Consider the following 43,930-nt stretch of genomic DNA (forward strand, 5'->3'; position numbering starts at 1 on the left):
AACCAAGCAACCAGTCCAAAACTGGTCAAAAAAACATCACACCCCTAAACGGGAAAAAAGGATGCGACAAAAAACAACAAACAAAAACCACCAAACACACTATTGAGTTCTCAAACAACACACCCGCACGGCCGCGCAACTATTCCGCGGCCAATGGCCGCGTCTTCGTAGTGCGGACGCTCAGGAAACCCACCGAAGTGGGGTTTCCCTCTGGGACGCCGCCGCGCTCTTCGGGCTTGGCCCGTGTCGCAGCGACTCCGATAAGTTACGTGAGGGATAACGTGGAGTCAAATGGGCTGCTAGGGCGGGTTTTTCGAACCTCGACACCTGTCGTGCGCACGGTGGTGCGTTGACTCCGACAGACTCTCCAACGCACTGCCTTTCGGCTTTGTTCCCGCCGCCCTCGACGGTCAGCCGACGCGTTCGATGCCGGCGATGTTGCGCTTGCCGCGCCGCAGCACGAGCCAGCGGCCGTGCAGGAAGTCGGAGTCGTGTGGCACCCACTCGTCGCTGTCGACCCGGATGTTGTTGACGTAGACACCGCCCTCGGCGACCGTGCGTTTGGCCGCCCCCTTGCTCGTCGACAAGCCGCTGGCCACCAGCAGGTCGGTGACCGTGTCGGGGCCGCCCGGCTTGAACTCCGCGACCGCGGCCTCGCGCAGTGCCGCGCCGAGCGTCGGCTCGTCGAGTTCTGCCAGTTCGCCGCGACCGAACAGGGCCTGGCTGGCGTGCTCGACCGATCGTGTCGCCGACTCCCCATGCACCAGCGTGGTGAGCTCGCGGGCCAGTCGGCGCTGTGCGGCGCGTTCGTGCGCTCGCTCCGCCGTCGCCTCTTCCAGTTCGGCCAGTTCGTCGGGGGTGAGGAACGTGAACCAGCGCAGATAGCGGACGACGTCGGCGTCGGCGGTGTTGATGAAGTACTGATACCAGGCGTACGGGCTCGTCATCATCGGGTCGAGCCAGAGGCTGCCCCCGCCGGTCGACTTGCCGAACTTCTTGCCTTCGGAGTCGGTGACCAGAGGCGTCGTCAACGCATGGACGGTCGCGCCGGCCTTCTGCCGGACCAGGCGGACGCCGGCGATGATGTTGCCCCACTGATCGGACCCGCCGATCTGCAGCGAGCAGCCGTACCGCTGATGCAGTTCGACGTAGTCGTTGGCCTGCAACAGCATGTAGCTGAACTCGGTGTAGGAGATGCCCTCGCCTTCCAGGCGGCGACGGACGGTGTCGCGGTCGAGCATCACGTTGACCGAGAAATGCTTTCCAACGTCGCGCAGGAACTCGATCGTCGAAAGCGGGCCGGTCCAGGACAGGTTGTTCTCCACGACAGCGCCGGTGGGCGAATCATCGAATTCGACGAACCGCTCGAGCTGACCGCGGATCCTGTCGGCCCAGTCGGCCACCGTGTCTGCCGTGTTCAAGGTGCGCTCACCGGTGTCACGGGGATCGCCGATCATCCCGGTGGCGCCGCCGGCCAGCACGATCGGGCGGTGACCGGCCTGCTGGAAGCGCCGCAGCGTCAACAGCGGGATGAGATGTCCGGCGTGCAGGCTGGGTGCCGTCGGGTCGAACCCCGAATACACGGTGACCGGTCCGGCAGCCAGCGCCTGCGCCAGCGCGTCGCGGTCGGTGGACTGCGCGATCAGCCCCCGCCATTCCAACTCGTCGAGGATCGACGTACCCATGACCGCGATCTTTCCGTATGCCGCCGCCGTGCTGACGCGCGACCACAACGATTCGGCCTCAGGCGGCTCGGCAGATGGCCTCGAGGGTTTCGACGAACGCCGCCGGTTGCTCGATATGCGGCACGTGGCCGGCTCGGTCGACGATGAAGAGCGGCCAGCCGTATCGATCGGCCGTCGGCTCGGCGATCCGAAGCGGGACCATGCGATCCTCGCGTCCCCACAGCAGCGCGGTCGGGACTCTGATACCGGCGAGCGCAACGGCTTTGCCTTGCGTGGAGACGAGTTTGGTCATCGTGGCCTTCACCTGCGGCTGGCGGGCCCGATCCAGGGTGTATGCCGAGAACGCGTCGAACCACGCCGGGTCCCTGGCGCGGGTGGCATCCAGGTCAAGCAGGGCGAATTGCTGGAATCGGCGCAGGTTGGCAGCCGTCGGGCGAACCGCGAACCGCACCGCGCGATACCTCAGGCCGACAGGCATCCGGTACCTGCCGACGGCCGGTGCCGCGTAGAGAACCAGGCGCGCCAGCCCCGAGCCATCCCGGCTGGCGAATCGCGCCGCCATGCCGCCGAGCATGGAATGGGCCACAAGGGTGGCCCGCGCGACATCGAGGCGCTCGAACATTCCGTGCAGCCAAGCGGAGAACGAGTCGATGTCGATCTCGGCGAGCGGGCTCGACTCACCGAGGCCGGGAAAGTCCGGGATGATCAGGCGGTGGTTCTTGGCGAGTTCCGTGACCGCCGGCACCCACAGCGCGCCGCCACACTCGATGGCGCCGTGAAGCAGAACCATCGGAGGTCCTTGACCGGCCTCGAGTACAGACGTCGTCGTCCCGGCGAGTTCGACAGTGCGAACTGCCACCGCGGCCCCGGCGAGCATCTCGTCGCGTGAGACACCCATGGCCTCAGTATGGTTCCGCCTCGATCGCGGCAGCAACTAGTCGCTCTCGCCGGGCGCCGGCGCCCGTGGGCTGCGCCGATACGGCGACACCTCCGGTCGTCGGGCGAGCCAGAACCGCCACGGCCGGTCGGCGGCCTTGCTGACGCCCACCCGCGGCCCTTCCTCGGCGGGATGCTGCTCCCCCAAGGCCAGTTCGATCGGACCGGTGGCGTCGAAGAGGTCGATTCCGTTGTCGTCCATCGTGATTCCCAGCGCCGAGCACAGATTGCCCGGACCCCTCGCCAGGGCGGCCGGCCGGACCGATTCACCGCGGCGGACGAGCGCGGTGTCGAGACCGGCCTCGATGGCGGCGGCCCGCAGCAGCACCGCTCCCGCGACGCCGTCGGTGGCGCACGCCACGTTCGCGCAGACGTGGATGCCGTGGCTGCGATAGGTGTACAGCCGTCCGGCCCGGCCGAACATCACCGAGTTGCGCGGGCTGGGCCCGCGGAAGGAATGCGCCGCGGCGTCCGGCCAAGGACCGTCCACAGGGCCACCGTAGGCCTCGACTTCGACGATCATCGCGCTCACTCCGCGCCCGGTGAGGGTGGCGCCGAGCAGCCGTCGTGCCGCGGTCACTGGGTCGACCGACAGCAACTCAGCCGTCACCGTCAGCGCCCGAACGGCGCGGCGAGCGCCTTGGCGACCACGTCGTAGGCGACCGCCTCTTCGGGATGCACGCCGGGAAAGAAGTAGAAGCCGTGCGGCATCCCGTCCGGGAAATAGTCGACGGCCTCGCCGCCCGCATCCCGGATGCGCTGCGCGAATGCCCTGGCCGAATCGACGATCGGGTCGTGGGTGCCCGCGACCACCACGGCCAGCGGATAGCCGGTGAGATCGGCCTCGATGGGGCTGACCCACGGGTGGTTCCATGGCGTCGCGCTGACGTACGCGCCGCGGATGAAGCCCGCGAACGGCATGTCGTAGACGATGCCGCGGGGGGCCAGCTCGAGGAACGACGGCCACCGTTCGAACTGGAAGTCGGCGAAGGCGCCGAGCATCACCACCGCGTCGGGGATCCTCACGCCCTCGTCACGCGCGCGCAGGGGAATCGCGGCGGCCAGGTTCGACCCCGCCGAGTCGCCGGCGACGGCGAGCCGCGACGTGTCGGCGTCGATGTCGTCGCCGTGGGCGACCACCCAGCGGTAGACGTCGAAGGCGTCGTCGAGCGGGACGGGGAAGGCGAACTCGGGCGCCGACCGGTAGTTGGCCGACACCACCAGCGCGTCGTTGGTGAACGCGAGCTTGCGGGCCAGGAAGTCGCAGTCCTCGGAGGAGCCCACGGTGAATCCGCCGCCGTGGAAGTAGACGATCACGGGCAGTGGGCCGTCGGGGGCGCCGGTGGGCCGGTACAGCTGGCATCGCGCGACCCCGTCCCGGACGGGCAGGTAGACCTGGTCGACCGCGACATCGGGCACCGCTTCGGCGCCGGTGGGCGGTACCAGCGACGGGTCGGGCTGATGCCCGTCGCCGACGTAACCAGAGCGCACAGGCGCAATCATCAAGTCGCGCAGCGCAACTGGCTGGCGATTGTTGGCGATGACCCGGTACATCGGCATCGCGGGGTCGTCCGGGTCGATGTAGCTCAGCCCGTCGATGGTCACGGGAAGCGTGACGTCGACCTGGCCGTCGGGAACTGTGCGCAGAGATTGGCGGACCATCGCCGGCAATCCTACGGGCGCTGTTGACATCCGCGATCACTGCGAGGAATATTCATTGCATGATGACTTCATCGGTTGGTGAATTATCTCGGTACGATGAGGAACCGGTCATCGACATCAGGGAACTGCGGGTGGTGCGCGGTAACCGCGTGGCGCTGGACGACGTCACCGTGCAGATCGCTACCGGCACGATCACCGGATTGCTGGGGCCCTCCGGCTGCGGCAAGACGACGCTGATGCGCAGCGTCGTTGGCACCCAGATCGTCACCGGGGGCACCGTGACGGTGCTCGGCAAGCCCGCCGGTTCGGCGGAGCTTCGACGCCGCGTCGGCTATGTGACGCAGGATCCGACGATCTACGGCGATCTGCGGGTCATCGACAATGTGCGCTATTTCGCGTCGTTGTACGGAACGGAAGCCTCGTCCGCCGAGGAGGCGGTCGGTGCCGTCGGCCTCGACGACCACCGAACCGCATTGTGCAACAACCTATCCGGTGGCCAGCGGACGCGCGTCTCGCTGGCCTGCGCGTTGGTTTCGCGACCGGATCTACTGGTGCTCGACGAACCGACCGTCGGGCTGGATCCCGTGCTGCGGGTGGATCTGTGGGAGCAGTTCCGCGAGCTCGCCAGGCGCGGTACCACGCTGCTGGTCTCGAGCCACGTCATGGACGAGGCCGACAACTGCGCCGACCTGCTGCTCATGCGCGAGGGTCATCTACTCACCCACACCACGCCCGGAAAGCTACGAGAGGACACGGGATGTCAGTCACTGGAGGAAGCGTTCCTGTCCGTCATCAGGCACAGCACCGCAGCCACCGGGGTCGCAGCCGGCTGAGCCCGCAGGCCTATCTGGCCACCACGGGGCGCATCCTGCGACAACTGGCCGCCGATCACCGCAGCGTCGCGATGATCCTCGTCGTGCCGAGCGCGGTCATCACCTTGATGTACTTCATGTTCGAGAACGCGCCGCAGCGGCCGGGGGCGCCGTCGCCGTTCAACAACGCGTGCCTGATCATGCTGGGCTTGTTCCCGCTGATCGTGATGTTCCTCATCACCTCGATCACCATGCAGCGCGAACGTGTTTCGGGAACCCTGGAGCGCATCCTGACCACTCCCCTGCGGCGGACCGATCTGCTGGCCGCCTACGGCACCGCGTTCTCGATCGCGGCCGCGGCGCAGGCCACGCTGGCGGCCCTGGTGTCGTACGCGTTCCTCGGCCTGCACACCGAGGGCAGCCCGATCCTGGTCTTCACCATCGCGATCATCAATGCCGTTCTCGGTGTCGGACTCGGTCTGCTGTGTAGCGCGTTCGCGCGCACGGAGTTTCAGGCCGTCCAGTTCATGCCGGTGGTGATCGCGCCCCAACTGTTGCTGTGCGGCATCATCGTGCCGCGCGAGGTGCTGCCCGACTGGCTGCAGTGGATCAGCAACGTGCTGCCGGCCAGCTACGCTCTGGAGGCGCTGCAGGAGGTCGGCAGGTACTCCGAGCCGACGTTCATCGCGGTGCGCGACATCGCGGTCGTCGTCGGCTTCGCCGTAGTCGCGATGATCCTTGCGGCGGCCACGCTACGACGAAGGACACCGTGACCACTTGACCACCAACGCAGAACGCAAGCGTCCCGGGCGACCGCCCGGGTCGTCGGACACTCGAGAGAGGATCCTTGCCAGCGCTCGGGAGTTGTTCGCGCGCAACGGCATCGACAAGACCTCGATCCGCGCGATCGCCGCCGACGCGGAGGTGGACCCGGCGCTGGTGCACCACTACTTCGGCACCAAGACCCAGCTGTTCGCCGCGGCGATCCACATCCCGATCGATCCCATGCAGGTCATCGGTCCGCTGCAGCAGGTGCCGGTCGAGGAGCTCGGTCGCGTGCTGCCCTCACTCCTGTTGCCGCTGTGGGATTCCGAGTTGGGCAAGGGCTTCATCGCGACACTGCGCTCGATCCTGGCCGGCAACGACACCTCGCTGGTGCGCTCGTTCCTGCAGGAGATCATCGCGAAAGAGGTCGGTTCGCGCGTCGACGATCCGCCAGGCAGCGGGCCGATTCGGGTGCAGTTCGTGGCCTCGCAGCTGGTCGGCGTGGTGATGGCCCGCTACATCCTCGAGCTGCAGCCGTTCAAGTCGTTGCCGGTCGAGCAGGTCGCCGAGACGATCGCGCCCAACCTGCAGCGCTACCTCACCGGGGAGCTACCCGGGCTGTCCTGACGCGCGGTCGAGCATCCGTTGATGCTCGGCGTCGTCACTGATGGTGACGGCCTCGTCGACCAGCAGCACCGGGATGCCGCCGTCGATGCGGTAGGCGCGGCGCAACCGCGGGTTGTAGAGGTACTCCGGGGAGTCCCCGCCGACGAGCAGCAGCGGGCCACGATCCTGCGGACAGACCAGGATCTCGAGAAGTTTCGCGTCGAGGGCCACCGCGTCAGCCGACCGGCATGGTCATTCCGGGGATCACCGGCACTGGCCCGGCGACGGGGCCTTGGGCCGCGGCGGCCTGCTGGGCCCGCATCTGCTGCTTGCGCTGATAGGCGAGCGTCTCCTGCAGAGCCTCGATCAGCGGCGTCTGGTTGGGGCGATACTGCAATGCCTGCTCGATCGCCGCCCTGTTCGCATTCGAGGGGCGATAGCCCTGAGCCCTGAGCGTCAGCACATCATGGATCAAATTGGAGAGTTTTCCTCCGCCGGCGCCGAGGTCGTAATCTGCCTGGATGATCGCGAGCGCCTGATCAGCCGTCATTCCCTGGGGCTCGGCGTCCTCGTCGACCCGCTTGCAGTCGTCACCGGTGCAGGGCGTCTTGGGGCCGTCGGCCTCAGCGGTGGGGGTCGGCGCCTCGGTGGTCGTCGGCGCGGCGGGCTGCGCGGACGCTGTCGGCGCTCCGGCGCCGGTGATCAGGGTGGCGGCCACCGCGGCACCGGCGATGCCGCCGATGACGACGCGACGCCAGATGTCGCGCTCAGTACCGGTCTGCAGGGAAAACAAGGTCATCAATCCTCCAGCTCGGTGACGCGACTGCCCGACCCGACGGCGTCCTGCCGCCAGCGGGGAGCCTAACAGCGACCGTCCGTGGCGGCACGGTCATCCAGGCTGGCCCTCGGCGATCTCGGTACGCACCGCAACGGTCAACCGCTTGTACCGATTCGTATCGGGGTCCAGGTACCAGGCGTTACGCGAGGGCTTCGGCACTCCCTCGGCGCGCAGTGGGCCGACCAGCGGCCGATAGGAGGCGCTGAGCGCCATCCTGGGGACGACGTGGACGATGTCGGGCGGGCAGCCGAGGACGAGGTCGGACAGCGCCTCCGACAGGTCGGCCGACGGGATGCTGCCGCCGGGGCACAGCGCCAGGGCGGTGACCGCCAGCTGGTGGCCGTTCACCTCGACGCCGTAGGTCGCCGCGAGATCGACCGCCCCCAACCGGCCGACGGCGTCGTTGACCGGGGAGGAGAAGACGCAGCCCCGCGCGGTGTGGATGACCGCGCCGCGGCTGTCGACGAGCCAGAAGTCGCCGTCCTCATCGCGGCGGAACAGGTATTCCGTCGAGACCCAGGTGTCGGCGGGGGCGAACACGCCGCGCTTGATCGACGCCGTCGGGTCGACGGGCCCGCGCGGCCGGGCCAGCAGGACCCCGATCTCGTTGGTCTCCGCCCTGCGCACGAACCCGCGCTCGTCCTCCAGGATGAGGTCCTCGTCGGGGTCGTAGGCGGCCAACGCCACTTCGCGGCCACCCGGCAGAGGCCGGCCCTTGCTGCCGATCTTCGCTCCGGACACGTTGGCCAGCACCGCCTGCCCGTCGGTCGTCGCGAAGAACTCGACGATTCGGGCCGGCTCGAAGACGTCGACGACGCGCTTCCACAGACCCACCGGCATGCCGGAGCCGATGAACAACCGCACCGGATGGCTGCCGTGCAGGGCGAATGAGGGATCGTCGATGACCGCGCGCAGCATCGCCCACGTATAGGTCACCACCGTCACGCCGTACTGGCGGATCTCCTTGAGGAACCGGTCGGGCTGCAGGCCCCGCGACAGCGCGATGCGCGAGCCGCCGACCACGGCACCGCCGAGCGCGACCAGCAGTCCCGACGGATGATGCAGCGGGGTGAGGCAGTAGACCGTGTCTCCGCGGCCGAGATTCGCCGCCGACGCGGTGCCGAACGCCGAGATCGCCCACCGGGCGTTGGTGATCTGCTTGGCCACCAACTCGCCGCCTATCGAGCTGAACGCCACGAACGCCAGGTCGCGGGCCAGACCGGGGTTGGGCCGGTACCAGCCCGGCAGGTCGACCGCATCCGGATCGATCCGCTCCATGTCGACGATTTCGGTGTCACCGGGCAGGTGCAGGTCGCGGGACTCACCGCCGCCGAGCACCAGAACCCGCGTGCCGAGTCCGCGCGCCGCATCGAGATGACTCGGGTCGGCGACGATCTCAGACACTGCGCCCAGGCGGGCCGCGGCGGCCAAGTCGACGTCGGGTGGCATCAGCACCGCCACCGCCCCCAGCCGGGAGAGCGCCGCGATCGCCACGAGCGCACTGGGACGGGTCTCCGTCAGCACGCCGACGTGCGCACCCTGGCGCACGCCGACCTCGATGAGCCCGCGAACGACGTTGTTGATGCGGCGATCGACGCCCTCGTAGGTGTGCACGCGGCCGTCGAAGAGCAGGCAGTCCCCGTTGGGTACATCGCGGGCCTGCTCGGACATGATGCGCCCCAACGAGATACGAGTGTGCTCGTTGATTTGACCCAGCCGTGCCAGTCGGGGCAGGGTGCGTGCGGTCTCGACGGCCAGCGCGCGGGCCGACTTGTTCGCGGAGACCAGCGCGCCCGCCGTCGAGCGGGCAAGGCTGAACGCCATCTCGGTCGCCGCCGCAGTTCCGTGCGCCACCCGGGAGCTCAGCGAGACGCCGCTTTCGTTGTGCTCCTGAGGTTGCAGCGCCATCGGGTTGACGCCGTCGGGCAACTCGCCCGTGCCGTCGAGCCACTTCACCCACTGTGCGACCGTCGGCCAGGTCTGGTCGGCCGCCTTCGAACCGACGACGAGCCCGAAATGGCCTGAGCGGATCAGGTACTCGTAGACGTCGGCCTTCGGGGCGGCGCGCTTGATGCCACGCACGGAGGCGGGCTGGCCGATGTCGTCGACCTCACCGATCACCGCCAGCACCGGGCAGTCGATGTCCGACAGCGTGACCAGGTCGCCGTGAATGCTGAAGCCGCCGCTCATCATCCGGTTGTGCGCGATGAACTGCTTGAGCAGTTCGGCGATGGCCGGCCCCGACCACGCGATCCACCCCTCGGAGGCGAGGAAGCGGCGCTGCTGTTCGCGTGGCAGCAGCGCCTCGCGGTCGTGCAGCTGGCGCAGGAAGTCGATGCGCGACTGCGCGGTCTTGAGGGGATCGAGCATCTGGAACCCCGTACGGGCGAGCCAGCCCGGGATGTCGATGCGGCTGAAGACGTGGTCGGCCATGAAATCCGCGGCGGCGGGCGCGATGCTGGCCGGCAGGTTCATCGGCAGTGCTGCCAGGGTGTCGACGGGTGAGCCGAACGCGATGATGCTCGCGAGGTCCTTGGACCGGCGGTAGGCCGCGGTCTGGTAGGCGAACATGCCGCCCTGTGAGTAGCCGGCCAGGTGGACGTCGCGGCCGGTGACCTCCTTGACGGTGTCGATCGCCTCGCTGAGCGCGACGACGTGGTCGGCCAGCGTGCGTTCCATGCCGCCCTCGACCTTGTCGGGGGCGCCGAAGTCGATGACCCACGGGTCGATGCCGCCCTTGTGCAGGATGCCGACGGCGCCCTCGTCGCGGGTGACGTCCCACATGTCGGCCGACATCATCATCGGATGCACCATCAGCACCGGCGGGCCGGGTTGCCTGGCGCCCGGGCGCGTGTCGGGCGGGAAGTAGCGGCGCAGCCGGTACATCGGCACGCTCTGGATGATCTGGAACGGAGACGGCACCGCTCCGGTCTCCAGGCCGCCGTAGCGCAGCACCTCGATGCCGTTTTGAGCAGTGGCCACCAGCCGTCCCACCGGCCGGGTTATCGCCGACAAGTCCACCACCGCGTTCCCCTCTGAGCGACGCACCATTCCCCCGAGTATCGAGGTCATCATGGCACAGGGTCCGTCGCGGAACGGCCGACCTATCATCGGCGGTCGATGGCGAATCTGATCAACGTCGAGCGCGCGACGGTCGGCTACGGCACCCGCACGCTCCTCGATGCGGTCAGCCTGGGAATCGACGACGGCGACGCGATCGGTGTCGTCGGCCGTAACGGCGACGGCAAGACCACGCTGCTGCAGGTCCTGACGACGGCGCGGGAGCCGGACTCCGGCCGGGTAACGCACACCTCCGCGCTGTCGGTGGGCTACCTACGCCAGAGCGACGACTTCGCCGCCTCGGCCACGGTGCGTGAGGTGATCGTCGACGGCAGGCCCGACCATGTGTGGGCCGCCGAACCGGACACCCGCGACGTGGTTTCGCATCTGCTGGCCGAAGTCGACCTCGACACCACGGTCGGTCGGCTGTCGGGTGGTGAGCGGCGCCGGGTGGCGCTGGCCGCGGTACTGATCGCCGGGCACGACGTGCTGGTGCTCGACGAGCCGACGAACCACCTCGACGTCGAGGTGATCGGCTGGCTGGCCGCGCACCTGAACGCGCGGCGCGCCCGCGCTCTGGTGGTGGTCAGCCACGACCGCTGGTTCCTCGATGCGGTCTGCACCAGTACCTGGGAGGTGCACGGTGGTGCCGTCGACGGTTACGACGGCGGCTACGCGTCGTACGTGCTGGCGCGCGCCGAGAGGATGCGGCTGGCGGCCGGCGCGGAGGCGCGCAGGCAGAACCTGATGCGCAAGGAACTGGCCTGGCTGCGGCGCGGACCTCCCGCGCGCACGTCCAAGCCCAAGTTCCGGATCCAGGCAGCCAACGAGTTGATCGCCGACGAACCGCCGCCGCGGGATTCGCTTGTGCTGCAGCGCTTTGCGACGACGCGGCTGGGCAAGGACGTGTTCGACCTGCACCGGGTGCGGCTCGAGGCGGGCGACAACGTCGTACTCGACAAGGTCGACTGGTCGATCGGGCCGGGCGCCCGCATCGGGCTGGTCGGCGTCAACGGCACGGGCAAGACGACGGTGTTGCGCCTGCTGGCCGGCGAGGTGGCGCCCACGGCCGGGACCATCAAGCGCGGCGCCACGCTGAGAATCGGCTATCTGAGCCAGGCACTGGCCGAAGTCGACGGCGCCGAACGGGTGCTCGACGCGGTCGAGAACCGCCGCCGCGTCACGGAATTGGCCGGCGGCCGGGAGATCACCGCCGACACCCTGTTGCGCGACTTCGGTTTCACCGGTGACAAGCTGACCGCGCGGGTGGCCGACCTGTCCGGCGGCGAACGGCGCAGACTGCAATTCCTGCGGGTGCTGCTCGACGAGCCGAACGTACTGCTGCTCGACGAGCCGACCAACGACCTCGACATCGACACGTTGACGGTCATCGAGGACTATCTGGACGGATGGCCCGGCACCCTGATCGTGGTCACGCACGACCGGTACTTCCTCGAACGGGTCACCGACGTCACGTACGCGCTGACTGGTGGTGGGCGCTGCGACCTGCTGCCCGGCGGAATCGAGCAGTATCTGGCGCAGCGGGCCTCGGCCGAGGCACCGTCGAGTGCGCGACCGGAGCCTTCGCGCGGTGAGTCGACCTCGGCGCGCGAGCGGCGCACCGGCAAGGAGATGGCCCGTATCGAGGGACAGTTGGAGAAGCTGGACGAGCGGATCGCGGCGTTGCACGAGTCGATGGCAGAGGCGGCGTCCGATCACGTGCGTGCGGGCGAGCTGAACAATGAGTTGCAGGAGCTGCTGGCGCGTAAGGACTCTCTCGAAGAGGCGTGGCTGGCCGCGGCCGAAGACTAGCGGCGCAGCCGTACGCGCAACCCGTCGACCGACTCGCGGACCAGCCCGAGTTGCCTGGCCACCTGAACCGGTGCGGTGCCGCCTCTGGCGTCGCGGGAGTTGACCGAACCGTCGACGGTGAGCACCTCACGCACCTGCGACGTCAGGCCGGGATGGATCGCCGCCAGTTCGGCGTCGGCGAGGTCTTCCAAGCCGACGCCGCGGGCTTCGGCCGCACGCACCGCGGCGCCCGCGGCCTCGTGCGCGACCCGGAACGGCACTCCCCTGCGCACCAGCCACTCGGCGACGTCGGTGGCCAAGGTGTAGCCCAGCGGCGCGAGCTCGGCCATCCGGTCGACGTCGAAGCGCAAAGTGGCCACCAGGCCGGCCATCGCGGGTAGCAGCATTTCGAGCTGCGCCACGGAGTCGAACACCGGCTCCTTGTCCTCCTGCAGGTCCCGGTTGTAGGCCAGCGGCTGGGCCTTGAGGGTGGCCAACAGCCCGGTGAGGTTGCCGATGAGGCGACCCGACTTACCGCGCGCCAGCTCGGCGATGTCGGGGTTCTTCTTCTGCGGCATGATGGAACTGCCGGTGGACCACGAGTCGTGCAGCTCGACGTAGCCGAATTCCGTTGTGCTCCAGAGGATGATGTCCTCAGCGAGGCGGGACAGGTCGACACCGATCATCGAGAAGACGAATGCGGCCTCGGCCGCAAAGTCGCGCGCCGCGGTGGCGTCGATGGAGTTGTCGGCCGCGGCGTCGAAGCCCAGGTCCTTGGCGATCGCGTCGGGATCGAGGCGCAGCGATGAGCCGGCGAGCGCCCCGGAACCGTAAGGGGATACGGCCGCGCGCTTGTCGAAGTCGGCCAGGCGGTCGACGTCGCGCAGCAGCGGGTGAGCGTGCGCAAGCAGGTGGTGGGCCAGCAGGACCGGCTGCGCCGACTGCAGATGTGTCTTACCCGGCATGATCGCCGTCGGGTGGGCCGCGGCTTGGGTCGTCAGCGCGGAGACCACCTCGAGCGCTCCATCGGCGACGCGCCGGATCGCGTCGCGCAGCCACAGCCGGAACAGCGTGGCCACCTGATCGTTGCGCGATCGGCCGGCCCGCAACCGGCCGCCGAGGTCGTCACCCACCCGATCGATCAGGCCGCGTTCCAGCGCGCCGTGCACGTCCTCGTCGGAGGCCAGCGGCCGGAAGCTGCCGTCGGCGACATCGGCGGCCAGGCTGTCCAGACCGGCCAGCAGCCCGTCGCGCTGCTCCTCGGTCAGCAGGCCGGCCTGAAACAGCACGCGCGCGTGGGCCTTCGACGCCTGGACGTCATACGGCGCCAGCACCCAGTCGAAATGCGTCGACTTCGACAGCGCCGCGAGCGCGTCCGACGGGCCGCCGGAGAAGCGACCGCCCCACAGCGAGCCTTCATTCGTGCTCACTCGGTGCCCCCCGCCCTTCGGCGAGCGACCGCTGTTGTACGCACGGAAGCGGCGTGTCGTTGTACAGACACGGTCGCTCGCGGGAATGAGATCACTGGCCCGCCAGGTCGCGCCGGGCGGAGAGGCTCGACGACAGGCCGTGGATCTGCACGAAACCGCGGGCGGCCGACTGATCGAACGTGTCGCCCTCGTCGTAGGTGGCGAGGTTGAAGTCGTAGAGAGATTCCTGGCTCCGGCGTCCGTTGACCGCGATGTGCCCGCCGTGCAACACCATTCGGATCTCCCCCGATACGTGCTCCTGGGTCTTGGCGACGAACGCCTCGAGTGCGGTCTTCAACGGCGAATACCACAGCCCGTCGTACACCAGCTCGCCCCACTTCTGGTCCGTGCCGCGCTTGAACCGGCCGAGTTCGCGCTCCAGTGTGACGTGTTCGAGTTCGGTGTGCGCGGTGATCAGCACCATCGCCCCCGGCGCCTCGTAGATCTCGCGACTCTTGATGCCGACCAGACGGTCCTCGACGACGTCGAGCCTGCCGACGCCCTGTTCACCGCCGCGCCGGTTGAGCTCTTCGATGGCCTGCAGCACGGTGACCGGCCGGCCGTCGATCGACACCGGGACGCCACGCTCGAAGCCGACGACGACCTCATCGGGGGTGCTCCAGTTGACGGTGGGGTCCTCGGTGTAGTCGTAGACGTCCTTGGTCGGCGCGTTCCACAGGTGTTCGAGGAAGCCGGTCTCGACGGCGCGGCCCCACACGTTCTGGTCGATGGAGAACGGCGAGCGCTTGGTGACGTTGATCGGGATCGCGTTCTCCTCGGCGAATGCGATGGCCTTCTCCCGCGTCCACGCGTAGTCGCGCACCGGTGCCAGCACCTCGAGATCGGGTGCCAGCGAGGCGAAACCGACCTCGAAGCGCACCTGGTCGTTGCCCTTGCCGGTGCACCCGTGCGCGACGGTGCCGCCGCCGTGTTCGCGCGCGGCCGTCACCAGGTGCTTGGCGATCAGCGGCCGGCTCAGCGCCGACACCAGCGGGTAGCGGTCCATGTACAGCGCGTTGGACTGGATCGCCGGCAGGCAGTACTGCTCGGCGAACTCGTCACGGGCGTCCACGACGACGGCCTCGACCGCGCCGCAATCGAGCGCCCGCTGGCGGACGACCTCCATGTCTTCGCCGCCCTGCCCGAGGTCGATCGCGACCGCGACCACCTCACGGCCGGTCTCCTTGCCGATCCAGCTGATCGCCACCGAGGTGTCCAGACCGCCGGAGTACGCCAGGATGACGCGTTCGCTCATCGGTTACCAGTCTCCTTTTGTCGAATGCTCTCGAGTCTCGTCGCCAGGTCCGCGCCGGTCATCGGCTCGCGGGCCACGACGAGGATGGTGTCGTCGCCGGCGACGGTGCCCACGACGAATGGCAGTGCCGCACGGTCGATCGCGCTGGCAAGGTAGTGCGCCGCGCCGGGCGGCGTCCGCAGGATCGCGAGGTTGCCGCTGGCGTCGGTGGACACCAGCAGCTCCGCCAGCAGGCGTGACATTCGTTCCGTGCCACCGGAAACGCCGCGTACGGGGCTGCCGTCCTCGGGTACGACGTACACGCCGACGCCGCCGTCGGCTCCGCGCAGCTTCACCGCGCCGAGTTCCTCGAGGTCCCGCGACAGCGTCGCCTGGGTGACCTCGATGCCCTCGTCGGCCAGCATCGTGGCCAGCTCGCCCTGGCTGTGCACCGACTGCGACGACAGGATCGACACGATGCGCGCCTGCCTGCCCGCCCTGGTGGCCGCGGAAGTCATCTCACGACCGGTCCAACAGCCACACCAGCAGCGCCTTCTGCGCGTGCAGCCGGTTCTCGGCCTCGTCCCAGACCGCGCTGTGCGGCCCGTCGATCACCTCGTCGGTGATCTCGTGTCCGCGGTGGGCCGGAAGGCAGTGCAGCACAACGGCTTCGGGGTCGGCCAGCGCCAGGAGATCGGCATTGAGCTGAAACGGCTGGAACGGACCCACCCGATCGAGGCCGTCGTTCTCCTGACCCATCGAGATCCACGTGTCGGTGACCAGCACGTCCGATCCCTCGGCGGCCTCCCGCGCGTCGGAGGTCACCGTCACCGTCGCCCCCGTCTCCGATGCCCGCTTCCGCGCGGCGGCAATGAAATCGGGGTGTGGCGCGAACCCGGACGGGGCGGCGATCGTGACGTCGACGCCCGCTGTCGCGCCCCCCAGCATCAGCGAGTGCGCCATGTTGTTGGCCCCGTCACCGAGATAGGACATCCGCAGCCCCGCCAGCGCGCCCTTGCGTTCGGCGAGCGTCTGCAGGTCGGCGAGCACCTGGCAGGGGTGGAACTCGTCGGACAGCGCGTTGACGACGGGCACGGTCGACCCTGCGGCCATCGCGGTCAGGCGGTCCTGGCCGAACGTGCGCCAGACGATCGCCTTGACATAGCGGGACAGCACCCGGCCGGTGTCTTCCAGCGTCTCCTCCCGGCCCAGCTGGGTGCTGCGTCCGTCGACCACGACCGCGTGACCGCCCAGCTGGGAGATGCCGACCTCGAACGAAAACCGGGTTCGGGTCGAGTTCTTGTCGAAGATCACCGCCACACCGCACGGGCCCTCGAGCGGGCGGCGGCCGAACGGATTCTTCTTCATCTCCGCAGCCAACGTCAGCACCTCGGCCTGCTCGTCGGGCGTCAGGTCGTCGTCGCGCAGGAAGTGGCGGGTCATTCGGCGGCCCCCTTGTCGAGAACGGCAGGCAGCGCAGTGAGGAAGTCGTCGATCTGCGCCTCGCTGACGATCAGCGGCGGCGCAAGCCGGATCACGTCGGGCGCGGCCGCGTTGACGAGGAAGCCTGCGTCGCGGGCAGCCGCCTCGACGGGCTTGGCCCTCTCGGCGGTGAGCACGACACCGCGCAGTAGGCCGCGGCCACGGACGTGGTCGACCAGCGGATGGCCGAGGGCTTCGATGCCGGCCGCCAGCGCCTTGCCGAGCACGTCGGCGCGGCCGATCAGGTCGTCGTCGGCCAGCACCCGCAGCACCGCCAACGCGGCGGCCGTGCACACCGGGTTGCCGCCGAAGGTGCTGCCGTGCAGGCCCGGGGTGAGCAGGTCCGCCGTCGCGCCGACCGCCATGCACGCACCGATCGGCAGTCCCCCGCCAAGCCCCTTGGCCAGGGTGACGATGTCGGGGGTGATCCCGTCGTGCTGATGGGCGAAAAACGCACCGGTGCGGCCCATTCCGGTCTGCACCTCGTCGAGTGCCAGCAGCGCGCCGTGCCTGGCGGTGATCTCCCGCGCCGCGACGAGGTAACCCGCGGGCGGGACGACAACCCCGCCCTCACCCATGATCGGCTCGAGGAACACCGCCGCGGTGTCGTCGCCGACCGCCGATTCCAGCGCCGCCACGTCCCCGTACGGGACGTGCGTGACGTGGCCGGGCAGCGGCTCGAACGGCGCCTGCTTCGAGGGCTGGCCGGTCAGCGCGAGCGATCCCATCGTCCGGCCGTGAAACGCACCCTGCGCGGCAACGAGTTTCGTCCGGCCGGTGAGCCGGGAGATCTTGAACGCAACCTCGTTGGCCTCGGTACCCGAGTTGCAGAAGAACACCCTGGCTTGAAGATCCGGGCCGCCGAGCAGGCCGACGAGCGCCTCGGCCAGCGCAATCCCCGGTTCGGTGGCATAGAGATTGGAGGTGTGACCGAGCGTGTTGAGCTGCCGGGTGACCGCCTCGATCACCGCGGGGTGACGGTGGCCCAGGATATTGACCGCGATGCCGCCCAGCAGATCCACATAGGACTTGCCGTCGGCGTCGGTCACCACGGCGCCGTCGCCGGCGGCAAGCGCCAGCGGAGGGGTGCCGTAGTTGTTCATCATCACGGCCTGCCAGCGATCCACCAGGGTCACGGGCTCACCACCTTCGTGCCGGTGCCCTCGTCGGTGAACAGTTCGACCAGGACGCAGTGCTCGACCCGGCCATCGATGACGTGCGCGCTGGGCACACCCCCGGCGACCGCCCGCAGGCACGCCTCGATCTTCGGCACCATGCCGGCCTCGAGGGTCGGCAGCAGTTGCGTCAGTGCGGCCGAATCGATTTCGCTGACCAGCGAACTGCGGTCGGGCCATCGGGTGTAGAGGCCTTCGACGTCGGTGAGCACCACCAGCTTCTCCGCGCCCAGCGCCTCGGCCAGTGCGGCGGCAGCGGTGTCCGCGTTGATGTTGTGCACGACGCCGTCGACGTCCGGGGCGATGGTCGAGACCACCGGGATCCGGCCCGCGCTGATCAGGTCGCGAAGTGCGTCGCCGTCGACACGTTCGACGTCGCCGACCAACCCGATGTCGGTCGCGACGCCGTCGACGAGCACGTCGCGCCGCACCGCGGTGAACAGATGGGCGTCCTCGCCGGTGACGCCGACGGCATAGGGCCCGTGCGCGTTGATCAGGTTGACCAGTTCGCGGCCGACCTGACCGAACAGCACCATGCGCGCGACGTCGAGCACCTCCGGCGTGGTCACCCGGAAGCCGCCCTTGAAATCGCCTGCGATACCGAGGCGTTTGAGCATGGCGCTGATCTGCGGGCCACCGCCGTGCACCACGACCGGGTGGATGCCGCAGTTGCGCAGGAACACCATGTCGGCGGCGAACGCGGACTTGAGGACGTCATCGGTCATCGCGTTGCCGCCGTACTTGACCACCACGATCTTGCCGTGCAACTGCTTGAGCCACGGCAGAGCCGCGGCCAATACCTCAGCTTTGAGCGGGGTCGTGACGGTCATGAGCTGTACGCCGAGTTCTCTTCGACGTACCCGTGCGACAGGTCGGTGGTCCGGATCGACGCGCCAGACGTGCCGACACCGAGGTCGATCGTCACGTCGATGTCCGACCCGGACAGGTCCACGTCGCGGGCACCGGGCGCGCCCACACCGTCGACGCACACCGCGGAACCGTTGAAGGACACGCTGATCCGGTCCGGATCGAGGGTGACCGGTGCCATGCCGACGGCCGCCAGCACACGCCCCCAGTTGGGGTCGGAGCCGAACAGGGCGGTCTTGACCAGGCTGTCGCGGGCGACGACTCGCGCGGCGGCCAACGCCTCGTCTTCCGACGCCGCGCCCGACACCGTGACGACGATGCGCTTGGTGACGCCCTCGGCGTCGGCCTGCAATTGCGCGCACAGGTCGTCGCAGACCCGCAGCATCGCGTCGTCGAGGTCGCCCTGGCTCGGCGTGATCGCACTGGCGCCGTTGGCCAGCAGCAGCACGGTGTCGTTGGTGGAGCAGCTGCCGTCGACGTCGAGCCGGTCGAACGTGACCGCCACGGCTTTGCGCAGGGCCTGATCCAGGGCGGCCGCGTCGGCTACCGCGTCGGTGGTGATCACGCACAGCATGGTCGCCAGTGACGGGGCGAGCATGCCCGCGCCCTTGGCCATCCCGCCAACCGTCCAGTTTCCGGCGTGGTGCAGCGCAACCTGTTTCGGCACCGTGTCGGTGGTCATGATGGCCCGGGCGGCTTCCTCACCGCCGGTCAGGCCACCGGCCATCTCGTGGACGACTTCCGCGACGCCCGCGAGCACCTTGTCCATCGGCAGCCGGTCGCCGATCAATCCCGTTGAGCAGACGGCGACTTCGATGGGTCCGGTCTCGGTGCCCCAGTCCGACAACGCCGCGGCCAGCGCCTCGGCGGTGGCGTGGGTGTCCTGGAAGCCCTGCGGGCCCGTGCAGGCGTTGGCGCCACCGGAGTTCAGGATCACCGCCCGCAGCCGGCCGGTGGTGAGCACCTGCTGCGTCCAGAGCACCGGCGCGGCCTTCACCTTGTTGCGGGTGAAGACGCCGGCGGCGGCGTAGTCAGGACCCTCACTGAACACCAGCGCCATGTCGAGCGCGCCGGAGTCCTTGATGCCGGCGGCGATCCCGGTCGCGCGGTACCCGGCGGGCGCGGTCACGCCCTGGGTGCGCACGAGCCGGCTCGCTGTGACCGGAGCCGCCCGGCCGGCGATATCGGAACCCGTCACGGCGCCACCCCCACGACCGAAAGCCCTTCGGTCTCCGGCCACCCCAGCGCCAGGTTCATCGACTGCACCGCCGCGCCGCCGGTGCCCTTGACGAGGTTGTCGATCGCGGCGATCGCGACCAGCGTCCCCGCGTCCTCGTCCAGGGCGACGGCCAACTGCGCGGCGTTGCTGCCGAGCACCGAACCGGTCTTGGGCAGCTGGCCCTCCGGCAACAGGTACACGAACGGTTCGGCGTCATAGGCCTTCTCGTAGGCGGCGCGGATCTGCGACAACGGGGCCTTGGAGCGCGCGGTACAGGTGGCCAGGATGCCCCGCGACGTGGGGATGAGCACCGGCGTGAAGGAAACGGTGACGTCCTTGTCGGTGAGCGCGCGCAGGCCCTGGGCGATCTCGGGCGTGTGCCGATGCTTGCCGCCGACGTTGTAGGCTCGCGCCGACCCGATCACCTCCGAGCCGAGCAGGTCGACCTTGGCGGCGCGACCCGCGCCCGAGGTGCCGCTGACCGAGACGATGGTGACCGCGGGTTCGACGAGGTCCTCGGCGACGGCCGGCCACAGCGCGAGCAGCGCGGCCGTCGGATAGCAGCCGGGGACCGCGACGCGCTTCGCGTCACGCAGCCGGTCGCGGGCACCGGGCAGTTCCGGCAGCCCGTAGGGCCAGCTGCCCGCGTGCGCCGAGCCGTAGAAGCGCTCCCAGGCGGCGGGGTCGGTCAGGCGGAAGTCGGCGCCGCAGTCGATGATCAGTGTGTCGGCTCCGAGCTGCTCGGACAGCGCGGCGGAGTGACCGTGCGGCAGGCCGAGGAAGACCACGTCATGGCCCGCCAACGTGACCGCGTCGGTCGCCTCCAGTACGCGGTTGGCCAGCGGCAACAGGTGCGGATGGTGTTCGGCCAGCGGGGTGCCGGCGCTGGTCGACGCGGTCAGCGCGCCGATGGTCAGCCGACCGTCGGCGTAGCCGGGATGACCGAGCAGAAGACGCAGGATCTCGCCGCCCGCATAGCCGCTGGCGCCCGCCACTGCCACAGAAACCATGCGGGTAATTTTGCATGGTTATGCAACCATATGCAAATTCATTATCGAGGCGTTCGGCGATCCGCGGAAGTCGATGCTACCTGCGTCGACGGCGTGGCGGAGGGCTCGCCCGCGCGCCGCTTCCTCGCGCTGTGAAATGTACTCGGCTCAGTTCGGTCAATCCGGACTCGGCACCCGGGGATCGACCGATACTGGTGCCATGGCGGGGGCACTTCCGATCGATCTGAGCGGCACCTTCACCGACGACCTGCACGGGCTGCTGCGCACAGCCGCGCAAGCCGGGCCGTTGGCGACCGACGAGATGACCGGCGCGACCATCGTGCTGCGCCAGCACGACATCGAGGTGCTCGCGCACGACCCGAGGCTGGTGGGCATCGGGCTCAGCCTGTTCGACCTGATGGGCATCACCGACGGCCCGCTCCGCTCCTGGTACGGCAGCCTGATGTTCACCACGGAGGGCGACTACCACCGACGAGTCCGGTCGCTGGTCTCGCGTGCGTTCACCCCGCGCTCCGTCGAGTCACTGCGCGAGACGGCCTGGGACTTGGCCGCCCAAGCCGTCGCCTCAGTGCGGCACGGTGGTGACCTGCGGGCCGCCTCCGCGCTGGGCACTCACCTGATCTGCCGGTTGCTCGGAGTGCCCGAGGGCGACGTGCCCGTGTTCACCCGATGGGCCGACGACCTGAGCCCGGTGTTCTTCGTGATGACGCCGGAACAGATCGCGGCGGCAACCCAGGCGCTCGTCGAACTGCAGGACTACGTCGACGAGCTGACCCGGCGCCGCTCGGCCGATCCGCGTGATGACCTGATCACCTCGCTGCTGGCCGCCGAGGCAGACGGAGACCGGCTCAGCCATGCCGAGACCGTGGCGATGATCGCGAATCTGCTTGTCGCAGGACATGATACGGCTGGTAGCCAGATCCCGTGCAGCATTCTTGTGGCCCTGCAGCACCTCGATCGGCTCGGCGGGGTGCACGACGACGGCGCCCGCCTGGCCAGCGCCGCGGCCGAGACCATCCGCCTGGAGCCGAGTATCCCGATCATCCCGCGCACCGCGGTGGCCCCGATCGAGTTGTACGACACCGTCATTCCGGCGGGCACGATGGTGTTCCTGTGCATCGCGGCGGCCTGCCGCGATGAATCGGCGTGGCCGGCGGCCGACAGCTTCGACCCGGATCGGTTCACCCGGCCGGATTGCGGACGGCTGTTGAATTTCGGCGCGGGCGCACACTACTGCCTGGGCACGTCACTGGCCAAGATCGCGGTGGAGGAGGCGCTGCGGGCGGTCTTGGCCGCCGATCCGCCGCTGCGATTGTCGGAGCAGCAGGCCGAGATTCCCTGGCGGCAGGTGCTGGGGCGCAGCCCCTCGCGGCTTCTGGTGACGTCGGATCCGGCCCCGAGCGAGCTTGCGCCGGTCTAACGCCGCTGTTCGGCGCCGACGCGGTGGGCCGCCGCCGCCACCGCGGCGTCGCGAGCGGCGCTGGCCTCGTCCTCGGTGAGCGTGCGGTCGGACGCGCGGAACCGCAGCGCGAGCGTGAGCGACTTGCGGCCCTCGCCGATCTGCGGGCCGGTGTAGACGTCGAACAACCGCACGTCTTCCAGCAGCGCACCGGCCCCATCCTGGACTGCCGCGACGACGTCGGCCGCCGCGACGTCCTCACCGACGACCAGGCTGACGTCCTGGAACACGGCGGGGAACGGCGACACCGTCGGTGCGGGCAGCGTCTCGACGATCGGCACCGCGTCCAGGTCCAGTTCGACGGCGCAGGTGCGCTTCGGCAGCTCGGAGCGCTCGACGACCGCGGGATGCAGTTCTCCGGCATGCCCGATCACCGTCTCGCCCAGCACCACCTCGGCGCACCGGCCCGGATGCCACGGCAGATGCTGCGCGGGCCGCAACGCCAGCTCGACGCCGGCCGCGCGGCCGATGATCCGTACCGCCTCGAAGGCGTCGCTCGCGTGCACGGCGCGGCCGCGCCCCCACGGGCCCGCGGGTTCGCGCAGGCCGGTCAGCACCACGCCGACATGCTGCGGCTGCCGCGGCAGTGACGCGTCGAGGCCCGCGATCTCCTCGGCGGTGGGCCGCCGGTCGGTCGGGATCCGCCCGACGGCGCGGGTCTCGGTCGTCGGCTCTACGACCTGCTGGATCGCGAACAAGGTGACGTCAACGGCGCCGCGAGACACGTTGCGGCTCAACGCCTCCAGAAGCCCCGGTAGCAGCGTGGTCGCCAGTTGCGGGCGGTCGGCCTCGAGCGGGTTGAGCACCTCGGTGGTCGTGCGGCGCGGATCGTCGGCGGCCAATCCCCATTGATCGAACACGCCCGCGGGCAGAAACGGTGTCGGCAGGATCTCGACGCAACCGTTGAGCGCCAAGGATTTCCCGATCGCGCGGCGGCGCTTCTGCACCGGGCTCAGGCCCTGTCCCGGTGGGGCGAGCGGCAACACCGACGGGATGACCTCGAGGCCCTCGAGGCGAAGCACCTCCTCCACGAGGTCGGCGGGTTGCCGCAGATCCGGACGCCAGCTCGGCGGCGTGGCCGTCACGTGACCGTTGTCGACGACGACCCGCGCACCGATCTGGGTGAGCCGTCGCTCCGTCGTGCCCGCCGCGTACTCCACTCCTGCGGTGCGGTCGGGCAGGTCGGTGGCCATGCTCACCGCCGCGGGTGACCAGTCGTCCCGCGGCGGATCACCGCGCCAGTCGGTCAACGTCGATTCCGCGGTGCCGCCGGTGATGTCGGCGAGCAGGGCGGCGCAGCGATCGAGCGCGGCGACCGAGATCGCGGGGTCGACGGTGCGTTCGTAGCGCCGTCCGGCCTCGCTGTAGAGGCGCAACCGCCGCTGCGTGCGCGACACCGCCGCCGGATCCCAGACAGCGGCCTCCAACAGCACGTCGGTGGTGCTCTCCCGGACCTCGGTGGTGCCCGCGCCCATCACGCCGCCGATCGCCGCGGTCGCGACGTCGTCGACGATCAGCACGTCGGCCGGATCGAGCTTGCGTTCGACGTCGTCCAGCGTGACGACCGTCTCCCCCGGCGTGGCGAAGCGCACCGCGAACCCGCCGGTGATCAGGCCGCGGTCGTGGGCGTGCATCGGATGGCCCAACTCGAGCATCACGTAGTTGGTGACGTCGACCGCCGGCGAAATGGCCCGGATGCCGGACAACAGCAGCCGGCGCTGAAGCCACCACGGCGACACCATTTTCGGGTCGATGCCGGTGACCGGCCGCAACCCGAACCGCTGGACACCGGTATCGGGTTCGATGGTCAACGGCAGCGCCTCGCCCTCGGCGGGCAACGGCGGGACGTCGGCGGGGTCGACGAAGTCGAGATCGTAGGCGTTCGCGATCTCGCGGGCCATTCCGCGCACGGACAGGCAGTAACCGCGATCCGGGGTGATGGCCAGATGGAAGACGACGTCGTCGAGGCCCAGCACGTCGGCCGCGGGGGTGCCCGGATCCGCCGTTCCGGGCGGCAGCACCAGGATGCCGGAATGATCGGTGCCGAGGTTCATCTCGGCCGTCGAGCAGATCATGCCGTCCGACGTCCGGCCGTAGGTCTTGCGGCCGGTGATGGTGAAGTCGCCGGGGAGCACCGTGCCCGGCAGCGCCGCGACCACCAGATCGCCTACCTCGAAATTAGTTGCCCCACAGACAATATCGCGTGGCTCGGCCTCGCCGACGTCTACCTTGACGGCGCGGATCGGCTTCTTGAACTCGGTGAGCTCCTCGATCTCGGCGACCAGCCCGACCGTCAACGGGCCGGACACCGGCCCGACCGGGATGACCTCCTCGACTTCGTGGCCGATGCGGATCAGCGTCTGCTCGAGTTCGGCCGCGGGCACGTCCCATCCTGGTGCGCCGGCCTGCACGACGTCGCGCAGCCAGCTGTACGGCAGCCGCATCAGGCCCCTACCCCGAACGGCAGCGAGAAGCGCACGTCGCCCTCCACCATGTCGCGCATGTCGGGAATTCCGTTGCGGAACTGCAGCGTTCGTTCTAGGCCCATTCCGAAGGCGAACCCGGAATGCACGTCCGGATCGATACCGCAGGCGCGCAACACGTTCGGGTTCACCATGCCGCAGCCGCCCCACTCCACCCAGCCGGGGCCGCCCTTCTTGTTCTCGAACCAGATGTCCACCTCGGCCGACGGCTCGGTGAACGGGAAGAAGTGCGGACGGAACCGGGTGCGGCCCTGCGGGCCGAACTCGGAGCGGGCGAACGCGTCCAGCGTGCCGCGCAGGTGCGCCATCGTCAGGCCCTTGTCGACCGCGAGACCCTCGACCTGGTGGAACACCGGGGTGTGGGTGGCATCGAGCTCGTCGGTGCGAAACGTGCGGCCGATCGAGATGATGTACACCGGCAGGTCACGCTCCAGCAGCGCGCGGATCTGCACCGGCGAGGTGTGCGTGCGCAGCACCTGACGCGATCCGTCGGGCGCGATGTGAAACGTGTCCTGCTCGCTGCGGGCGGGATGGTCGGGCGGGAAGTTGAGTGCGTCGAAGTTGAACTGCTCGGTCTCGACCTCGGGGCCCTCGGCCAGCTCCCAGCCCATCGCGACGAACGTGTCGGCCACATGCTCGGCCAGGATCGTGATCGGGTGCCGAGCGCCGATCGGCTGGCGCGTCGAGGGCAGGGTGACGTCGAGGCGCTCGGCCACCAGGACCGCGGCATCGCGCTCGGCACGCAGGGTGGCCAGCCGTTCGTCGTAGGCGCGCTGTGCGTCGGCGCGTGCCACGTTGACCCGCTTGCCGGCGTCGGCCCGGTCCGCCTTCGCCAGCGAGCCCAGCGCCTGACGGGCCAGCGCGATCGGCGAACGGTCGCCGAGATGCTCGGTCTTGGCCCGCGCGAGGGTGTCCAGGTCGGTCGCCAGGTCGAACGCATGGCGGGCCGCACTGACGGCCTTGGTCAGTGCTTCGTCCGAGAGGTCTACGGGCTGATCAGCCACCCGGGAATCATAAAGCGTGTCGAATCACCGCCGTTGAGCGGTCCGCGCGCTACTCCGCTTCCCCGTCGTCCATTTCGTCCGCGGCGAGCGCCGCCTGCCTGCGGGTTCGCAGCCGGTACATGGCGAAGTCGGCGGGCACCCCGTCCTGTTTGGGCGCGAACACCTGCCTGCGCAGGCGCTTGGCCGTGACCCCGAGCGCATCGAAGTCCTCGTCGGGAATCCGTTCCAGGGTGGCGGCGGAGACCACCAACTCGCCGCGGGTGGCGCGCTCCATCACCCGCGCCGCGATGTTGACGTCGACGCCCAGCCAGTCCGAGCCGATGCGTTGCGGATGGCCGGTGTGCACGCCGACCCGCATGCGCGGCGTGTAACCGTCGACCTCGACTGCCCTCACCGCTTCCCGCGCGGCGACCGCGGCCCGCACCGCCGTCGTCGGATCGTCGAACACCGCCATGATCCCGTCGCCCATGCGTTTGACGATGTGGCCGCCGGCTTCCAGCAGCGGCGGCTCGACGACCTGGGATACCCGGCGCAGCAGCCGCAGCGTGGCGTCGTCGCCCGCGCTCAGCGACCAGGCCGAGAAGCCGACGAGATCGGTGAAGACGAGGGTGGCCTCGCGGTTGGCGGGCTTACCGGACACCCTCTCGGTGAGCGCTTGCCACACCTGAAGCGCGCCGAGGCTGACCTCGCGAGTCGCGGCTTCGCGCTCGAGCAGTCGGTCGGCGGCCCGGGCGGCGGCGCGCGGACCACCGACACCGGTGGCCGAGAGTGGGTCCCCGAATTCCGGGTCGCCGGGCAGCGATCGACGTGCGCGTCGCAGGAAGGCGATGACGTCCGGGTTGTGGTTCGTGCCCTTCAGCCAGCCCAGCGGCCCGCCTGACCGCCGAGACGGCGCGGGGCGATCCGACTCCCGGTCGAGTTCTCCGATGCCGCCGGACCCCTCGTCGAACGGCTCGACATTCACATCGCCAGACTAGGCGTCCCCGAGGAAGCCGAGCAATCGAGCCAAGCGAAACTGCGAGCCGAATCACGAAAGGCCTGCCGAGGAAGGCGCTGGTCACAGACGTATGGCGCAACCATTGCCAATGAATAACGGTGCCGTCCGACTCGCCCCGCAAATCGTAGACAACGTCTGTTGTCAACATTATCGTGAATTCATCCGTCACGTCAGCGAGGAATTGATGACCCTGAGAACCACGCCTGTGCGACCGCAGATACCGAAGGACTCCCCCCTCGGGCCGGACTCCCTGACGTGGAGGTACTTCGGCGATCTGCGGACCGGGCTGCTGGGCGTGTGGATCGGGGCAGTGCAGAACATGTATCCCGAACTCGGGGCGGGCGTCGAGGATCATTCGATCCTGCTGCGCGAACCGCTACAGCGGGTGGCCCGATCGGTGTATCCGATCATGGGCGTGGTGTACGACGGCGATCGCGCGGCGCAGACCGGTGCGCAGATCAAGGGCTACCACGCCACGATCAAGGGCACTGACGCCGGCGGCCGTCGCTACCACGCGCTGAAGCCCGAGACGTTCTACTGGGCGCACGCCACTTTCTTCATGCTGATCATCAAGACGGCCGAGTACTTCTGCGGCGGGCTGACCGAGGCCGAGAAGCGCCAACTGTTCGACGAGCACGTGCAGTGGTACCGGATGTACGGGATGAGCATGCGACCCGTGCCCAAGACCTGGGAGGAGTTCACCGAGTACTGGGACAGCAAGTGTCGCGAGGAGTTGGAGATCAACCGCGCGACGCTCGACATCTTCTCCATCCGCATCCCCAAACCGTGGTTCGTGTTGATGCCAACCCCCGTCTGGGATCAGATCTTCAAGCCCATGGTCGGTGCCCAGCGCTGGATCGCGGCCGGGTTGTTCGACGCGGCGCTGCGCGAGAAGGCGAACATGCGGTGGACGCCGGGCGACGAGGTGCTGCTGCGACTGTTCGGCAAGTTCGTCGAGCTTCTGTTCGTCGCGGTCCCTGATGAAATCCGGTTGCATCCAAGAGCGTTGGCCGCGTATCGCCGTGCGCAGGGTCGGTTGCCCGCTGACGCCCCGCTGGTCGAGGCGCCCGCGTTCATGGCGCCGCCCAGCGACCGCCGAGGGCTGCCGATGCACTACGTGCCGCCGCGCAAGTCGTTACTCGATCGCGCGGGCTCCCTGGTGCACACGACGTTCTCCTTGGCGGGGCTGCGTCCGGCGCGCGGACGCCATAAGGCAGCCTAGGAGCATGCTCGAATGGTCTGATGTCGATCTCGCCGTGCGCGATGCCGTCCGTGAGTTCGTCGACAAGGAAATCCGCCCGCACGTCGACGCGCTGGAGAGCGGCGAGATGGAGCCCTACCCCATCGTCCGCAAACTCTTCGCGACGTTCGGCATCACCGACATGGCCCGCGACTCGCTGAACAAGCGGTTGGCGCGGTTGCGCGACGGCGGTGAGTCGTCGGAGAAGTCCTCGGGTGGCGGCATGTTCGGCGACGGCGCCGGCGGCATGGGCTTCGTCGTCATCAGTGAGCTGTGCCGGGTGTCGATGGGTGTCGTCACCGGAATGGGTGTGAGCCTGGGCCTGACGGTGCCGACGATCATGAGCCGCGGCACGCTGGCCCAGCAGGAGCGCTGGCTTCCCGACCTGGTCACCTACGACAAGGTGGGCGCGTGGGCGATCACCGAACCGGATTCCGGCTCGGACGCGTTCGGCGGGATGAAGTCCTACGTAGTTCGTGCCACCGATGGGACGGGCGATTACATCCTCAACGGTCAGAAGACGTTCATCACCAACGGACCCGACGCCGACGTCGTCGTGGTGTACGCCAAGCTCGACGAGCCGGGCGTGGAGAAGCGCGATCGCAAGGTGCTGACCTTCGTCCTGGACCGCGGCATGGAGGGCTTCGTGCAGTCGAAGCCGTTCCGCAAGATGGGCATTCACAGTTCCCGCACCGGCGAGCTGTTCTTCAACAACGTGCGGTTGGGTCGCGACCGGCTGCTCGGCGAGACCGAGGACAATTCCGCGGGTGACGGCCGGGCCAGCGCGCGGTCGAACTTCTCCGCAGAGCGCATCGGGGTCGCCGCGATGGCGCTGGGCGTCATCGAAGAGTGCCTGCGGCTGTCGGTCGACTATGCGAAGAGCCGCAAGCTGTGGGGCCAGGAGATCGGGCAGTTCCAGCTGATCCAACTCAAGCTGGCCAACATGGAGGTCGCCCGGATGAATGTGCGCAACATCCTGTTTCGGGTCATCGAGGCGGCGCAGACCGGTACGGCGATCTCGCTGCCGGAGGCGTCGGCGATCAAGTGGTACTGCTCGCAGGCCGCCACGGACGTCGCGATGGAGGCCGTTCAGCTGTTCGGGGGCAACGGCTACATGACCGAGTACCGCGTCGAGCAGTTGGCGCGCGACGCCAAGTCGCTGATGATCTACGCCGGCAGCAACGAGGTGCAGATCACCCAGGTGGCACGCGGCTTGTTGGCTTAGCTGCGCCGAAACTGAAGGTATGCAGATGAACTGCGAGAAGACGTCTGCACAGATTCAGTTTCGCGCCACCACGTTACATTCGCGCGGCCCGGGCGCTCTGGTACAGGCAGATCGCGGCGGCCGAAGCCACGTTGAGGCTCTCGGCGCTGCCCGGCATCGGGATCCGCACGCGGTGGGTGGCCGCCTCCGCGAGGTCCGCGGGCAGCCCGTGCGCCTCGGGTCCGAACAGCCACGCCGTCGGGGCGGCCAGATCGGCCTCCAACTCGGGACTGTCCAGCGACACCTCCCCGTCGAGGGTGGTGGCCAGGACCTGCAGTCCGGCGGCGGCGAGCTCGGACACCGCTGCCGCCGAGTCCTTCTCGGCGACCACGGGAATCGCGAAGATGCTGCCCGCCGAGGCGCGCAGGCACTTGGCGTTATACGGGTCGACGCTGTCCCCGGCGAACACCACGGCGTCGGCGCCCATCGCGTCGGCGAGGCGGATCAGCGTGCCCGCGTTGCCCGGTTCGGATATCTCGACCGCGACCGCCACCAGCCGGGGGGTCTCGGCGAGCACGTCGCGCAGCGTCGTCTCCGGTGTGGTGCACACGGCGACCAGGCCGACCGGAGTCACGGTCTCCGACAACGCCTTTGCGGCTCGTTCCGTCACCAGGTGCACCGGAACGCCGGTCAGCAACGGGCCGAACCGGTCCGATGCCGCTTCGGTCACGAAGACCTCGCAAACGAGTCCGCGCCGCAACGCCGCCTCGACGAGGTTGGGCCCCTCGGCGAGGAAGCGCGCGGCGCGACGTCGTCCTACGTGGCGGTGAAGTTTGACCGCTGCCGCCACCCGGGCAGAGCGTTCGGTGAGCGTCAGGCAGCCTCGCCCGACGGCGCATTCACATCGGAGGGCAGCGCGCCCTTGGCGACCTCCACCAGCGCGGTGAAGGCGGCCGGATCGCTGACCGCGATCTCGGCGAGGTTCTTGCGGTCCACGTCGACACCGGCGGCCTTCAGGCCCTGGATCAGGCGGTTGTAGGTGATGTCGTTGGCGCGGGCCGCGGCGTTGATGCGGGAGATCCACAGCTTGCGGAACTCGCCCTTGCGGGCACGCCGGTCACGGTAGGCGTAGTTGAGCGAATGCAGCTGCTGCTCTTTGGCCTTGCGGTACAGCCGCGACCGCTGACCCCGGTAGCCCTTCGAGGCCTTGAGGACGCTGCGCCGCTTCTTGTGGGCGTTGACTGCGCGCTTGACGCGTGCCATGAGAGTGTTCCTATTCGTTCAGGTCGTTCGGGTGAAGAGCTGACTCAGCCGTTCAGCAGCTTGTTGACGCGGGCGTTGTCGGCCGCCGAGACGCCGGTGCGGCCTTCCAGGCGACGCGTCCTGGTGCTCGGCTTGTGCTCGAGCAGGTGCCGACGGTTGGCCTTCTGGCGCATGATCTTGCCGGTTCCGGTGCGCCGGAACCGCTTCGAAGCGCCGCTGTGGGTCTTCGCCTTGGGCATGTGTCCTCAGTTCTGTGGTGTTTCGGTCGGTGCTTCGCCGGGCTGAGCGGTTGCGCGCTGGGCAAGTGGCTCATCGGCGTCGTGCTGCGCCTTGGCGCGAGTCTTCGCGCCGCGGTGCGGAGCCAGCACCATCGTCATGTTGCGGCCGTCCTGCTTGGCCGACGTCTCGACGAAGCCGTAGTCGGCGACGTCGGCGCCCAGCCGTTGCAGCAGCCGGTAACCCAACTCGGGCCGCGACTGCTCACGTCCGCGGAACATGATCGTCACCTTGACCTTCGAGCCCGCCTGCAGAAACCGGACCACATGGCCCTTCTTGGTCTCGTAGTCGTGCGGGTCGATCTTGGGACGCAGCTTCTGTTCCTTGACGACGGTCTGCTGCTGGTTCTTGCGAGACTCGCGCGCCTTCTGCGCCGTCTCGTACTTGAACTTGCCGTAGTCCATGATCTTGCACACCGGCGGCTTGGCGTCCGGGGCTACTTCGACAAGGTCGAGATCGGCATCCGCGGCGACGCGGAGAGCGTCTTCGATGCGCACAATGCCTACCTGCTCGCCGCCCGGTCCGATGAGCCGGACTTCGGGTACGCGGATGCGCTCGTTGACGCGGGTCTCAGTGCTGATGGGGCCTCCTACTGTTGTCCTCGGAGGAGCCCACTGCCGCCGGCACTCTGCTCCATCGAACAGAAAGGCCCTGCTCAAAGCAGGGCCCAAAACCGACCAGGACAGGCATAGGATGCCTGTGACCGGACCGCTGAGCCGAGATGGCCAGCGGTGGGAGTGGGACTCCACTTGCTGTCCCTGGCGTTCGCCGGGACGGTCGCGCATGCGAGTCTAGCAGCCATGACCGAGTTTCCCGAAAGCCAGCCGCCACTGCGCGAGCTGGCCGAGATTCCCGCGATCGAGGTGATCACCCGCTCGGCCGTCATGCTGATGAGCGCCGCCGCGGAGAAGCTCGGCCTGTCCGCCGAGAATCCGGACGACAGCCCGCACCGCGACCTCGACGAGGCCCGCAGGCTGATCACTGCGCTCGCGGGGTTGGTCAGCGCCTCGGCCGAGTACCTCGGACCGCACGCCGGCCCCCTGCGCGACGGGCTGAAGTCGTTGCAGTTGGCGTTCCGCGAATCGAGCGCAGCACCAGAGGAACCGGGCAAGGGGCCGGGCGAGAAATACACCGGCCCCGTCTGGTAGTGAGTCACCACGCATTTGACGGGCGCAGCGTTTATCCTCGCGCCCTATGACGGTCGTCACCGCTGCCAGCACCCGTCGCAGGTCGAGGTATCGGTGGGTGCCCGCGGCGGCGGGCTGGACCGTCGGCGTGATTGCCACGCTGTCGCTGATCGCGAGCGTCTCGCCGTTCGTCCGGGCGCTCATCCGGGTGCCGCGCGAGTTCGTCAACGACTACATCTTCAATTTCCCCGACACCAGCTTCGCGTGGGCCTTCGTGCTCGCGCTGCTGGCCGCGGCGCTGGCCGCGCGCAAACGCATCGCGTGGTGGATCCTCATCGGCTACCTAGTCGCCGCGATCGGCTGGAACGTCGGCGACCTGGTCGCCGGCGACGAGTCGCTGGTGCAGGAGATCGGCGAGGTGATCGGCCTCGCCTTCCACGTCGCCGCAATCCTGTTCCTGGTGCTGGCGCGCGCCGAGTTCTGGGCCAAGGTGCGCCGCGGGGCGCTCCTGAAGGCGGCGGCCACCCTGGTCGCCGGGATAGCGGTCGGCACGTTGATCGGATGGGGGCTGCTCGAGCTGTTTCCCGGCTCCCTGGCCCGCCAGGACCGGTTCTGGTACGCGCTGAACCGGGTGGGTGCCTTCGCGGGCGCCGACGCATCGATCTTCTCGGGGCATCCGCACGTACTGGTCAACGCGCTGCTCGGGCTGTTCGGGGCGCTGGCGCTGATGGTCGCGGCCATCGTGCTGTTCCAGTCCCAGCGCGCGGAGAACGCGCTGACCGGCGAGGACGAGTCGGCGATCCGCGGGCTGCTGGAGTTGTACGGCAAAAACGACTCGCTCGGCTACTTCGCCACCCGCCGCGACAAGGCGGTGGTGTTCGCGCCGAACGGCCGCGCCGCCATCACCTACCGCGTCGAGGTCGGCGTCTGCCTGGCGAGCGGCGACCCCGTCGGCGATCCCCGGGCGTGGCCCGCCGCGATCGACGCCTGGCTGGCGCTGTGCCAGAGCTACGGGTGGGCGCCGGGCGTCATGGGCGCCAGCTCGGCCGGCGCCGAGGCATACCGCGCGGCCGGGCTCAACGCGCTGCAACTCGGCGACGAGGCGATCCTGCATCCCGACGACTTCCGGCTGTCTGGTGCGGACATGCGCGCGGTGCGCCAGGCCGTCACCCGGGCCCGACGTGCGGGCGCGAGCGTGCGCATCCGCAGGCATCGTGAGCTCGGCGACGACGAGATGGCCGAGACGATCGAGCGGGCCGACGCGTGGCGCGACACCGACGACGAGCGTGGCTTCTCGATGGCGCTGGGCCGGCTCGGCGATCCCGCCGACGGGGACTGTCTGCTCGTCGAGGCAATCCAGAACGGTGAAGTCGTCGCGATGCTGTCCCTGGTGCCGTGGGGCACCAGCGGCGTCTCGCTGGATCTGATGCGGCGGTCCCCCGGGTCGCCCAACGGCACCGTCGAACTGATGGTCAGCGAGCTGTGCATGCAGGCCGACACGATCGGCGTCACCCGCATCTCGCTGAACTTCGCGATGTTCCGGTCGGCGTTCGAGCAGGGCGCCCAGCTCGGCGCCGGGCCGGTCGCACGGCTGTGGCGCGCCCTGCTGGTGTTCTTCTCGCGCTGGTGGCAGCTCGAGACGCTGTACCGCTCGAACATGAAATACCAGCCGGAGTGGGTGCCGCGGTACGCCTGTTACGAGGACGCGAGACTGGTCCCGCGGGTCGGCGTGGCCTCCGTCATCGCCGAAGGTTTCCTGGTGCTGCCCTTTTCGCGGCGCCATGGGGGTCCCCACACCGGGCATCACATCGCCGTCCCGCAGAACCTGGTCGCGACCGGACTGCTGCACCACGACGGCACAGCGCCCGATGTCATCAGCCTGCAGGCCGATCTGTCCGACGACGACGAGCAGTCGCGACTGCCCGAGCAGGTACGCGTGCGGATGGCCAAGCTGAAGACGTTGCAGGACAGTGGGATCGACGCGTATCCGGTCGGCGAGCCGCCCTCCCACACGATCGCGGACGCGATCGACGCGGGCGACGATCTTCCGGTGACGGTGGCCGGCCGCATCCTGCGAACCCGCGACTACGGCGGAGTGCTGTTCGCCCAGTTACGCGACTGGTCCGCCGAAGTTCAACTGCTGCTGGACAATTCGCTTCTCGACTCTGGTACGACGGCCGACTTCACCCATGCCGTCGATCTGGGCGACCTCCTGCAGGTGTCCGGCACCATGGGCTACAGCAAGAAGGGCACCCGCTCGCTGCTGGTGCAGAACTGGCGGTTGATCGGCAAGTGCCTGCGCCCGCTGCCCGACAAGTGGAAGGGGCTGACCGACCAGGAGGCGCGGGTCCGCGCCCGCTACGTCGACCTGGCGGTCAACTCCGAAGCCCGTGACCTGATCCGGGCCCGTAGCGGTGTCCTGCACGCGATTCGGGAGACATTGGTGGGCAAGGGTTTTCTCGAGGTCGAGACACCCATCCTGCAGCAGATCCACGGTGGCGCGAACGCCCGACCCTTCCAGACGTACATCAACGCCTACGATCTCGGGCTGTACCTGCGCATCGCCCCCGAGCTGTACCTCAAGCGGTTGTGTGTGGGCGGCGTGGAACGGGTCTTCGAACTCGGGCGTGCGTTCCGCAACGAGGGGGTGGACTTCAGCCACAACCCCGAATTCACGCTGCTGGAGGCCTATCAGGCGCACGCCGACTACAACGTCTGGATCGACGGTTGCCGCGAACTGATCCAGAACGCCGCGCAAGCGGCCAACGGTGCCCAGGTGTTTCTGCGGCCCCGTCAGGGCGGCACGCTGGAACCGGTCGACATCTCTGGTGAGTGGACCGTCAAGACCGTGCACGGCGCGGTGTCGGAGGCGCTCGGCGAACAGATCGGACCCGAGACGGAGTTGGCGACGTTGCGCAAGCTTTGCGACGCCGTCGACATCCCGTACCTGACTCACTGGGACGTCGGCGCGGTGGTGCTGGAACTCTATGAGCGGCTCGTCGAGGATCACACCGAGGAGCCGACGTTCTATAAGGACTTTCCCACCTCGGTGTCACCGTTGACGCGTCCCCACCGCAGCATCCCGGGCGTCGCCGAGCGGTGGGACCTGGTGGCCTGGGGCGTGGAGTTGGGCACCGCCTACAGCGAGTTGACCGACCCGGTCGAGCAGCGCAGGCGGCTGCAGGAGCAGTCGCTGCTCGCGGCCGGCGGCGACCCCGAAGCGATGGAACTCGACGAGGACTTCCTGCAGGCCATGGAATACGCGATGCCGCCGACGGGTGGGCTCGGCATGGGCGTCGACCGCGTCGTCATGCTGATCACCGGTCGCAGCATCCGCGAGACGCTGCCCTTCCCGTTGGCCAAGCCCCGTTAGCGCCCCGCCAGGGAGGACGGGTCGACCGGAAAGTCTAAGTAGGTGTCGGGGAAGGTCTCGGGCTTGAACGTGTTGCCGTTGTCCGGGAATCGTTCTGGGTGTGGGACGGCGCAGTCCACCAGCGGCTCGCCGGGGAGGTACCGCGGCGTCGACGCCCGCGGGCAGCGGCACCAGGGTGAGGTCCACTGTGCTCCCGCGGGTGTGCCCGGACTTGTCTGCGATACAGCCGTCGATGAACAACTGGGTCTTGTCGACCCGTGGATAGAACTCGGCTTTCATTCTCTGGTCGAGCAGATCGTCGGGTCGATGTCGCTCAGCGAGACGAACTCCGCGGGCGCGCTCGGCTCGGACTGGGCTGCGGCCGGTGGGGCGGTGACGATGGTTGCGAACAGCCCGACGACGGCGAGCAGTCGCGTCACGGACGACTGGCTATTCCGGGCAATACGACTGGGTTGCAGCACCGACGAAGAAACCACTCTGCTCGATGGTCCAGTTGGCGGGATCGCTGATCTCGACGGCTACCTGCTCCGGAGCCTGGCCCGCGGCCACGTAATCGCATACCGCGTGAGCGAGGGCGATGGCGTCCGCGGGTGTCGAGAACGGGATGCTCTCGGCTTCCAGCACGCTGATGAAGATGTCGTCGCTCTCGTCGGCCATGGCCGGTGCGGCGCAGGCAACCGCCAGGCCGACGGCCGCGACCGCTGAAAAGATGATGGTGCCGCGCATGTTGGGCTCCTCTCCCCGGTTCGCCAACGGCGATACGCTACGCGGGGCGGTGAGGCAGTGCGGCAACTTTTGACAATATTGTCATCCCCGTCATTATTTGCCGTGCAGCAGGCGGGCCCCAAGGCGGCGTACCGTGAGCGACATGCCGGACGAACCGACGCATGAGCCGGAACCCGCGGTCGACGCCGAGATCGTCGAGCCCAAGCCCGAGGCCACCACGCCCGTCGAACCGGTGGACAGCGGGTACACGCCGGGCGGTGTCCCGACGTTCGATGCCGTACGAGAGAAGATCGAGACGCGCTACGGCACCGCGATCGGCGCCTCCGAACTCGCCGCGGAGACCCCCGAGGGCCGCAGCGTTGCCGAGCAGTACGACGAACGTCAGCGTGCGGCCGCAGAGCGACTCGCGCAGATCCGTGAGCAGATGCGCAAGGCCGACGACTCTCAGTAATCCGACTCGGCGGCGAGGATCTCCGCGAGGAACGCGTCGTCGGCGGGTCGGCCCAACCGCGACCGCGCGAAGGCGCGCACGCGCTCTCGGGTCTGCATCGACTCCGGCACGTCGGCGCCGACGGTCACCTCGGTGGTTCCCCAGTCGTGGTTCCAGGCAACCGTTTCCGGGAGCGGCGTGCCGTCGGCGCCGGTCAGCGGGAACGATGCGCCACCGTCGGCAGCGAGCACACCGGCGCCGACACCACCGTCCGAGCGCAGCCGCACCGCGATCCCGTGCGGTGATCCGTAACCCGTCAACTCGGCCCGCACCACGGCCTCGACGTCTCCGCCGGTGACCTCGATCGTCCAGTCGACGGTCTCCTCGGCGGCGTCGAAGATGCCGGGCGGCACCGCCGCCCAGTTGATCGACGCGGTGCCGTTGGCCACCGCGCCCGGCCCGTGTCCGCGGCGGTCACCGCCCGCCGCGAGCGCGTAGTCGTCACGGCGTCTCACCGCGAACTCCTCACCGAACGCCACCCCGGCGTCGTCGGCCACCTCGCGGCACCGGTCGACGAGATCGATGACCCGCGGGTCGCCCTGCGCGGCAGCGGCATTGAGTGCTGCGCTGTGCGGTGCCAGCAGTTGCTCGATGTCCGAGTCGAACGTGTCGTCACCGAAGAAGTCCTGCGCCTCCGCGGTCAGAAGCGCGATCTCCGCCTCGAGCAGGGCACCGTCGAGCATCGCGATGGCGTCACGCTGGCTGGCCGGCCACCATCGTCGCAGCCAGTGTCCCAGTGCCAATCTGCGCAGTCGGCCCAGCGCGCCCGGGCGCACATCGACGCCGGACAACTCGACCGTGCCGACCTCCTCCGGCGATCGTGCCAGCAGTGCCGACGCCAGCACGCTGTGCCCGCTCTCACCGACGACCCGCCACAGCCAGTCGGCCCGGGCCGGATCTGTGAACGTGATCTGGGCGTCGCTGCCATCGTCGACCGTCCACGACAGCACCGCACCGCTGACCTCCACCACGGCGACCAACGGAGTCGGCGTCGCCAGAGGCCCGGTGCTCCAGAGTCCGGAGTCGGCCGTCAGTCTCATCCGGCCACCTGCAGTTCCAGCATCGTCTTGATGCGCTGCCGGTGGTCCAGGCTCACCGACCGCGCCACACCTTCGAGGAGCGCGCGCACGTCATCGACGTCGTCACACGGCTCCTGCCACACGTCACGGCCGTGCAGACGTGCCCACAACCGATTGAGGTACGGCCGCGCGAAGCCGGCCAGGTCGTCGATCACCTGCTGCTGGCGCGGGTGGACCGGGCCGCCCGCGGCGAGGTACCGGCGCGCGTGCAGGACGTAGGCCTCCTTGCGCAACCGGGCCTGGATCTGCGCCGCCAGCAGGTAGCGCGGGTCGGCGTCTTCGGCCAGCGGCGCCAGGCCGACCGCCACCTCAATGCCTGCGATCATGGTCGCCTGCTTGTCCTCGGCGAGCAGTCCCCACGGCGCGCACGACCGGTCGACCTCCTCGGCGCACAGCATCGGTACATCGGGCAGCTCGTCGCGGTCCAGCGCACGGCGCAGGGTCGCGCGCACCCGGTCGACGACGCTGCGATTCAACGGGCGTTCGATCTCCGAGCCGCCGACGACGGCCGGTGGTGACTGCGGCTCAACGGAGCTGAGTCCGAGCGTCACGATCGACCACGGCAGGTCCGCGCCGGGCACCCGCGCCAGGGCGCCCAGGTTGTACGGCGCGGCGTCGGCGATCAGCGCTAGCCAAACCCGTTGGCGTGCGGCCTGTTCGCTGTGGCCCGCCGCACGGCCGAGGACGGTGGTCAGCCCTGCCAGGAACGGGCCGGTGATCTCGGTGCCGGGCCGGACATCGTTCCAGCTGCGGTTGAGCTGCTCGGCCAGCCTGCCCATCGCCCGCTGATCGGCGACGTACCGGTTGAGCACTTCGATGGTGACTCGGCCCCGGTCGTCATGGATTCCGCGAAGTACGCTTTCGGCTGCAGCCGAATCCCCTTCGGCGGGTGCGCCTTTCGCTACGGCCAGCTCGAAGCACGCGGGGAAGTACAGCTCCTGGGCGTTTCCGGTGGTGATGCGCAGGCGACGCCGTTCGCGCTTGAGCAGTTCGAACCACGCGGCCGCGGCGCGCAACTGGCCGGCCTGACCGACGATCAGTTCGTGCATCGCGTCGGCCGTCGCGGCCGGCACCAACGGCGCCGAAAACTGAGGGTTGGACCGTAACCGCAGCACCAGCGGGTCGATGATCCGTTTGACGGTGCGCCGCAACGGTCCGCCGTCGTCGCCGCTGAGCACCTCGACCCCGGGCCCGACCGCACGCCAGGCCCGGTCGATGACCGCGCGTCGCGGACGGGTGAGGTCCACCGCCGCCTCTGTGCTCATTCGGACAGGATAGAAGTTCGGATCGCAAGTTGACAGCCGGAAAGTTGGGTTCGGTAGCCGGTCGGCCAGCGGACCCTTGACACATGCTCACTGCGCTGTTGTACGCGATTCTCGTCACCTCCTTCATCGCCCTGGCGGCCACGTTGTTACACCGCAGCCGAATCGAATTGCCCACCAACTCCGACGAAGCCGACGAGCGCCTGGCCGCCGCCGACGACATCCTGGCCGCCCGCGCCGACTTCGACCGGATGCTGGTCCGCAAGGGTCTGGTCACCGGCGAACATGTGCTCCTCATCCGGCACGGAACGAAATCCCGCGCGGTGGTCACCGGCATGAAGGCAACGGGAGCGGCGCGAGAAGACCACCGCGAAGTGGAACTCGACGTGATGGTGAAAAGGCCGGAGGGCGGACAGTTTCCTGCGCACGGGCGGGCGTTGATTCCGGCGTCGTGCCTGACGAAGGTCGCCCCGGGCAGCATCATCGACACGTACTACCGCTGGGGCGACGAGTCCGCGGTGGCCGTGAGTGTGCCCCCGGCCTGATCAGCGGGCGTCGTCGACGGCGAAGCTGACCAGCGCCGCCCAGTACAGCGGGCTCGCGGTCGAATCGCCGGCACGCCAGTCCCGCATCCGTTGCCGCTGCCAACGGTTCACGGCGCATCCGCCGTCGTCCTCCTCGTGGGCACGATCGACGGCGACGATGGTCTCGGTCATGGGATCGGCATCGCCACCGGCGAATTGGCGGTAGCCCGCCGCGGTGGGCAGCGACCACAGCGTGGCGGTCACCAGTTGGGCGCCACCCAGGATCATCGCAGCCACCAGCCCACTCGCCTCGTCGAATTGGTAGTCACCGCCGGATGCACACGCCAGCAATGCGACTCGCGGCGGAATCGGTAATCGCGACGACATCAGATCCGCCGCGGTGAGCGGACGCTCCTCGGCCAGGTGCAACGCCGCACGATCGGCGTGGCCGATGTCGCCGTCGGCGGCGCTGGCGTGCCCCACATAGAGCAGCCGGCTCGGGTTGCGGGCCAGGAGGTCTGCCAACCATTTCCGATCCGCGTCGCTGCGCCGGAACAATTCGACGGTATCGGGGGCGGTCGGCAGAACCGGTCGCGATGCGGCGAGTTCGGCGACGTGGCGGGCCAACGGTGTGTCCGCCGATGGCCTGCCGAGCACGGATCCCAGCGGCGAATCCGGCCGCTGTCCGGGTACCCGCGGGTCGAGCACCAGGAGAACCGGATTGGTGCGTCTGCTGCCCCAATCCACCGAGGCGCGGGCCGAGTTGACGATGTTCGGTGGCGCCGCCATGAGCACCTCGACGAGCTCCATCAACCGGTGCCCCGCATCGCCGGGGACCGCGAACAGCCCCCACGGCATCCGGGCCAGCCGCGCGCTGGGCGAGACGAACAGTGCCGCGCGCGGCGACGACGCGTAATCGACCAGCAGCCGCCAGGCGGCCGGGATGATCAGTTTCTCCCCCAGCGCCTCGGCGAGGCGGGCTTCCGTTGTGGGCGAAGCGAAAGCGTCCCTGGTGAGCGCACGGTCGAGCGCGTCGCGCCGGGTCTCCTCACCGACGGGATCCGGCAGCGCGTTGCTCAGGTGCTCGACGGCGGCGAGCAGGTCGGGTTGCTCCACCACCCAGGTGACGGTCTTGGCCGGGTCGCCGACAACACGCAAACTGGCATATGTCGCGACGCCCACGTCGGCGAACCGCAGGACAAGCGTTTGGGTCACGGCCACGTCGACCAGGCCGGCTCGTCCGCGGTGACGTTGCGGCCGTAGCGTTCCGCAGCCAGCGCGCGGTAGCGGCCGACGATCGGGGCCTGCGTCGGGTCCATCACCAGCGGTGGCAGCGGTCCGAGCCGGGTCAGGGAAGCGCGGCTGAGAACCCCGGGCCCGGAGGCGACCAGTGCATAGTCCTCGGCGGACTCGACCGGCACCGCGGCGGTCGCCGTGCCCGCCCACTCCTGCGGGTCCACCGGACCCGGTTCGGCACTGAACGTGCCGCGAGCGCTGTGGTATTCGATGAGTTCGCTGACGAGCTCGGTGTTCCCCCACTCCCAGGCGACGGCGAAGGCGCCGGCCAGCATCGGTGCGGAAACGTAGGTGGCCCAACGCATTCGCGCGTCGGCATCGGGAATCGAATGGCGCACGGAGTCGACGGCCAGCGCCGCGGGCAGCTTGAGCTCGGCGGACTGCTGCAACTTGTGCTCCGCGTTGGCCGGATCGGCCAGTGCGTCGGCGCGCCAGATGTTGCCCAGCTGGTCATCGAGGCGCGCGTACTGCAGCCAGCTGTGCCGTGGCCAGCTGTCCAGCAGGTCACGGGCCTGCGCGACGCGTTCGACCGCCGCGGCGAAGTCGCCGCGGAAGATATCCACCCAACTGCGCTGCAACAGGATTCGATGGATGTGTAGCGGCTTCTCGATCTCGCGCCAGTGCCGCTCGGCGTGCCCGAGGCGTTCGTCGGCGTCGTCGAGCGCGCCTACCGAGATGGCGATCAGCCCGAAGTACAGCCAACACCGCGACACGTCATGCGCGCGGGCGTGCTCGGCGATGGCCGGATAGGCCGCGTGGACGAGTGTCTGCGCTTGCGGGCGGTCACCTGCCGACCAGGCGGCCGTCGCGCGCTCGAGTTGTGTTCTCGACATAGCCAGGTCCCACTGGCGCGCCTCCGCACGTGCCCCGGCCCGGCGCAGCCACGGTTCGGCCTCGGCGAGCCGGCCGGTCTCGACGCAGAACCTGCCGTAGGCGGTCGCACCGAGCACGAGCAGATGATCGTCGGACTCCCCGCCGCTGCGCGGTCCCTCGATCGTGTCGATCACCTTCTGCCACAACGGAATCGACCGTACGTGCAGGTCGTCGTCGCACAGTGCGACCGCGCACAGGATCCGCGCGTGGGTGACAAGGTACCGGCGTTCGTCGGCGAGGTCCGCGAAGTCGGTCGCGTCGTCGTCGGTGAGCGTCAGCAGCGCGGCCTCGGCGGCTTCGTGCTCGCCGTGTGCGGCAGCCAGGCCGACCTGCAGGAACTGGGCCCGCCGGAAGTATCGGCGGAGCATGTGCCGCACCTCGGCCTCCGACAGTGTCACCCGCGCGGCGTCGTCCGGCCTGCTGCCGGCGAGGATCGCCGCGTAGACGTCCAGGCAGTCGCGGATACGCCGGAGACACTCCTCGGTTCCCTCGTAGGCGGTCCGGACGAGGTAGATCTCACCGAGCTGGGCGTACACCTCCATCAGCCAGTCGTCGCGGTCGGCCTGTTCGATAAGCGGGACGAGCGAGAGCAACAGCTCCTTCGCGGTCGCCTCGTCGGCGGCGAACGCCAGGTGACGCGCGCGCTCTAGGTCGCCGAGGATCGTCACGGTCGAATCATAGGAAGCGGCGGGCGTGTTGGACACGCCCGCCGCTCCGCAGAATGCGGGAGCATCAACTGCAGTCGACCTTGACGGTGAACGGCTTGGTGATCATCCCGGCCATCGGGTTGGAGATGTCGGCGCCGGTGGCCTCACCGGTGATCGTGTAGGTGCTGCCGTCGACCTTGACCTCGGCCGAGCCGACCTTGGCGCCCATCGTGTTGGTGACGGCCAGCGCGTTGCCGTCGACGACCATGCCCAGCGACTCCACCGTCGGCGTCGCCTCGTCGGTCATCACGATGCCCAGGCCCTGCTGACCGCCGACCGCACCGCTGGCGACGTTGATCTTGCCGCCCTGCTTCACGCAGGTCACCGAGTTGACGTCGAGGCCGGCGAGATCCTTGCCGTCGACCTTCACCTCGGTGCTGCCGCCGGTGCTGACCTGCGAGTTCCCGGCGGCCGTCGCGGAAGGAGCGCTGCCCTTGTCGTCCGAGCAGCCCACCAGGAACGCGGCGCCGGCGGCCAGTCCGATCACGCCTGCGACGACTCGATTCATCGATCTTCCCTTCGTTCGTACGTCAGCCCCGATGGCGTCCGTCGTGAGGCAAGTCAACGCGCGGCGAATCGCTACCGATCCCAAAGTTTGTCGGTTCCCGCAGGTACGGTTCGCAGGCAATGCGCAGATTCACCGTCGAGCAGCGCCGTGCCCGGCTCGCCCGGCGCCACTTCCTGTGCCGGACCGCCGGCTCGGTTCACGACGTCGTGAGTGCTGTCGTGGGCCTACACGCCACGGACCCCGCCACGCCGTACCTGTCACTGTGGGCGCGGGTACCGGACTTCGCGGTCGCGGACCTGGACGCACTGGTGTACGAGCGGCGCTCGCTGGTCAAGCATCTCGCGATGCGCCGGACGCTCTGGACGGTGCACGCGCGGGACCTGCCGATGATCCAGTCCGCGGCCAGCGATCGGGTCGCCGACAACGAGCGCCGTCGCCTCATCGCCGACGCGCAGAAGGCCGGGGTGTGCACCGACGGCGACGCGTGGCTCGACGCCGCGTGCGCCGCGGTGCTGCGGTACCTCACCGAGAACGGGCCCACCAACGCCAAGGACCTGCGCGCCGCTGTGCCGGAGCTCGCCGGCACCTATGACCCGGCGCCGGGAAGACGGTGGGGCGGCGAAACACCATTGGGGCCGCGAATTCTCACCGTGATGGCGGTGCGCGGGGACATCGTCCGCGGGCCCAACGACGGCAGGTGGACGGCCTCGCGCCCGCGCTGGGTGCCTGCCGGTGACTGGCTCGAATCGGTCGACACCGCGGATCCGGACGCGGCCCGCGCCGACGCGGTGCGTCGCTGGCTCAAGGCATTCGGGCCCGCGACCGTCACCGACGTCAAGTGGTGGTTCGGGAACACGTTGACCTGGGCCCGGCATGCGCTGCGCGACATCGCCGCCGTCGAGGTCGATCTGGAGGGCACGCCGGGGTTCGTGCTGCCCGACGACCTCGACGACGACCCGCAGCCCGAACCGTGGTGTGCGCTGCTGCCGGGACTCGACATCACCACGATGGGCTGGTTCGACCGGGACTGGTATCTCGGCGGGCACCGCGGGCACGTGTTCGACACGAACGGCAACGGCGGGCCGACCGCATGGTGTGACGGCAGGATCGTCGGCGCCTGGGGTCAGGACGACGACGGCCGCGTCGAGGTGCGACTGCTCGAGGACGTCGGCCGCTCAGCGCGCAAGGCACTGCAGCGTCGCGCCGATGAGCTGACCGAGTGGCTGGACGGCGTGCGGATCAGCCCACGCTTCCCGTCTCCCCTGTCCAAGCGCCGAAACTGAAGAAATGCAGGGCTTCACGCCGGCAGATTCATACGGTCACTGCAATATCGCCGTTTGGAGGTTGCAATGCCGTCTGGATACCCCGTCCCATTGGCGGTGCGGAGACAGTTCGTCGACCTGGTGTGTGCCGGCACTCCGGTGCTCG

42 protein-coding genes are annotated in these 43,930 nt (G+C 69.0%); 13 read left to right on the top strand and 29 right to left on the bottom strand.

What is annotated here, in order from left to right; translation table 11 throughout:
* A partial coding sequence (locus tag ABGB19_RS25790) for a hypothetical protein (RefSeq protein ID WP_347688846.1) occupies positions 1-353 on the top strand: 353 nt, incomplete at its 5' end.
* 57 nt (positions 354-410) lie between these two features.
* Here the strand turns inward: ABGB19_RS25790 and tyrS are convergent.
* The 4 genes from tyrS to ABGB19_RS25810 are packed head-to-tail and all read right to left on the bottom strand — an operon-like array spanning position 411 to position 4,283.
* The gene (gene tyrS / locus ABGB19_RS25795) at positions 411-1,685 is read right to left on the bottom strand and encodes a tyrosine--tRNA ligase (protein WP_347688847.1); all 1,275 of its coding nucleotides are present in this window, start codon (positions 1,683-1,685) and stop codon (positions 411-413) included.
* 58 nt (positions 1,686-1,743) lie between these two features.
* Positions 1,744-2,583, bottom strand: a complete 840-nt coding sequence (locus ABGB19_RS25800; RefSeq protein ID WP_347688848.1) for an alpha/beta fold hydrolase — start codon at positions 2,581-2,583, stop codon at positions 1,744-1,746.
* A 36-nt stretch (positions 2,584-2,619) separates the two neighbouring features.
* On the bottom strand, positions 2,620-3,231 hold the full coding sequence (locus ABGB19_RS25805; RefSeq protein ID WP_347688849.1) for a DNA-3-methyladenine glycosylase: 612 nt from the start codon (positions 3,229-3,231) through the stop codon (positions 2,620-2,622).
* Between the two features lie 2 nt (positions 3,232-3,233).
* The gene (locus tag ABGB19_RS25810; protein WP_347688850.1) at positions 3,234-4,283 is read right to left on the bottom strand and encodes an alpha/beta hydrolase; all 1,050 of its coding nucleotides are present in this window, start codon (positions 4,281-4,283) and stop codon (positions 3,234-3,236) included.
* A gap of 59 nt (positions 4,284-4,342) precedes the next feature.
* On the opposite strand from ABGB19_RS25810, the gene ABGB19_RS25815 reads away from it, so the two are divergent.
* From ABGB19_RS25815 to ABGB19_RS25825, 3 genes are read left to right on the top strand one after another with little or no spacing between them, the layout of a single operon-like run.
* A complete protein-coding gene (locus ABGB19_RS25815; protein ID WP_347688851.1) occupies positions 4,343-5,116 on the top strand; it encodes an ABC transporter ATP-binding protein in 774 nt (257 codons plus the stop codon).
* Positions 5,041-5,868 carry an ABC transporter permease gene (locus tag ABGB19_RS25820; protein ID WP_347688852.1) on the top strand — a complete coding sequence of 276 codons (828 nt, stop codon included), beginning with the start codon at positions 5,041-5,043 and terminating at the stop codon, positions 5,866-5,868. Before ABGB19_RS25815 ends, ABGB19_RS25820 begins: the two co-directional genes overlap by 76 nt.
* 4 nt (positions 5,869-5,872) lie before the next feature.
* The gene (locus tag ABGB19_RS25825; RefSeq protein WP_347688853.1) at positions 5,873-6,487 is read left to right on the top strand and encodes a TetR family transcriptional regulator; all 615 of its coding nucleotides are present in this window, start codon (positions 5,873-5,875) and stop codon (positions 6,485-6,487) included.
* Here ABGB19_RS25825 and ABGB19_RS25830 read toward each other — a convergent pair.
* The 3 genes from ABGB19_RS25830 to ABGB19_RS25840 all read right to left on the bottom strand — a co-directional run bounded on the left by ABGB19_RS25830 (position 6,470) and on the right by ABGB19_RS25840 (position 10,355).
* Positions 6,470-6,697, bottom strand: coding sequence for a Trm112 family protein (locus tag ABGB19_RS25830; RefSeq protein ID WP_347688854.1), 228 nt, complete (start codon positions 6,695-6,697; stop codon positions 6,470-6,472). The two genes, ABGB19_RS25825 and ABGB19_RS25830, sit on opposite strands and share 18 nt — an antisense overlap.
* A 4-nt stretch (positions 6,698-6,701) precedes the next feature.
* Positions 6,702-7,265 carry a hypothetical protein gene (locus ABGB19_RS25835; protein WP_347688855.1) on the bottom strand — a complete coding sequence of 188 codons (564 nt, stop codon included), beginning with the start codon at positions 7,263-7,265 and terminating at the stop codon, positions 6,702-6,704.
* Positions 7,266-7,355: 90 nt separating this feature from the next.
* Positions 7,356-10,355, bottom strand: a complete 3,000-nt coding sequence (locus ABGB19_RS25840) for an acyl-CoA synthetase (protein ID WP_347688856.1) — start codon at positions 10,353-10,355, stop codon at positions 7,356-7,358.
* A gap of 69 nt (positions 10,356-10,424) precedes the next feature.
* Here ABGB19_RS25840 and ABGB19_RS25845 point away from each other — a divergent pair, with 69 nt between their 5' ends.
* On the top strand, positions 10,425-12,176 hold the full coding sequence (locus ABGB19_RS25845; RefSeq protein WP_347688857.1) for an ABC-F family ATP-binding cassette domain-containing protein: 1,752 nt from the start codon (positions 10,425-10,427) through the stop codon (positions 12,174-12,176).
* Here the strand turns inward: ABGB19_RS25845 and argH are convergent.
* From argH to argC, 8 genes are all read right to left on the bottom strand, one after another.
* Complete coding sequence (gene argH, locus ABGB19_RS25850) at positions 12,173-13,585, bottom strand: argininosuccinate lyase (RefSeq protein WP_347688858.1); 1,413 nt, start codon at positions 13,583-13,585, stop codon at positions 12,173-12,175. The two genes, ABGB19_RS25845 and argH, sit on opposite strands and share 4 nt — an antisense overlap.
* 91 nt (positions 13,586-13,676) lie before the next feature.
* Complete coding sequence (locus tag ABGB19_RS25855; RefSeq protein WP_347688859.1) at positions 13,677-14,879, bottom strand: argininosuccinate synthase; 1,203 nt, start codon at positions 14,877-14,879, stop codon at positions 13,677-13,679.
* Positions 14,876-15,376, bottom strand: a complete 501-nt coding sequence (locus tag ABGB19_RS25860; protein WP_347688860.1) for an arginine repressor — start codon at positions 15,374-15,376, stop codon at positions 14,876-14,878. Before ABGB19_RS25860 ends, ABGB19_RS25855 begins: the two co-directional genes overlap by 4 nt.
* Before the next feature lies 1 nt (position 15,377).
* Positions 15,378-16,301 (bottom strand): ornithine carbamoyltransferase, encoded by a 924-nt coding sequence (argF, locus tag ABGB19_RS25865; protein ID WP_347688861.1) that lies wholly within the window; start codon positions 16,299-16,301, stop codon positions 15,378-15,380.
* Positions 16,298-17,476 carry an acetylornithine transaminase gene (locus ABGB19_RS25870; RefSeq protein WP_347688862.1) on the bottom strand — a complete coding sequence of 393 codons (1,179 nt, stop codon included), beginning with the start codon at positions 17,474-17,476 and terminating at the stop codon, positions 16,298-16,300. Before ABGB19_RS25870 ends, argF begins: the two co-directional genes overlap by 4 nt.
* On the bottom strand, positions 17,473-18,345 hold the full coding sequence (gene argB / locus ABGB19_RS25875) for an acetylglutamate kinase (protein ID WP_347688863.1): 873 nt from the start codon (positions 18,343-18,345) through the stop codon (positions 17,473-17,475). Before argB ends, ABGB19_RS25870 begins: the two co-directional genes overlap by 4 nt.
* Positions 18,342-19,565: a bifunctional glutamate N-acetyltransferase/amino-acid acetyltransferase ArgJ gene (gene argJ, locus ABGB19_RS25880; RefSeq protein WP_347688884.1), complete on the bottom strand. Its 1,224-nt coding sequence runs from the start codon at positions 19,563-19,565 to the stop codon at positions 18,342-18,344. Before argJ ends, argB begins: the two co-directional genes overlap by 4 nt.
* Before the next feature lie 11 nt (positions 19,566-19,576).
* Positions 19,577-20,611 carry an N-acetyl-gamma-glutamyl-phosphate reductase gene (gene argC / locus ABGB19_RS25885; protein ID WP_347688864.1) on the bottom strand — a complete coding sequence of 345 codons (1,035 nt, stop codon included), beginning with the start codon at positions 20,609-20,611 and terminating at the stop codon, positions 19,577-19,579.
* 199 nt (positions 20,612-20,810) lie between these two features.
* Here argC and ABGB19_RS25890 point away from each other — a divergent pair, with 199 nt between their 5' ends.
* Entirely contained in the window at positions 20,811-22,031 is a 1,221-nt protein-coding gene (locus tag ABGB19_RS25890) for a cytochrome P450 (RefSeq protein WP_347688865.1), read from the top strand.
* On the opposite strand, the gene pheT is transcribed toward ABGB19_RS25890, so the two are convergent.
* Genes pheT through ABGB19_RS25905 form a run of 3 tightly spaced genes read right to left on the bottom strand, consistent with a single transcriptional unit; the run spans position 22,028 to position 26,425 of the window.
* Positions 22,028-24,514, bottom strand: coding sequence for a phenylalanine--tRNA ligase subunit beta (gene pheT, locus ABGB19_RS25895; protein ID WP_347688866.1), 2,487 nt, complete (start codon positions 24,512-24,514; stop codon positions 22,028-22,030). The genes ABGB19_RS25890 and pheT overlap by 4 nt on opposite strands.
* Positions 24,514-25,557, bottom strand: coding sequence for a phenylalanine--tRNA ligase subunit alpha (gene pheS / locus ABGB19_RS25900; protein ID WP_347688867.1), 1,044 nt, complete (start codon positions 25,555-25,557; stop codon positions 24,514-24,516). The genes pheT and pheS overlap by 1 nt, the downstream gene beginning before the upstream one ends.
* A gap of 49 nt (positions 25,558-25,606) precedes the next feature.
* Positions 25,607-26,425 carry an adenylate/guanylate cyclase domain-containing protein gene (locus ABGB19_RS25905; protein WP_347688885.1) on the bottom strand — a complete coding sequence of 273 codons (819 nt, stop codon included), beginning with the start codon at positions 26,423-26,425 and terminating at the stop codon, positions 25,607-25,609.
* A 313-nt stretch (positions 26,426-26,738) separates the two neighbouring features.
* Here ABGB19_RS25905 and ABGB19_RS25910 point away from each other — a divergent pair, with 313 nt between their 5' ends.
* Both ABGB19_RS25910 and ABGB19_RS25915 read left to right on the top strand, forming a co-directional pair.
* Positions 26,739-27,776 (top strand): oxygenase MpaB family protein, encoded by a 1,038-nt coding sequence (locus ABGB19_RS25910; protein ID WP_347688868.1) that lies wholly within the window; start codon positions 26,739-26,741, stop codon positions 27,774-27,776.
* A gap of 4 nt (positions 27,777-27,780) precedes the next feature.
* The gene (locus ABGB19_RS25915) at positions 27,781-29,019 is read left to right on the top strand and encodes an acyl-CoA dehydrogenase family protein (RefSeq protein WP_347688869.1); all 1,239 of its coding nucleotides are present in this window, start codon (positions 27,781-27,783) and stop codon (positions 29,017-29,019) included.
* Positions 29,020-29,092: 73 nt separating this feature from the next.
* Here the strand turns inward: ABGB19_RS25915 and ABGB19_RS25920 are convergent, their stop codons facing one another.
* From ABGB19_RS25920 to infC, 4 genes are read right to left on the bottom strand one after another with little or no spacing between them, the layout of a single operon-like run.
* The gene (locus tag ABGB19_RS25920) at positions 29,093-29,848 is read right to left on the bottom strand and encodes an RNA methyltransferase (RefSeq protein ID WP_347688870.1); all 756 of its coding nucleotides are present in this window, start codon (positions 29,846-29,848) and stop codon (positions 29,093-29,095) included.
* A gap of 23 nt (positions 29,849-29,871) precedes the next feature.
* Positions 29,872-30,261, bottom strand: coding sequence for a 50S ribosomal protein L20 (rplT, locus tag ABGB19_RS25925; protein WP_347688871.1), 390 nt, complete (start codon positions 30,259-30,261; stop codon positions 29,872-29,874).
* Positions 30,262-30,305: 44 nt separating this feature from the next.
* The gene (rpmI, locus tag ABGB19_RS25930) at positions 30,306-30,500 is read right to left on the bottom strand and encodes a 50S ribosomal protein L35 (protein WP_347688872.1); all 195 of its coding nucleotides are present in this window, start codon (positions 30,498-30,500) and stop codon (positions 30,306-30,308) included.
* A 6-nt stretch (positions 30,501-30,506) separates the two neighbouring features.
* Positions 30,507-31,118 carry a translation initiation factor IF-3 gene (gene infC / locus ABGB19_RS25935; protein WP_347688886.1) on the bottom strand — a complete coding sequence of 204 codons (612 nt, stop codon included), beginning with the start codon at positions 31,116-31,118 and terminating at the stop codon, positions 30,507-30,509.
* Between the two features lie 219 nt (positions 31,119-31,337).
* Between infC and ABGB19_RS25940 the strand changes: the two genes are divergently transcribed.
* Together ABGB19_RS25940 and lysX are read left to right on the top strand one after the other, a co-directional pair.
* A complete protein-coding gene (locus ABGB19_RS25940; protein ID WP_347688873.1) occupies positions 31,338-31,685 on the top strand; it encodes a DUF1844 domain-containing protein in 348 nt (115 codons plus the stop codon).
* Between the two features lie 46 nt (positions 31,686-31,731).
* Positions 31,732-35,037: a bifunctional lysylphosphatidylglycerol synthetase/lysine--tRNA ligase LysX gene (gene lysX, locus ABGB19_RS25945; RefSeq protein ID WP_347688874.1), complete on the top strand. Its 3,306-nt coding sequence runs from the start codon at positions 31,732-31,734 to the stop codon at positions 35,035-35,037.
* A gap of 275 nt (positions 35,038-35,312) precedes the next feature.
* On the opposite strand, the gene ABGB19_RS25950 is transcribed toward lysX, so the two are convergent.
* Together ABGB19_RS25950 and ABGB19_RS25955 are read right to left on the bottom strand one after the other, a co-directional pair.
* Positions 35,313-35,456: a hypothetical protein gene (locus tag ABGB19_RS25950; RefSeq protein WP_347688875.1), complete on the bottom strand. Its 144-nt coding sequence runs from the start codon at positions 35,454-35,456 to the stop codon at positions 35,313-35,315.
* Between the two features lie 10 nt (positions 35,457-35,466).
* Positions 35,467-35,763 carry a DUF732 domain-containing protein gene (locus tag ABGB19_RS25955; RefSeq protein ID WP_347688876.1) on the bottom strand — a complete coding sequence of 99 codons (297 nt, stop codon included), beginning with the start codon at positions 35,761-35,763 and terminating at the stop codon, positions 35,467-35,469.
* Between the two features lie 142 nt (positions 35,764-35,905).
* Here ABGB19_RS25955 and ABGB19_RS25960 point away from each other — a divergent pair, with 142 nt between their 5' ends.
* Positions 35,906-36,214, top strand: coding sequence for a hypothetical protein (locus tag ABGB19_RS25960; RefSeq protein ID WP_347688877.1), 309 nt, complete (start codon positions 35,906-35,908; stop codon positions 36,212-36,214).
* Here the strand turns inward: ABGB19_RS25960 and ABGB19_RS25965 are convergent.
* Together ABGB19_RS25965 and ABGB19_RS25970 are read right to left on the bottom strand one after the other, a co-directional pair.
* On the bottom strand, positions 36,208-37,293 hold the full coding sequence (locus ABGB19_RS25965; protein WP_347688878.1) for a hypothetical protein: 1,086 nt from the start codon (positions 37,291-37,293) through the stop codon (positions 36,208-36,210). The two genes, ABGB19_RS25960 and ABGB19_RS25965, sit on opposite strands and share 7 nt — an antisense overlap.
* Positions 37,290-38,597 (bottom strand): hypothetical protein, encoded by a 1,308-nt coding sequence (locus ABGB19_RS25970; protein ID WP_347688879.1) that lies wholly within the window; start codon positions 38,595-38,597, stop codon positions 37,290-37,292. The genes ABGB19_RS25965 and ABGB19_RS25970 overlap by 4 nt, the downstream gene beginning before the upstream one ends.
* Before the next feature lie 83 nt (positions 38,598-38,680).
* On the opposite strand from ABGB19_RS25970, the gene ABGB19_RS25975 reads away from it, so the two are divergent.
* Positions 38,681-39,139, top strand: coding sequence for a hypothetical protein (locus ABGB19_RS25975; RefSeq protein ID WP_347688880.1), 459 nt, complete (start codon positions 38,681-38,683; stop codon positions 39,137-39,139).
* Here the strand turns inward: ABGB19_RS25975 and ABGB19_RS25980 are convergent, their stop codons facing one another.
* The 3 genes from ABGB19_RS25980 to ABGB19_RS25990 all read right to left on the bottom strand — a co-directional run bounded on the left by ABGB19_RS25980 (position 39,140) and on the right by ABGB19_RS25990 (position 42,502).
* Positions 39,140-40,348: a CHAT domain-containing protein gene (locus ABGB19_RS25980; protein WP_347688887.1), complete on the bottom strand. Its 1,209-nt coding sequence runs from the start codon at positions 40,346-40,348 to the stop codon at positions 39,140-39,142.
* Positions 40,330-41,955, bottom strand: a complete 1,626-nt coding sequence (locus ABGB19_RS25985; protein WP_347688881.1) for a hypothetical protein — start codon at positions 41,953-41,955, stop codon at positions 40,330-40,332. The genes ABGB19_RS25980 and ABGB19_RS25985 overlap by 19 nt, the downstream gene beginning before the upstream one ends.
* Positions 41,956-42,019: 64 nt before the next feature.
* Positions 42,020-42,502 carry a lipoprotein LpqH gene (locus ABGB19_RS25990; protein WP_347688882.1) on the bottom strand — a complete coding sequence of 161 codons (483 nt, stop codon included), beginning with the start codon at positions 42,500-42,502 and terminating at the stop codon, positions 42,020-42,022.
* A 119-nt stretch (positions 42,503-42,621) separates the two neighbouring features.
* Here ABGB19_RS25990 and ABGB19_RS25995 point away from each other — a divergent pair, with 119 nt between their 5' ends.
* Positions 42,622-43,785 (top strand): winged helix DNA-binding domain-containing protein, encoded by a 1,164-nt coding sequence (locus ABGB19_RS25995; RefSeq protein WP_347688883.1) that lies wholly within the window; start codon positions 42,622-42,624, stop codon positions 43,783-43,785.
* The last annotated feature ends 145 nt before the right edge of the window (positions 43,786-43,930 follow it).

The sequence above is a fragment of the Mycobacterium sp. B14F4 genome, from assembly GCF_039871645.1.
Lineage (GTDB): Bacteria > Actinomycetota > Actinomycetes > Mycobacteriales > Mycobacteriaceae > Mycobacterium.

Bases quoted from the DNA above. Each gene is read 5' to 3' on its own strand.
- ABGB19_RS25855 (WP_347688859.1), bottom strand. From the start codon at position 14,879: ATGAGCGAACGCGTCATCCTGGCGTACTCCGGCGGTCTGGACACCTCG.
- argF (WP_347688861.1), bottom strand. From the start codon at position 16,301: ATGACCCGCCACTTCCTGCGCGACGACGACCTGACGCCCGACGAGCAG.
- ABGB19_RS25970 (WP_347688879.1), bottom strand. From the start codon at position 38,597: ATGAGCACAGAGGCGGCGGTGGACCTCACCCGTCCGCGACGCGCGGTC.
- ABGB19_RS25845 (WP_347688857.1), top strand. From the start codon at position 10,425: ATGGCGAATCTGATCAACGTCGAGCGCGCGACGGTCGGCTACGGCACC.
- ABGB19_RS25800 (WP_347688848.1), bottom strand. From the start codon at position 2,583: ATGGGTGTCTCACGCGACGAGATGCTCGCCGGGGCCGCGGTGGCAGTT.
- ABGB19_RS25835 (WP_347688855.1), bottom strand. From the start codon at position 7,265: ATGACCTTGTTTTCCCTGCAGACCGGTACTGAGCGCGACATCTGGCGT.
- ABGB19_RS25975 (WP_347688880.1), top strand. From the start codon at position 38,681: ATGCTCACTGCGCTGTTGTACGCGATTCTCGTCACCTCCTTCATCGCC.
- ABGB19_RS25915 (WP_347688869.1), top strand. From the start codon at position 27,781: ATGCTCGAATGGTCTGATGTCGATCTCGCCGTGCGCGATGCCGTCCGT.
- ABGB19_RS25960 (WP_347688877.1), top strand. From the start codon at position 35,906: ATGCCGGACGAACCGACGCATGAGCCGGAACCCGCGGTCGACGCCGAG.
- ABGB19_RS25820 (WP_347688852.1), top strand. From the start codon at position 5,041: ATGTCAGTCACTGGAGGAAGCGTTCCTGTCCGTCATCAGGCACAGCAC.
- ABGB19_RS25860 (WP_347688860.1), bottom strand. From the start codon at position 15,376: ATGACTTCCGCGGCCACCAGGGCGGGCAGGCAGGCGCGCATCGTGTCG.
- tyrS (WP_347688847.1), bottom strand. From the start codon at position 1,685: ATGGGTACGTCGATCCTCGACGAGTTGGAATGGCGGGGGCTGATCGCG.
- ABGB19_RS25810 (WP_347688850.1), bottom strand. From the start codon at position 4,283: ATGGTCCGCCAATCTCTGCGCACAGTTCCCGACGGCCAGGTCGACGTC.
- lysX (WP_347688874.1), top strand. From the start codon at position 31,732: ATGACGGTCGTCACCGCTGCCAGCACCCGTCGCAGGTCGAGGTATCGG.
- rpmI (WP_347688872.1), bottom strand. From the start codon at position 30,500: ATGCCCAAGGCGAAGACCCACAGCGGCGCTTCGAAGCGGTTCCGGCGC.
- argC (WP_347688864.1), bottom strand. From the start codon at position 20,611: ATGGTTTCTGTGGCAGTGGCGGGCGCCAGCGGCTATGCGGGCGGCGAG.
- ABGB19_RS25990 (WP_347688882.1), bottom strand. From the start codon at position 42,502: ATGAATCGAGTCGTCGCAGGCGTGATCGGACTGGCCGCCGGCGCCGCG.
- ABGB19_RS25840 (WP_347688856.1), bottom strand. From the start codon at position 10,355: ATGGTGCGTCGCTCAGAGGGGAACGCGGTGGTGGACTTGTCGGCGATA.
- ABGB19_RS25815 (WP_347688851.1), top strand. From the start codon at position 4,343: ATGATGACTTCATCGGTTGGTGAATTATCTCGGTACGATGAGGAACCG.
- ABGB19_RS25955 (WP_347688876.1), bottom strand. From the start codon at position 35,763: ATGCGCGGCACCATCATCTTTTCAGCGGTCGCGGCCGTCGGCCTGGCG.
- pheT (WP_347688866.1), bottom strand. From the start codon at position 24,514: ATGCGGCTGCCGTACAGCTGGCTGCGCGACGTCGTGCAGGCCGGCGCA.
- ABGB19_RS25995 (WP_347688883.1), top strand. From the start codon at position 42,622: ATGCGCAGATTCACCGTCGAGCAGCGCCGTGCCCGGCTCGCCCGGCGC.
- ABGB19_RS25910 (WP_347688868.1), top strand. From the start codon at position 26,739: ATGACCCTGAGAACCACGCCTGTGCGACCGCAGATACCGAAGGACTCC.
- ABGB19_RS25890 (WP_347688865.1), top strand. From the start codon at position 20,811: ATGGCGGGGGCACTTCCGATCGATCTGAGCGGCACCTTCACCGACGAC.
- ABGB19_RS25965 (WP_347688878.1), bottom strand. From the start codon at position 37,293: ATGAGACTGACGGCCGACTCCGGACTCTGGAGCACCGGGCCTCTGGCG.
- ABGB19_RS25940 (WP_347688873.1), top strand. From the start codon at position 31,338: ATGACCGAGTTTCCCGAAAGCCAGCCGCCACTGCGCGAGCTGGCCGAG.
- rplT (WP_347688871.1), bottom strand. From the start codon at position 30,261: ATGGCACGCGTCAAGCGCGCAGTCAACGCCCACAAGAAGCGGCGCAGC.
- argB (WP_347688863.1), bottom strand. From the start codon at position 18,345: ATGACCGTCACGACCCCGCTCAAAGCTGAGGTATTGGCCGCGGCTCTG.